This is a genomic window from Collinsella sp. An7 (assembly GCF_002159335.1).
In the GTDB taxonomy this organism is placed as follows: Bacteria; Actinomycetota; Coriobacteriia; order Coriobacteriales; family Coriobacteriaceae; genus Coprousia.
Genome location: NZ_NFHP01000007.1, coordinates 57,672 through 115,342, shown reverse-complemented (window position 1 = coordinate 115,342; position 57,671 = coordinate 57,672). Strand labels below are relative to the sequence as shown.

The 57,671-nt window shown below is 66.0% G+C and carries 51 protein-coding genes and 2 tRNA genes (1 of these 53 only partly in view); 44 read left to right on the top strand and 9 right to left on the bottom strand.

Annotated features, from left to right (window positions below; all coding sequences use genetic code 11):
- Positions 1-380 carry the 3' portion of a nuclear transport factor 2 family protein gene (locus tag B5G20_RS08795; protein WP_087356528.1) on the top strand. The gene continues 16 nt to the left of window position 1, outside the view, so the window shows 380 of its 396 coding nt (coding positions 17-396); its start codon lies beyond the left edge, outside the window; the stop codon is at positions 378-380.
- 122 nt (positions 381-502) lie between these two features.
- Here the strand turns inward: B5G20_RS08795 and B5G20_RS08790 are convergent, their stop codons facing one another.
- Positions 503-1,357 (bottom strand): LysR family transcriptional regulator, encoded by an 855-nt coding sequence (locus tag B5G20_RS08790; protein ID WP_087356527.1) that lies wholly within the window; start codon positions 1,355-1,357, stop codon positions 503-505.
- Positions 1,358-1,616: 259 nt separating this feature from the next.
- On the opposite strand from B5G20_RS08790, the gene B5G20_RS08785 reads away from it, so the two are divergent.
- Positions 1,617-1,850, top strand: coding sequence for a hypothetical protein (locus B5G20_RS08785; RefSeq protein WP_087356526.1), 234 nt, complete (start codon positions 1,617-1,619; stop codon positions 1,848-1,850).
- A 61-nt stretch (positions 1,851-1,911) separates the two neighbouring features.
- Here B5G20_RS08785 and B5G20_RS08780 read toward each other — a convergent pair whose 3' ends face one another.
- The gene (locus B5G20_RS08780; RefSeq protein WP_087356525.1) at positions 1,912-3,342 is read right to left on the bottom strand and encodes a 6-phospho-beta-glucosidase; all 1,431 of its coding nucleotides are present in this window, start codon (positions 3,340-3,342) and stop codon (positions 1,912-1,914) included.
- Positions 3,343-3,458: 116 nt separating this feature from the next.
- Complete coding sequence (locus B5G20_RS08775; RefSeq protein WP_143750258.1) at positions 3,459-4,421, bottom strand: DMT family transporter; 963 nt, start codon at positions 4,419-4,421, stop codon at positions 3,459-3,461.
- Positions 4,422-4,805: 384 nt separating this feature from the next.
- Here B5G20_RS08775 and B5G20_RS08770 point away from each other — a divergent pair, with 384 nt between their 5' ends.
- From B5G20_RS08770 to B5G20_RS08740, 7 genes are all read left to right on the top strand, one after another.
- Positions 4,806-5,327, top strand: a complete 522-nt coding sequence (locus tag B5G20_RS08770) for a nitroreductase (protein ID WP_087356524.1) — start codon at positions 4,806-4,808, stop codon at positions 5,325-5,327.
- Positions 5,328-5,573: 246 nt separating this feature from the next.
- A tRNA-Gly gene (locus tag B5G20_RS08765) sits at positions 5,574-5,648 on the top strand.
- A 427-nt stretch (positions 5,649-6,075) separates the two neighbouring features.
- Complete coding sequence (rpsF, locus tag B5G20_RS08760; protein ID WP_087356523.1) at positions 6,076-6,369, top strand: 30S ribosomal protein S6; 294 nt, start codon at positions 6,076-6,078, stop codon at positions 6,367-6,369.
- 90 nt (positions 6,370-6,459) lie between these two features.
- Complete coding sequence (gene ssb / locus B5G20_RS08755; protein ID WP_087356522.1) at positions 6,460-6,927, top strand: single-stranded DNA-binding protein; 468 nt, start codon at positions 6,460-6,462, stop codon at positions 6,925-6,927.
- Positions 6,928-7,066: 139 nt separating this feature from the next.
- The gene (gene rpsR / locus B5G20_RS08750) at positions 7,067-7,339 is read left to right on the top strand and encodes a 30S ribosomal protein S18 (RefSeq protein WP_087204217.1); all 273 of its coding nucleotides are present in this window, start codon (positions 7,067-7,069) and stop codon (positions 7,337-7,339) included.
- A gap of 24 nt (positions 7,340-7,363) precedes the next feature.
- Entirely contained in the window at positions 7,364-7,903 is a 540-nt protein-coding gene (rplI, locus tag B5G20_RS08745) for a 50S ribosomal protein L9 (protein WP_087356521.1), read from the top strand.
- Positions 7,904-8,148: 245 nt separating this feature from the next.
- Entirely contained in the window at positions 8,149-10,806 is a 2,658-nt protein-coding gene (locus B5G20_RS08740) for an ABC transporter ATP-binding protein/permease (RefSeq protein WP_087356520.1), read from the top strand.
- A gap of 247 nt (positions 10,807-11,053) precedes the next feature.
- Here the strand turns inward: B5G20_RS08740 and B5G20_RS08735 are convergent, their stop codons facing one another.
- Positions 11,054-11,818: a ChbG/HpnK family deacetylase gene (locus B5G20_RS08735; RefSeq protein ID WP_087356519.1), complete on the bottom strand. Its 765-nt coding sequence runs from the start codon at positions 11,816-11,818 to the stop codon at positions 11,054-11,056.
- 287 nt (positions 11,819-12,105) lie between these two features.
- Between B5G20_RS08735 and acpP the strand changes: the two genes are divergently transcribed.
- The 18 genes from acpP (at position 12,106) to asnB (ending at position 31,670) form a co-directional block, all read left to right on the top strand.
- Entirely contained in the window at positions 12,106-12,336 is a 231-nt protein-coding gene (acpP, locus tag B5G20_RS08730) for an acyl carrier protein (RefSeq protein ID WP_087356518.1), read from the top strand.
- Between the two features lie 190 nt (positions 12,337-12,526).
- Positions 12,527-13,036, top strand: coding sequence for an acetyl-CoA carboxylase biotin carboxyl carrier protein (accB, locus tag B5G20_RS08725; protein ID WP_255377034.1), 510 nt, complete (start codon positions 12,527-12,529; stop codon positions 13,034-13,036).
- Between the two features lie 11 nt (positions 13,037-13,047).
- Positions 13,048-14,565 carry an acetyl-CoA carboxylase biotin carboxylase subunit gene (gene accC, locus B5G20_RS08720; RefSeq protein ID WP_087356517.1) on the top strand — a complete coding sequence of 506 codons (1,518 nt, stop codon included), beginning with the start codon at positions 13,048-13,050 and terminating at the stop codon, positions 14,563-14,565.
- Positions 14,566-15,450, top strand: a complete 885-nt coding sequence (gene accD / locus B5G20_RS08715) for an acetyl-CoA carboxylase, carboxyltransferase subunit beta (RefSeq protein ID WP_087356516.1) — start codon at positions 14,566-14,568, stop codon at positions 15,448-15,450.
- Positions 15,428-16,378: an acetyl-CoA carboxylase carboxyltransferase subunit alpha gene (locus tag B5G20_RS08710; protein ID WP_239286950.1), complete on the top strand. Its 951-nt coding sequence runs from the start codon at positions 15,428-15,430 to the stop codon at positions 16,376-16,378. The genes accD and B5G20_RS08710 overlap by 23 nt, the downstream gene beginning before the upstream one ends.
- Positions 16,375-17,424 carry a beta-ketoacyl-ACP synthase III gene (locus B5G20_RS08705; protein ID WP_239286949.1) on the top strand — a complete coding sequence of 350 codons (1,050 nt, stop codon included), beginning with the start codon at positions 16,375-16,377 and terminating at the stop codon, positions 17,422-17,424. The genes B5G20_RS08710 and B5G20_RS08705 overlap by 4 nt, the downstream gene beginning before the upstream one ends.
- Before the next feature lie 99 nt (positions 17,425-17,523).
- A complete protein-coding gene (locus B5G20_RS08700) occupies positions 17,524-18,453 on the top strand; it encodes a DUF561 domain-containing protein (RefSeq protein WP_087356515.1) in 930 nt (309 codons plus the stop codon).
- A 5-nt stretch (positions 18,454-18,458) separates the two neighbouring features.
- Positions 18,459-19,433: an ACP S-malonyltransferase gene (gene fabD / locus B5G20_RS08695; protein ID WP_239286948.1), complete on the top strand. Its 975-nt coding sequence runs from the start codon at positions 18,459-18,461 to the stop codon at positions 19,431-19,433.
- Positions 19,434-19,523: 90 nt separating this feature from the next.
- Positions 19,524-20,285: a 3-oxoacyl-[acyl-carrier-protein] reductase gene (gene fabG / locus B5G20_RS08690; RefSeq protein ID WP_239286947.1), complete on the top strand. Its 762-nt coding sequence runs from the start codon at positions 19,524-19,526 to the stop codon at positions 20,283-20,285.
- A 310-nt stretch (positions 20,286-20,595) separates the two neighbouring features.
- Positions 20,596-21,843, top strand: a complete 1,248-nt coding sequence (gene fabF, locus B5G20_RS08685; RefSeq protein ID WP_087356513.1) for a beta-ketoacyl-ACP synthase II — start codon at positions 20,596-20,598, stop codon at positions 21,841-21,843.
- Positions 21,844-21,968: 125 nt separating this feature from the next.
- Positions 21,969-22,430 carry a 3-hydroxyacyl-ACP dehydratase FabZ gene (gene fabZ / locus B5G20_RS08680; protein WP_087356512.1) on the top strand — a complete coding sequence of 154 codons (462 nt, stop codon included), beginning with the start codon at positions 21,969-21,971 and terminating at the stop codon, positions 22,428-22,430.
- A gap of 12 nt (positions 22,431-22,442) precedes the next feature.
- Positions 22,443-22,895: a winged helix DNA-binding protein gene (locus B5G20_RS08675; RefSeq protein ID WP_239286946.1), complete on the top strand. Its 453-nt coding sequence runs from the start codon at positions 22,443-22,445 to the stop codon at positions 22,893-22,895.
- Between the two features lie 543 nt (positions 22,896-23,438).
- Entirely contained in the window at positions 23,439-26,303 is a 2,865-nt protein-coding gene (locus B5G20_RS08670) for a proton-conducting transporter membrane subunit (RefSeq protein ID WP_087356510.1), read from the top strand.
- Positions 26,304-26,316: 13 nt separating this feature from the next.
- The gene (gene nuoB, locus B5G20_RS08665) at positions 26,317-26,760 is read left to right on the top strand and encodes an NADH-quinone oxidoreductase subunit NuoB (protein WP_087356509.1); all 444 of its coding nucleotides are present in this window, start codon (positions 26,317-26,319) and stop codon (positions 26,758-26,760) included.
- Positions 26,761-26,770: 10 nt separating this feature from the next.
- Positions 26,771-27,472, top strand: coding sequence for an NADH-quinone oxidoreductase subunit C (locus B5G20_RS08660; protein ID WP_087356508.1), 702 nt, complete (start codon positions 26,771-26,773; stop codon positions 27,470-27,472).
- Position 27,473: 1 nt separating this feature from the next.
- Positions 27,474-28,562 carry a nickel-dependent hydrogenase large subunit gene (locus B5G20_RS08655; RefSeq protein ID WP_087356507.1) on the top strand — a complete coding sequence of 363 codons (1,089 nt, stop codon included), beginning with the start codon at positions 27,474-27,476 and terminating at the stop codon, positions 28,560-28,562.
- 6 nt (positions 28,563-28,568) lie between these two features.
- Positions 28,569-29,261, top strand: coding sequence for a 4Fe-4S binding protein (locus tag B5G20_RS08650; RefSeq protein WP_087356506.1), 693 nt, complete (start codon positions 28,569-28,571; stop codon positions 29,259-29,261).
- Positions 29,262-29,804: 543 nt separating this feature from the next.
- Positions 29,805-31,670: an asparagine synthase (glutamine-hydrolyzing) gene (gene asnB, locus B5G20_RS08645; protein ID WP_087356505.1), complete on the top strand. Its 1,866-nt coding sequence runs from the start codon at positions 29,805-29,807 to the stop codon at positions 31,668-31,670.
- 106 nt (positions 31,671-31,776) lie between these two features.
- Here asnB and B5G20_RS08640 read toward each other — a convergent pair whose 3' ends face one another.
- The gene (locus tag B5G20_RS08640; RefSeq protein WP_087356504.1) at positions 31,777-33,423 is read right to left on the bottom strand and encodes a helix-turn-helix transcriptional regulator; all 1,647 of its coding nucleotides are present in this window, start codon (positions 33,421-33,423) and stop codon (positions 31,777-31,779) included.
- Between the two features lie 114 nt (positions 33,424-33,537).
- Here B5G20_RS08640 and B5G20_RS08635 point away from each other — a divergent pair, with 114 nt between their 5' ends.
- The 12 genes from B5G20_RS08635 to B5G20_RS08580 all read left to right on the top strand — a co-directional run bounded on the left by B5G20_RS08635 (position 33,538) and on the right by B5G20_RS08580 (position 46,583).
- Positions 33,538-34,434: a hypothetical protein gene (locus B5G20_RS08635; RefSeq protein ID WP_087356503.1), complete on the top strand. Its 897-nt coding sequence runs from the start codon at positions 33,538-33,540 to the stop codon at positions 34,432-34,434.
- A gap of 75 nt (positions 34,435-34,509) precedes the next feature.
- Positions 34,510-35,100, top strand: coding sequence for an iron-sulfur cluster assembly scaffold protein (locus tag B5G20_RS08630; RefSeq protein WP_087356502.1), 591 nt, complete (start codon positions 34,510-34,512; stop codon positions 35,098-35,100).
- Between the two features lie 283 nt (positions 35,101-35,383).
- Positions 35,384-36,106: a 4Fe-4S binding protein gene (locus B5G20_RS08625; protein WP_087356501.1), complete on the top strand. Its 723-nt coding sequence runs from the start codon at positions 35,384-35,386 to the stop codon at positions 36,104-36,106.
- A gap of 16 nt (positions 36,107-36,122) precedes the next feature.
- Positions 36,123-38,366, top strand: coding sequence for an aldehyde ferredoxin oxidoreductase (locus B5G20_RS08620; protein ID WP_087356500.1), 2,244 nt, complete (start codon positions 36,123-36,125; stop codon positions 38,364-38,366).
- Between the two features lie 21 nt (positions 38,367-38,387).
- Positions 38,388-39,074: a cytochrome c3 family protein gene (locus B5G20_RS08615; protein WP_087356499.1), complete on the top strand. Its 687-nt coding sequence runs from the start codon at positions 38,388-38,390 to the stop codon at positions 39,072-39,074.
- A 266-nt stretch (positions 39,075-39,340) separates the two neighbouring features.
- Entirely contained in the window at positions 39,341-39,607 is a 267-nt protein-coding gene (locus tag B5G20_RS08610; RefSeq protein WP_087356498.1) for a TIGR03905 family TSCPD domain-containing protein, read from the top strand.
- 2 nt (positions 39,608-39,609) lie between these two features.
- Positions 39,610-40,926: a hypothetical protein gene (locus B5G20_RS08605; protein WP_239286945.1), complete on the top strand. Its 1,317-nt coding sequence runs from the start codon at positions 39,610-39,612 to the stop codon at positions 40,924-40,926.
- Between the two features lie 279 nt (positions 40,927-41,205).
- Positions 41,206-41,931 (top strand): response regulator transcription factor, encoded by a 726-nt coding sequence (locus B5G20_RS08600; protein WP_087356497.1) that lies wholly within the window; start codon positions 41,206-41,208, stop codon positions 41,929-41,931.
- Positions 41,932-41,945: 14 nt separating this feature from the next.
- Positions 41,946-43,460 (top strand): HAMP domain-containing sensor histidine kinase, encoded by a 1,515-nt coding sequence (locus B5G20_RS08595; RefSeq protein ID WP_087356496.1) that lies wholly within the window; start codon positions 41,946-41,948, stop codon positions 43,458-43,460.
- Positions 43,461-43,571: 111 nt separating this feature from the next.
- Positions 43,572-44,459, top strand: a complete 888-nt coding sequence (locus tag B5G20_RS08590; RefSeq protein WP_204207745.1) for a phosphoribosylaminoimidazolesuccinocarboxamide synthase — start codon at positions 43,572-43,574, stop codon at positions 44,457-44,459.
- Positions 44,460-45,128 carry a hypothetical protein gene (locus B5G20_RS08585; RefSeq protein ID WP_204207744.1) on the top strand — a complete coding sequence of 223 codons (669 nt, stop codon included), beginning with the start codon at positions 44,460-44,462 and terminating at the stop codon, positions 45,126-45,128.
- Positions 45,129-45,302: 174 nt separating this feature from the next.
- A complete protein-coding gene (locus B5G20_RS08580; RefSeq protein WP_087356495.1) occupies positions 45,303-46,583 on the top strand; it encodes an aminopeptidase in 1,281 nt (426 codons plus the stop codon).
- A gap of 93 nt (positions 46,584-46,676) precedes the next feature.
- On the opposite strand, the gene B5G20_RS08575 is transcribed toward B5G20_RS08580, so the two are convergent.
- A tRNA-Lys gene (locus B5G20_RS08575) sits at positions 46,677-46,752 on the bottom strand.
- A gap of 247 nt (positions 46,753-46,999) precedes the next feature.
- Between B5G20_RS08575 and B5G20_RS08570 the strand changes: the two genes are divergently transcribed.
- Entirely contained in the window at positions 47,000-48,694 is a 1,695-nt protein-coding gene (locus B5G20_RS08570) for a phospho-sugar mutase (protein WP_087356494.1), read from the top strand.
- Between the two features lie 167 nt (positions 48,695-48,861).
- On the opposite strand, the gene B5G20_RS08565 is transcribed toward B5G20_RS08570, so the two are convergent.
- Positions 48,862-50,217, bottom strand: coding sequence for a cysteine desulfurase family protein (locus tag B5G20_RS08565; RefSeq protein WP_087356493.1), 1,356 nt, complete (start codon positions 50,215-50,217; stop codon positions 48,862-48,864).
- Between the two features lie 8 nt (positions 50,218-50,225).
- The gene (locus B5G20_RS08560; protein ID WP_087356492.1) at positions 50,226-50,828 is read right to left on the bottom strand and encodes a hypothetical protein; all 603 of its coding nucleotides are present in this window, start codon (positions 50,826-50,828) and stop codon (positions 50,226-50,228) included.
- 313 nt (positions 50,829-51,141) lie between these two features.
- Here B5G20_RS08560 and B5G20_RS08555 point away from each other — a divergent pair, with 313 nt between their 5' ends.
- Positions 51,142-51,570, top strand: coding sequence for an Hsp20 family protein (locus B5G20_RS08555; RefSeq protein ID WP_087356491.1), 429 nt, complete (start codon positions 51,142-51,144; stop codon positions 51,568-51,570).
- Positions 51,571-51,909: 339 nt separating this feature from the next.
- Here B5G20_RS08555 and B5G20_RS08550 read toward each other — a convergent pair whose 3' ends face one another.
- Positions 51,910-52,815 (bottom strand): MBL fold metallo-hydrolase, encoded by a 906-nt coding sequence (locus B5G20_RS08550; protein ID WP_087356490.1) that lies wholly within the window; start codon positions 52,813-52,815, stop codon positions 51,910-51,912.
- Positions 52,816-52,863: 48 nt separating this feature from the next.
- Between B5G20_RS08550 and tilS the strand changes: the two genes are divergently transcribed.
- The 3 genes from tilS to ftsH all read left to right on the top strand — a co-directional run bounded on the left by tilS (position 52,864) and on the right by ftsH (position 57,639).
- Positions 52,864-54,456 (top strand): tRNA lysidine(34) synthetase TilS, encoded by a 1,593-nt coding sequence (gene tilS / locus B5G20_RS08545; RefSeq protein WP_239286944.1) that lies wholly within the window; start codon positions 52,864-52,866, stop codon positions 54,454-54,456.
- Between the two features lie 234 nt (positions 54,457-54,690).
- Positions 54,691-55,239: a hypoxanthine phosphoribosyltransferase gene (gene hpt / locus B5G20_RS08540; RefSeq protein WP_087356489.1), complete on the top strand. Its 549-nt coding sequence runs from the start codon at positions 54,691-54,693 to the stop codon at positions 55,237-55,239.
- Entirely contained in the window at positions 55,240-57,639 is a 2,400-nt protein-coding gene (gene ftsH, locus B5G20_RS08535; RefSeq protein ID WP_275531859.1) for an ATP-dependent zinc metalloprotease FtsH, read from the top strand. It abuts the gene before it with no gap.
- The last annotated feature ends 32 nt before the right edge of the window (positions 57,640-57,671 follow it).

The following is a 57,671-nucleotide window of genomic DNA, read 5'->3' as shown; positions in this document are numbered from 1 at the left end:
ACAACCGTCTGAGCGCCGTGCGGGAGACATCCGGGCGTTTCTGGGACGCCATGCGTCGGTCCGATGTGTCCGCGATGCACGCCATCGCCGATCCAGCGTGCCGCTTTGTGCACATCGGGGTGACGTGCGGGCTCGAGGAGGAGGCAGCGGCATTTGCGGACGGCGTCTTTCGGCCCACGGATATCACCATCAACAACCAGGAGGCGCGTCTGTGCGGACCGGCGGATTCCACGGTGGTCATCATCACCGACTGCAACTACACCCTGCTCCTCAACGGCGAGGAGACCACCCATCACTTCGCCGTGACGGAGGTCTATGTGCCGGGCGACGGCGAAGCTTGGAAGCTCGTGCAGTTCAGCTTCTGTGCGCTCGTGTACTAGGGAAGCACTGATTAAAGGCGTTCGCGCGCCCGTTCCGAGTGACTCATTTTGACCCCGTCCCAAAATGAGTCAAAACCGCAGCATGCCGCCCGCCCCGGCGGCCCGGCTCTATCCGAGCGCTCCTATCGGGTACCCATGATGTCGATGATGTCGAGAGCGGTGCGCGGGGCATCACTCAAGGCAACCGCGTAGAAGGTCGCGTGTGCCTCTGCGTCTTCGATGGGGATGCTCACGCGCGCCGCGTCCTCCGCGCCGCTGCGCTCGGCCTGCGTGATGTCGGTCACAAAGCCGAGGATATCGGTGGTGCGGACGAGGTCGCCCAGCACACGTCCGTCGCGCTGCTCGATGAAGCGTGCGTTTGGCATGGCGGCGCGCACCACCTCGCCCCAAAACCCCACGGCGGCGTTCATTAAAAAGGTGCTGCCGTCGAGCTCGGAGAAGCTCACGCTGTGGCGCCCGGCGAGGGGACTTGTGCGCGGCGCGTAGACGGAGAGGCTCTCCGTCATAAAGGGCACGCAGCGCACGGTGGGCAGGGTGATGGGTCGGCGGGTGATCACGAGGTCGGCAGAGCGATCGAGGAGGCGGCGCTCCACCTCCTCCTCGTGCTGCTCGACCTCCGAGGTGAGAATGGTGCCGGGCAAGAGGGCCACAACGCGCTCAGTGAGCCGCCACACGGGCGCCGGTGCGACCGAGACCACGGTGAGGGTGCGGCTGGTGCGGGCGAGCTCGGCAAAGGCGTCGCGCATGTGTCGCTCCTCGGCGAGGATGGCGCGCGCGTGGCGCACCGCGAGCGTGCCCGCCTCGTTGAGCTCGGCTTTGTTGCGCGACCGGGAAAAGAGCTCGCACTCCAGCTCGTGCTCGAGGGCGCGCATGGAGCGGCTCACGGCGGGCTGCGAGGTGTGGAGCTCCGCTGCCGCAGCGGAGAACGAGCCGGTGCGGGCGATGGCGTCGAGCTGACGCAGCTGCTCGAATTCCATGGCTGCCTCCTTTGCTTGATGCGCCCCGAGACGGTCCGGGGTGAGTCGTCCTCACCCGATGATAGCGTTAGAACTGCATGGTAACGTGCTACCGGAAAGGACCAGTATGCTGCTGTATTTTACCGGGACGGGCAACTGCCTCTACGCGGCCTGCGAGCTCGCCGCCGCTGGATCGAGCCGGTAACCGACGAGAACCCTGCGGCGCGGTTCCGCAACGAGCACGTGACCCTCGCCGACATCCAGCGCGCAAACGGCGCTCGTGATCTGCCGCCTGCTCGGCCTCGTCTTTGCGCACGAGGTGACGCACGAAAGCCTTCTCGTCACGGCTGCCGTCGCGCTCGTGGCCGTTGCCGTGCGCGCGCTGTGCGCAAGCGGCGCGGCATGGGCGAGCCACCGCGCCTCCCGCGCGGCCAAGCGCCGCCTGCGTCCCCTCATCTTCTTCAGTTCCATGATGTTCGCCCCCCTGCATTCCGATCTCGTTCATTTTTCTTAGATAACCGCATTATCCCTGTCGGCCGCGGCCTCCGGCCGGACGTCCGGAGGCCGCGGCAGCCTTATTGAAGGTCAGCGCCGTTTGTGGCAATGACCTTGCGGTACCAGTCGAAACTTTTCTTTTTTGAGCGCGCAAGGGTGCCCATCCCCAGGTTGTCGCGGTCTACATAGATAAAGCCGTAGCGCTTCTCCATCTCTCCCGAGCCCGCGGAGACCAGGTCGATCGGACCCCACGTGGTGTAGCCGAGCATCTCCACACCGTCCTCCTCAATGGCGTCGCGCATGGCCCCGATGTGCTCGCGGAGATAGTCGATGCGATAGTCGTCGTCGATGGTGCCGTCGGATTTGACCTCATCGTGGGCTCCCAGCCCGTTCTCTACTACAAAGAGTGGCTTTTGATAGCGGTCCCAGAGGTCGTTGATGGTGATACGAAAGCCGAGTGGGTCGATGATCCAGCCCCAGTCGCTTTGGCGCACATAGGGGTTCTCCACTCCTGCAAAGGCGTTGCCCTCGGCAATGCCCCCTGCCGTTGCGGGGTCGGCGGCGATGCAGCGGCTCGAGTAGTAGCTGAACGAGATAAAGTCCACGGTATTTTCGGCAAGGACGCGGCGATCCTCCTCGGTCATGCCCACGTCGATTCCCTCGCGCTCCAGCATCTTCAGCGCGTAGCCGGGATAGGCCCCGCGCGCCTGAACGTCCACGAAAAAGTAGTTCTCTTGGTTCTTTACCTGAGCGGCGCGCACGTCCTCCGGGCGACAGCTGTAGGGGTAGTAACTGCCTGCGGCGAGCATGCAACCCACCTTGTTTTCCGGATCGATCTCGTGGGCGATCTTGGTGGCCCAGGCACTCGCCACAAGCTCGTTGTGGGCGGCGCGGTATTCCGCTTCAAGCGGGTTCTCGCCTTCCTCGAGCACGATGCCCGCCCCCATGAACGGCCGATGCAGAATCATGTTCATCTCGTTAAACGTGATCCACCAGCGCACAAGTCCCTTGTAGCGCGTAAAGAGCACGGTAACGAGCCGTCGATAGAAGTCGATGAGCTTGCGGTTGCGCCAAGCCCCGTACGGTTTGACCAGATGAATGGGACAGTCAAAATGCGTGATGGTCACAAGGGGCTCGATACCGTGTGCGCGGCAACAACGAAACACGCGCTCGTAAAACGCAAGGCCCGCCTCGTTGGGCTCGGTTTCGTCCCCTTGGGGAAAGATGCGAGACCACGCGATCGAGAGCCGAAACACCGTAAAGCCCATCTCGGCAAAGAGCGCGATGTCCTCCTCGTAGTGATGGTAGAAATCGATACCCGTCTGAGCTGGGTAATAGTATCCCGGCTCAAAGTCGAGCATGCGTCTGATGCCGCGGCTCACATCATTGCGTTCAGGGCCGTGCGGGATAACGTCTACGTTGGCAAGGCCGCGGCCGTCAACGTCATACGCTCCTTCGCACTGGTTTGCGGCGGTTGCCCCGCCCCATAAGAATCCTTTGGGAAATGGCATGGTCTCTCCTTCTTATCGGGCACCGCCCCTGATGGATGGCGCTTGGACATGTGGCGGACGGCACGGTGCGAGACGACCCTATAGCCATGAGGGGGCTTCGGGCTCGGCCTTGCCGGCTATACCGTCGGTCTCTGTGAGCGGACCCCTCTCAGCGTGGGCACTTGCGCAAGGCACACGCCGGCGAGGATAACGACCACGCCCAGCCATTCGATGACGCCGAGGGGCTCGCCGAGCACGATCATGGCGATAAAGAGACCGGCGGGGAGCTCGGCGGCCGCCATGACGGTGGAGAGGCCGGCGGGCAGGTGCGGGGAGCCCAGGCCGAAGAGCAGCACCGGGCACATGAGGCCGAAGAATCCCGCTACGGCGGCGAAGGGCAGAATGCCCTGGAAGACGACGCCGGAGACGAGGTAGTCGGGACACACGGTGAGCGACATGATGCCCGCGCCGAGGCACACGATGACGCCTCGCTGCTCGTTGGAGCAGCCCACCTCGACCTTGCCGGAAAACGTGACGAACAGCGAGCAGGTCACGGCTGCGCCGAGGGCGCAAGCAAGGGCAACGGGGTCGTAGCCGGCGAGTCCTGTCTTGTAGACGCCGCTTGCGAACACGGTGCCAAACACGATGACCGCCGCCGAGGCGATCTCGAGGGGCTTGGGTGCGCGGCGCGTCATGATGGTCTGCCAGACGAGCCCCATCCAGGTGAACTGGAACAGCAGCGTGAGCGCCACGGGCGCGGGAAGCACGCTCATGGCGTAGCAGTACAGGATCGAGGTGGTGCAGGTGAGGGCGCCGAGCCCCATGAGCTTGAGCACCTGCGTGCCCGTAAGACGGACCAAACGTCCGCCGCGTGTCAGCTTTACGGCCGTTGCAAGCACAAAGAACAGGCAGCCGAACCACGCTTGGCTTGCCACCACCTGCGCAGAGGTAAAGCCCGCCGCGTAGGCGAGCTTGTACGTGGTGGCCATCGCGCCATAGCAGGCGCCGCCGGCGAAGACCTGCAGCGCCGCAATCATTTGCCGCTGTCCCGAGGACGGGGCGCTCGTGAGGGGAGCCTGTGGGTCAATCGCGTTTCTCATATCCTCTCCTTCCTCTGCCCGCTTTGCGCGGGATCGGTTTCACACGGTTCGAGCCGTCGGAAAGGAGGTCATGCTGTCGGATATTGCCGGCAAACAAAAACCACGCAACCGAAGCTCGGTTGCGTGGCAAAAAGGTGACTTGCGCCCAGAAAAGTCCACACGATTTTTAAACCGTTTAACTGTATGGAGTCTCTTTGGGAATGTCAAGCAAGGAGGGCCAGATCGTCACCGGCTCTTGACAGCGTTGGCTTCGAGGCCATAATGGGTCTCGAAAATCACAGCGGATTTTTCCGGATACCGTCATCTTTTCGCCGCTCGCCTGCCATTGGCAGACGGGCGGCTTTTCTGTATAGACGGTACCGGTGGGAGAAAGGGCACGACATCATGGCAAATAACCTCATCGACCTCATCAAAACGCGTCGCAGCGTGCGCTCGTACACGGCGGAGCCTGTGCCGGAGGAACTGCTCGATCAGGTGCTCGAGGCGGGCACCTTCGCGCCCACCGGCGGCGGCCACCAGTCTCCGGTGATCGTGGCGGTGGCCGACCCCGGTGCCCGCGAGCGCCTGCGTCGGCTCAACGCTGCCGTCATGGGAAAGGACACCGACCCGTACTATGGCGCCCCGGTCATCGTGGTCGTGCTCGCCGACGGCGGGCGCGGCACCTTCGTGGAGGACGGTTCCTGCGTGCTGGAGAACCTCATGCTCGCGGCGCACGCCCTGGGGCTCTCCAGCTGCTGGATCCACCGCGAGCGCGAGATCTTCGACGGCGCTGAGGGCAAGGCGCTCCTCAGGGAGTGGGGCCTGCCCGAGACGCTGCGCGGCGTGGGCGCCATCGCCTTGGGATACGCCGCGGGACCCGAGGGCTCGGCCGCTCCGCGCAAGGACGGTTATGTTATGCGCATCTAGCGGGCATTGGTCTTGCCAGAGGCACTTGTCCTTTTTGGGGAATGCGGCCTGGTCGGAAGCCCCCGACCGATCAATCGGCGTTGAGTTCAATTCAGGCTCAACTCGGGTGATTGGAAATTGCTAGATTTCTGTAACTAGGGGGGCGCCGGAATGGGTCAAATGGAACACGTCCCCAAGTGCACCTTGCCCGGAAAAAACGGGCACGGTATACTATCGCCTGCGCCGGTTTGCCCGGCAAAGACATATGCGGGTGTCGCCAAGTGGTAAGGCCCCAGCTTCCCAAGCTGGTATCCGCGGGTTCGAATCCCGTCACCCGCTCCATTTGAGTTGCAAGCCCGGCACCCCTGCGGTGCCGGGCTTTTTGCTGTCGAGTGCCGGACAATGCCCGCCCGGTACACGGCCATGTGAAGATTGCGTGGCGCTTTGCGCGGGCCTCGCAGCTGGTAGAGCCACTGGCCTAGACCAGTTCACGTGCCCTGCGACCTGCGGCGGTCAGAAAACGGCTGGAACATGGTCAGACCGTGGTTAGATTCCGCAGGATTCTGGTCAGAAAGTGGTTAGATGCGCAGGGGACCCTAAGAACACGCGGCGGACGGCGCAGCGAGCGGCACAACAAGATGTGGAGGTCATGGGGGCAGTGAAGCGCATCCTTGAGAAAACGGCAGCAAGCGGCTATAGTAGCGAAGTCCTTTCCTGCTTCGGGCGCACCTTCACGACCCGGAGCCTTATGCCCAGAGGAGGTGACCACATGAAGGCTTATGAACTGCTGTTTTTTGTCAATCCCGCACTCGACCCCGAGACCCGTCTCGCGGTGATGAAGCGTATCGACACCACGATCGCTGAGGGCAACGGCACGGTTGACAAGGTTGACGAGTGGGGCAAGCGCAAGCTCGCCTACGAGATCAACAACCTCACCGAAGGTGATTACACCCTCATCAACTTCCATGCAGACCCGACTCAGATCGCTGAGCTCGACCGCGTTCTCCGCATCACCGATGCGGTGGAGCGTCACATGATCGTCCGCCGCGACGACATGGAGTAAGTCTGCGCGAGAAGGGCCGTCCGGCGCTGCCGGTGCGGCCATGGGCTGGCACCACGCGTGCGGCCCGACACTGAGAGGTAGTGAGCACGCATGAGCATCAACCGAGTTAACATCTCCGGCAACCTGACCCGTGACCCCGAGCTCCGCATGACGGCCGGTGGCACGCAGGTGCTGTCGTTCGGCGTTGCGGTCAACGACCGGAGGCGCAACCCGCAGACCGGCGAGTGGGAGGACTACCCCAACTTCGTCGACTGCACCATGTTTGGCTCCCGCGCGGAGGCCGTGAGCCGCTATCTCTCCAAGGGCTCCAAGGTCGCCATCGAGGGCAAGCTCCGCTACAGCAGCTGGGAGCGCGACGGCCAGCGCCGCAGCAAGCTCGAGGTCATCGTCGATGAGATCGAGTTCATGAGCCGCGGCCAGCAGGGTCAGGGCGGGTACGCCCCGGCTCCCGCGCAGTCCGGCGGCTATGCGGCCCCGCAGGCCCAGGCGCCGCAGCCCCAGGCACCCGTGCAGGTTCCGCCTGCGGCGGATGTCTACGATGAGGACATCCCGTTCTAGCGAGCGCTTGCGCACGATAGAGCCGGACAGGGGCGCTAGCGCACCCCGCCCGTGCGGATGTTTAAGGTAGAGCGGCTGGCCACACGCCACGCCGCGGGTGGAGGGCTCCGGCCCCCTGCCAGAAGAAAGGTATTTTGACATGGCTAAGGCTAATGATTTTGCAGCACGTCAGCCGCGTCGTAAGTACTGCCAGTTCTGCAAGGAGGGCACTGAGTACATCGACTACAAGGATACTCAGCTCCTCCGTAAGTACATGACCGACCGCGGCAAGATCAAGCCGCGTCGCGTCACCGGCGCTTGCACGCAGCATCAGCATGACATCGCGAACGCCATCAAGCGCGCCCGCGAGATGGCCCTGCTGCCGTACACCGTTCCCGTGGTTTCCTCCCGCGGTGAGCGTCGTCGCGGCTAGTAGCGCACACGTAAAGGAGATCTCATGAAAGTCATTCTTCTTGGTGAGATCAAGGGCAAGGGTGGCGAAGGCGACGTCGTGGACGTGGCCCAGGGTTACGCCGAGAACTACCTCTTCCCCAAGAAGCTCGCCGTTGCGGCTACCAAGGGCAATCTCAAGCAGCTCGATGAGCGCCGCAACAACATCGCCAAGCGCGAGGCCGTCCGTCTGGCGGACGCCAACGCGCTCAAGGAGACCCTCGAGGGCAAGCAGGTTACCGTCGACGCCAAGGTTGGCGACGAGGGCATCCTGTTTGGCTCGGTGACCGCTGCCATGATCGCCGACGCGATCAAGGACCAGCTGGGCGTTGAGGTCGACCGCAAGCGCGTCGAGCTCGGCAAGCCCATCAAGGTTGCCGGTGTCCACCAGGTCGACATCTCGCTCTACCGCGAGATTCGCGCCACGGTGACGGTCCTCGTCGGCGTTGACGCCGCCGAGGCCGAGGCTGAGGAGGAGGCCGCTGAGGCCGACGCCGAGGCTGTCGAGGTCGTCGAGGCTGAGGTGACCGAGGAGGTCGCCGAGTAGCCTGGAGGCGCTCAGCACATCGTGCATCAGACGGGGTCGTGGCCGTGCGCCGCGGCCCCGTTTTTGAGAATAGGGGGACGGGTGCGTTTTTCTCACTCTGGGCCGTGGCGGCAGACGCCACGGCCCAGAGTGAGAAAAACGCACCCGTCCCCCTATTCTCAAAAATGGGTACCATGATGCACATCTGACTCTACGGGGCGCGTTACGGACGCAGTGCCGCCCGCCGTGCATAGAAAGGCACTTCCGTGCTCGAACTCAAAGGCATCACCAAGGACTATCCCTCCGGCGACACCGTCGTCCACGCGCTCAAGGGCATCTCGGTCGCCTTCCGCGGCCGCGAGTTCGTGAGCATCCTCGGTCAGTCCGGCTGCGGCAAGACCACGCTCCTCAACATCATCGGCGGGCTCGACCAGTACACCAAGGGCGATCTCGTCATCAACGGCCGCTCGACCAAAAGCTACCTCGACCGCGACTGGGACACCTACCGCAACCACAGCGTGGGCTTCGTCTTTCAGAGCTACAACCTCATCCCGCACCAGACGGTGATCGCCAACGTGGAGATGGCGCTCGTGCTCTCGGGCACGCCCGCCGCCGAGCGCCACCGCCGTGCGGAGGAGGCGCTGCGCCGCGTGGGCCTGGGCGACCACCTCAAAAAGAAACCCAACCAGCTCTCGGGCGGACAGATGCAGCGCGTCGCCATCGCCCGTGCCATCGTCAACGACCCCGAGATCATCCTTGCTGACGAGCCCACCGGCGCGCTCGACACCGACACCTCCGTGGAGGTTATGGAGATCTTGAAGGAGCTCTCGCGCGACCGCCTGGTGATCATGGTCACGCACAACCCCGAGCTGGCCGAGCGCTACTCCGACCGCATCGTGCGCATCCAGGACGGCCTCATCACGAGCGACACCGCACCGGTCGACGCCGCGCGCGAGCGCCTCACGCCCGAGCAGGTGCAGGCCCACGCCGTGGCCGACGCGCGCAAGGGCAAGCGCTCGATGAGCTTTCGCCAGGCGCTCAGTCTCTCGTTCACCAACCTCATGACCAAGAAGGGACGGACCTTCCTCACGGCCTTTGCCGGATCGATCGGCATCATCGGCATCGCGCTGATTCTCTCGCTCTCCGACGGCGCGCAGAACTACATCGCCGAGACCGAGCAGTCCACCATGGGCAGCTACCCGCTCACCATCAACGCCACAAGCATGGACATGGCGAGCATGATGAGCTCGATGATGGGCACCGCCGCGAACGCCGCCACCGAGGCGGCCGACGGCGAGGTGCTCTCGCGCGACCTGGTGACCAACATGATCTCGAGCGCGGCGGCCGGCGCCAACGAGAACGACATGGTGGCCATCAAGGAGTGGCTCGACTCCAACCCCGGCGACATCGACGAGCTCACCACCTCCATCAAGTACAGCTACTCTACGCCCATCAACCTCTATGCCTCCGATACTTCTGACGGCCCGGTGCAGGTCAACCCTGCCACCGTGATGGACGCGCTCGGCATCTCGATGGGCGAGACCCAGACCGAGATGGTCTCGAGCATGGGGTCCTCGTACGACGTCTTTAACGAGCTCATGCCCAACGAGGACGCGTGGTCGCGCGACTTTACCCTCGAGGCGGGCGAGCTGCCGCGCGCCTGGAACGAGATGCTGATACTGACCGACGAGAACGGGCGCATCTCGGACTACACGCTCTACGCGCTCGGCCTTATGGACCAAAGCGAGCTGCGCGGCATGATGGCCGACGTGCTGGCTGGCGAGACGGTGGAGTCGAGCCCGCAGACGAGCTACAGCTACGACGATCTTCTGGGCCTCACCTTTAAGCTCGTGCCCGAGAGCGCCAAGTACGCCGAGCGGGCGGATGGAACGTGGGCCGACATGAGCGACGACGACGCCTACATGACCAACGTGATCGACGGTGCCGAGGAGGTCAAGATCGTCGGCATCGCGCGGCAGACCGAGGACTCGAGCCTGTCCAACTGGGGCATGGTGCTCTACACCCCGGCGCTCACCGAGCACGTGATCGAGGAAGTCGACGTGAGCCCGGCGGTGGAGGCACAGGAGGCCGACCCCACGACGGACATCTTTACGGGCCTGCCCTTCTCGGACGACGTGGGGGTCTCGCTCACCATGGACGAAATCGAGGCCATGATCGGTCAGATGCCGAGCGACCAGGCCGATCAGCTGCAGAGCTATATCGACGGCCTGCGCGACGAGGGCCTGAGCGACGAGGATATCGCCGAGGCGTTCTCTGAGCGGATGAGCGAGCAGACCGACAACGCCACCTACGAGGGCAACCTCGAGATCTTGGGCAAAGATAGTCTCTCCGACCCCTCGACCATCAGCATCTACCCCGTCGACTTTGAGGCCAAGGAGAAGATCGACCAGCTCATCGACGACTATAACGACCAGGTTGCGGCCGACGGCGAGGGGACCGAGATCCAGTACACCGATATCGTGGGCATGCTCATGTCGAGCGTGACTGACATCGTGAACGCGATCACCTACATCCTCATCGCGTTTGTGGCCATCTCGCTCGTGGTGAGCTCGATCATGATCGGCATCATCACCTACATCTCGGTGCTCGAACGCACCAAAGAGATCGGCATCCTGCGCGCCATCGGCGCGAGCAAGCGCGACGTGAGTCGGATCTTCACGGCCGAGACGTTCATCATCGGCCTGGTGAGCGGCCTGCTGGGAATTGGGGTGACGGTGCTGCTCGACATTCCCGCCAACGCCATCATCTACGCGGTTGCCGGCGTGGAGAACCTGGCGGCGGTGCCGCCGGTTGCCGGCGTGGCGCTCGTGGTGATTTCGGTCGTGCTCTCGTGGGTGGCCGGCTTGGCGCCGAGCCGCATGGCGGCGAAGAAGGATCCGGTTACGGCCCTGCGCACGGAGTAGCCCGCGGCCGGCTTCCTCAGGAACCCGATCTTGCCGTTCAATCGTCGGTCGCCGCCCTAAGGCGCGCTTCCTCCTTTTTCGGGCCAACCTGCGGTACCTGGAAAACTCGGCCCAACCAGGGTGGGGGCTGCGTCGACTCGACGAGCTCGACAACTCGACAAACAAAAACGTCGAGAACTCGACAAAACTGCTGTCGAGTTCTCGACGTTTTGCTCTAAGGCGGCGCTAGGAAAGCTGTTTGCGTCGCCTACAGGTCGCGGTAGTCGATGAGCTTGAGGTCGGGCTGTGCCTCGAGCCAGGTGCGGAGCTCGGGCGAGATAAGCGCATCGACCTCCTTGGTACGGTCGGTGGTGAGCGACGAGTTCTCGAGAATGAACTGGTCGAGATAGCCGGGATGCGCCACAAAGACGACGGTCTCGCCGTCCGCCATGGTCTCGACGGTCTCCTTGATGCAAGCGGCCGGGTCGTAGCCGGGGGTCATGGAACGCAGGACCATCCGCACAGGAGTCGACCCGCAAACAACCGTGGCGGTGGGGTCAAACGAGGCGGGCTGGTTCTTGTAGCCGTGCCGCTCGGCCACGTAGGCGATGGCACGGTTGAGGTTGTCGCTCATCACGGCGTGCGCCTCAAAGTAGTCGGGGTCGCGCCCCACGACCTCGAGGAAGCGCGCAAGTTGCGCCTCGATCTCGGTCACGGCCTCGTCAAAGTCTACGAAGTCCTCGCCCTCCTGGTACTTGGCGCGGTACTCGCGGCTGCTCTTAAAGCAGCCATCCGGCCCGAGCAGGCTGGGAATCTTGGCAGGGTCGGCGCATGGGCGCCCCAGGCAGACGTTGGTGTGCTGGCCGATGGCAATATCGGAGTCGCGCACCCACTCGACGCCCCGGGCCGTCTCGGGCATGTTGGGCATAACGCCCACCGACCGCACGAGACCCTCGTGCACGGTGCGGGCGATGCCGACGTTGACGGCGTAGGAATAGCCGATATCGTCGGCGCGGATGAGCAGCTGCTTCATGGGTACCTCCTTAAACGCGATGTGACCATAGTGACAGGTTTATCCGCTGCGTGACAAATCAATCTGCCCCCACGGCCATAAACAGCCTCCCTCTGCCGTGCGCCGTTGACAAAGTGCCAGTTAACGCGGAGTTATGTAGGCCGCGAGGAGATGCGGCAACCTTGCCCGCGCCGCCATTATCTCAAATCTTTTAACTAAAATACTTTAACTAAGTTTTGGGAGGGTGTGTCGTCGCGAGGCGCCGCACGCGACAAAGGGGTGCCCGGCGCGCCCGGAAAGGACTGATCATGGATTTCGAGAAGATGTGCGAGGTTATCTCCGAGACCGTCGGTTGCGACCTTGAGAAGGTCACCCGCGAGGCCAAGCTCGAGGAGGATCTCGGCGCCGATTCGCTGGCCGCCATGGAGCTCGTCATGGCCCTCGAGGAGGCCTTTGAGGTCGAGATCGACGACACCGAGCTCGACCAGTTCAAGACTGTGGGCGACCTCGCCGACTACATCGAGAACAAGCTCGCCTAATTGAGCTTTGCCGCGCCGCACGTCTAAGCGGCGCAGCTACGCACGGGCGCGGGCATGGCCACAAGGGCCATCGCCGGCGCCCGTCGTCTAACAGGGGGCAGAGCGTCTGCCCCGGCGCCAAACGCAGAGTCGCGGGCGGCAGGGCCGAGGGGCCCGGAAGAAGGGGAAGAGAGACCAAAGGGGGATTCCCGTGGGCGTAAAGGTTCAAGACATCTACGACCTGATGGATCGATTCGAAGCGGGGAGCGCCACGCGCCTCAAGGTTTCGTGGGAAGGCCTCGAGCTCGAGCTCGAGCGCGGTGAGGCTGCCGCATCAGCCGCACCGGCGCCCGTGGTCGTGCAGCTCGCCGGCCCCGCCGCCCCGGTGGCCGCCCCGGCGCCGCTCGCACCGGTAGCCGCGCCCGCCGTGCCCGCCGAGGCTCCGGCGACCGCCGACGCGCCCGCAGCCGCCGCAGACGAGGGCACCTGCATCACCGCGCCGCTCGTGGGCGTCTTCTACGCCGCCCCGGCGCCCGACAAGGACCCGTACGTGCAGCCCGGCGACCACGTTAAGAAGGGCGATACCGTCTGCCTGCTCGAGGCCATGAAGATGATGAGCGAGGTGCCGGCCCCCTGCGACTGCATCATCGAGGAGGTCCTCGTGGCCGACGGCGAGCTCGTGGAGTTCGGCGCGCCCATCATCCGCTATCGCGCGGACTAGGCGGGGCTGCCATGTTCAAACGCATCCTTATCGCCAACCGCGGAGAGATCGCCGTTCGCATCTTCCGCGCGTGCCGCGAGCTCGACATCGAGCCCGTGGTGGTCTATTCCGAGGCCGACCGCGAGGCGTTGCACGTGCAGCTCGCCGAGCACGCCTACTGCATCGGCCCGGCGCCGTCGGCCAAGAGCTACCTCGACGTCGACGCCATCCTCACCGTGGCCAAGGCCACGGGCTGCGACGCCATCCACCCCGGCTACGGCTTCCTCTCCGAGAACGCCGACTTCGCGCGCCGCTGCGCCGCCGAGGGCATCGTCTTCATCGGCCCGTCGGCCGAGGTCATCGAGCGCATGGGCAACAAGGCAGCCGCACGCGAGCTCATGAAGAGCGCGGGCGTGCCGGTCGTGCCCGGCTCGGACGGCGACGTACCCGACGCCAAGACGGGCGCCAAGATCGCCGAGAAGATCGGCTACCCTGTGCTCATCAAGGCCGCTGCGGGCGGCGGTGGGCGCGGCATGCGCAAGGTCTTTCATCCGGAGGACTTTGAGACGCTCTTTGAGGAGGCCCGCGCCGAGTCGCGCGCGTGCTTTAACGACGACGAGATGTACCTCGAGAAGCTCGTTCTCAACCCGCACCACATCGAGTTTCAGATCATGGCCGACTCCCACGGCAACGTGGTGCAGCTGGGCGAGCGCGACTGCTCCATCCAGCGCCGCGGCCAGAAGATGATCGAGGAGACCCCGGCCCGCGTGCTCTCGCCCGAGCTCCGCGCCCGCATGGGCGAGGCGGCCGTGGCGGCTGCGCGCGCCGCGAACTATGTCAACGCCGGCACCATCGAGTTCGTCCTCGACCCCTCCGGTGAGTTCTACTTCATCGAGATGAACACGCGCATCCAGGTCGAGCACCCCATCACCGAGATCGTGACGGCTACCGACCTCGTGCGCGAGCAGATCCGCGTGGCGGCCGGGCTCTCGCTCAGCTTTACACAGGACGACATTCGTTCCAACGGCCACGCTATCGAATGCCGCATCAACGCCGAGGACCCGACGAAGAACTTCCTCCCGGCGCCCGGGCACGTGGACTTTCTGCACCTGCCCGGTGGCGCGGGCGTGCGCGTCGACACCGGCCTCTACGCCGGTTGCGAGCTGCCGCCCTACTACGACTCGCTCATCGCCAAGCTCATCTGCTGGGCGCCGACGCGTCTCGAGGCCATCAAGCGCATGCGCCGCGCGCTCGAAGAGACCATCGTGGCCGGCCCCGTAACCAACGTGGACCTGCTGCACCAGATCATGTACCATCCGCAGTTTGTGCGCGGGGCGTATGACACCTCGTTCATCGACCAGAACCTCGACACGCTCGTGGCATGGAGCGCGGGCGTTGAGCCCGAGGAGGCCGAGGCCGCTGTCGGTTCTACCGCCGAGCCCGCGGAAAAGGCCGCGGTGGCCGACGAGGCGCCCGCCGCGGCCGGCGACGGCACGGCGGCCGAGCCCGCTGCCCCCGCCACCCCCGTGGCGACGGAAAAGGAGGCGTAAATGGCCGGAATTCTGGCTGAGCGCCGGCAACGGCTGCTCGCCCTCAAGAAGCTCCGCGGCGGGGCCGCCACCGAGAGCCGGCGCACCGCGGCGACGACGTGCCCCTCGTGCGGGCGCGACCTCCCCGAGGAGGAGCTCGACGCCAACCAGCGCGTGTGCCCCTATTGCGGGCACCACTTCCCGCTGCCGGCGCGCGAGCGTCTGCACATCATCCTCGACGAGGGCTCCTTTAAGGAACTCGACCCCAACCTCGTCTCGCGCGACCCGCTCGACTTTCCGGGCTACCCCGAGAAGCTCAAGGGTCTCAACGCCAAGACCCATCTCGGCGACGCTGTGGTAACGGGTCTCGGCAAGATCGGCGGCGTGCGCGTGGCCGTGGCGGCGCTCGATACGGGCTTCCTCATGGCGAGCATGGGTGCCGTGGTGGGCGAGAAGCTCGCACGGCTCATCGAGCGTGCGGGCAAGAGCCACCTGCCGCTCATCATCTTCTCCGCCTCGGGCGGCGCACGCATGCAGGAGGGCATCGTCTCGCTCATGCAGATGGCCAAGACCTCCGCGGCCATCCAGCGCTTCTCCGACAAGGGTGGCCTCTACATCTCGGTGCTCACGCACCCCACCACGGGCGGCGTCACCGCGAGCTTTGCGAGCCTGGGCGACATCATGCTCGCCGAGCCGGGCGCGCTCATCGGCTTTGCCGGCCCGCGCGTGATCGAGCAGACTATCGGCGAGAAGCTCCCCGAGGGCTTCCAGAGCGCCGAGTTCCAGCTTGAGCACGGCTTCCTCGACGCCGTCGTTCCGCGCGCGCGGATGCGCTCGATGCTCATCCGCGTGCTCGCCCTGCATGGAAAGGGAGGTGTCAACCGTGACCGAACCCACGACCGATAAGCTCGCCAACACCGAGGCACTCGCCGAGCGCGTCACGGCGGCGGCCGGCATGACGGCCACCGACGGCGCGCCGGCCGAGGTCGCCCGCCCCGCGGCGGATGCCGCCCCGACGGACGTGCTCACCGCGGCCCAGCGCGTGGCCCTCGCCCGGCAGCCGGGCCGACCGGGCGTGGCCGAGTTCATCAAGGCGCTCTTCGGCGACTTCTTTGAGCAGCGCGGCGACCGCTCCCAGACCGACGACCCGAGCATCATGGGCGGTATCGCCCGCTTCCACGGGCGTCCCGTCACTGTGATCGGCAACCGCAAGGGCGCCACGATCGAGGAGCGCATCGCCTGCAACTTTGGCATGGCCTCGCCCGAGGGGTACCGCAAGGCGCAGCGTATCATGCGCGCCGCTGAGAAGTTCGGCCGCCCCATCATCACCTTCGTGGACACGTCGGGCGCCTATCCGGGCCTCGAGGCCGAGGAGCACGGGCAGGGCGAGGCCATCGCCCGCTCGATCGAGCTCATGAGCTCGCTCACCGTGCCCGTGGTCTCGGTCATCACCGGCGAGGGAGGCTCGGGCGGTGCGCTTGCGCTCGCCGTGGGCAACCGCGTGCTTATGCTCGAGAACGCCGTGTACTCGGTGCTCTCGCCCGAGGGCTTTGCCTCGATTCTGTGGAAGGACGCGAGCCGCGCCGACGAGGCCTGCGAGGTTATGAAGCTCACCGCCGATGACCTGCTCGAGCTTGGCGTGATCGACGGGATCATCCCCGAGCCCGCCGGCGGCGCGCACGAGAACTCGCAGGCGCTCTTCCAGGTGGTAGACACTGCCATCTCGCGCGAGCTCGCCGAGCTGGAGAAGATGAGCCGGCCGGCGCTCCTCGAGGACCGCTACCGCAAGTTCCGCGCCATGGGCGCGACGGCCGTGAGGCGAGGGCGCGTATGAGTGCGACTGAGGCCATGAACACCAACGCCGCGGCCGCGCCCGAGTCCACACCGCAGGTCGGCCGCGTGCCGGGCGTGCGCATCGTGGGCACGGGCTCGGCGCTCCCGAGCCGCACCGTCACCAACGACGACCTCGCGCAGATCGTCGACACCTCCGACGAGTGGATCTCTACGCGCACGGGCATCCGCTCGCGGCGCTATTGCGACCGCGAGCAGGGCGAGTCCGAGCTCACGCTCGCCCGCGACGCCGCCCGCCGCGCCCTCGAGGCGAGCGGGCACACAGCCGACGAGGTGGGCATCTGCCTCGTGGCGAGCTTTACCCCCGCGGCGGCCACGCCCTCCACGGCGTGCCTGCTCCAGCGCGAGCTCGGCCTTGCCGAGGACACGCTCTGCCTCGACGTCAACGCCGCGTGCGCGGGCTTTGTCTACGCGCTCTACGTGGCGGCGAGCCTGCTCGAGCACACGCCCCAGCCGCTTGCCCTCGTGGTGGGCGCCGAGGAGCTCAGCCGCGTGATGGACTTCTCCGACCGCTCCACCTGCGTGCTCTTTGGCGATGGCGCGGGCGCCGCGGTGCTCGAGCGCGCCGCCGACGCACCGGCGCTCACGGCAACCTGGGGTTCGCGCGGCAACGACGAGGCGCTCTTTGCCCCGGGCGTGGGTAGCGTGGACGAGGCCGGCGAGCCGCGCCCGAGCTACCTCACCATGGACGGGCGCGCGGTCTTTCGCTTTGCCACGGAGGTTCTGCCCAAGTGCACCTCCGAGGTGCTCCAGGCGGCGGGCGTGGACGCGTCCGACGTCGACCGCTTTGTCTTTCACCAGGCCAACAAGCGCATCGTCGACGTGGCGGTGCGCAAGCTGGGGCTCGACCCGGCGCGCTGCGCCGGCAACATCGACCACACGGGCAACACGAGTGCGGCAAGCGTGCCGATCCTCCTCGACGAGCTCGTGCGCACGGGCGCGCTCGTCACGCCGGCGCGCGTGGTCATGGCGGGCTTTGGCGCTGGCCTCACCTGGGCAAGCTGCCTGGTCGAGGTCGCCTCGTCGTAAATGCGTCATTTTGGGACGGGGTTATTGTGAGTCACCCGACGCACATGACTCAAAACAACCCCGTCCCAAAATGAGTCACAGAAAGGAACCGATAGCCAGATGAAGAAGCTGAACGAGATCCTTGGGACGGAGTTCCCCATCATCCAGGGCGGCATGGCAAATATCGCCACCGGCGAGTTTGCGGCGGCCTGCTCCAACGCCGGTGCGCTCGGCCTCGTGGCGGGCGGCGGCCTCGACGGCGAGTCGCTGCGCGCCCAGATCCGTCGCGCCAAGGAGCTCACCGACAAACCTTTCGGCGTGAACCTCATGCTCATGAACCCGCACATCGACGACTGCGCGCGCGTGGTTGCGGAGGAGGGCGTCAAGGTCGTGACCACCGGCGCCGGTAACCCGGCCAAGTACGTGGCCGACTGGAAGGCCGCCGGCATCAAGATCTTCCCCGTGGTGGCCGCGCCGATCCTTGCCAAGCGCCTTGCGCGCCTCGACATCGATGGCATTATCGCCGAGGGCACCGAGTCTGGCGGGCACGTGGGCGAGGCCACCACGATGGCGCTCGTACCGGCCGTGGTGGATACCGTCGACCTGCCCGTGATTGCCGCCGGCGGCATTGCCGACGGTCGCGGCATGGCCGCCGCCTTTGCGCTCGGCGCATGCGGTGTGCAGGTGGGCACCTGCCTGCTCGCGAGCGAGGAGTGCCCCATCCACGCCAACTACAAGGAGAAGGTCGTCAAGGCGGGCGTCAACGACACCGTGGTGACCGGCCGCCCGGCTGGCGCGCCCGTCCGCTGCCTCAAGAACAAGATGACCAAGAAGTACCTGGAGCTCGAGCGCACCGACACCAAGCGCGACGAGCTCGAGGCGCTCACGCTCGGGTCGCTCCGCCGCGCCGTGTTTGACGGCGACGTCGACACCGGCAGCTTTATGTGCGGCCAGGTGGCCGGCCTCGTAACCGAGGTGCGCCCCGTCCGCGCGATCTTTGAGGACCTGATGAGCGGCTGCAAGGCCACAATTGAGAGCCTGGAGGCGTAACAGCCATGACCGAGAACACCCCGAGTACCACCGAGCAGCTGGCGCCCGCCTTTCTCTTTGCGGGACAGGGCTCGCAGCACGCCGGCATGGGCGCCGACCTCTACGAGGCGTTTCCCACCTTTGCCCGCGTGATCGACGCGGCGGACGACGCCGTCGATTTTGATCTTAAGGCCCTTATGTTCGAGGGCCCGGACGCCGAACTCTCGCTCACCGCCAACACCCAGCCGGCGATGGTGGCCTTTGCGGCCGGCCTTGCCGCGGTGCTGGCCGAGCGCGGCATCGTACCGTCCTACGCGGCGGGCCTCTCCCTCGGCGAGTACTCCGCCCTCGCTTGCGCGGGAGTGTTTGAGCCGGTGCAGGCTGTGCGCCTCGCGCGCTTCCGCGGGCAGGCCATGACCGAGGCCGCTGCTGGGCGCGACACCGCCATGATCTCTATCCTCGGGCTCGACCACACGGGCGTTGAGGAGGCCGTGGCCGCCGCCATGGCCGAGGACCTCGGCACCGTCGAGGTCTCCAACTACAACTGCCCCGGTCAGACGGTTATCGCGGGCGACGCCCCGGCCGTCGAGCGCGCCGCGGCGCTTGCCAAGGAGGCCGGCGCGCGCCGCTGCATCCCCCTCAAGGTGAGCGGCCCCTTCCACACCTCGCTGCTCGCCCCGGCGGGCGATGCCCTGCGCGAGCGCTTTGCGACCGAGACGTTCGGCGCCATGGAGGTGCCCGTGCTCTTTAACACGCTCGGCCGCGAGGCCGGCGAGGACGACCGCATCCCCGGCCTGCTCGAGCGCCAGGTGCAGAGCTCGGTGCGCATGGAGGAGACCATCCACCGTCTAGCCGAGCTCGGTGTGACCCGCGTGGTAGAGATCGGGCCCGGCAAGGTGCTCTCGGGCCTCGTGCGCAAGACGGAGCCCGGTATCACCTGCGTGCCGGTGGAGACGGTCGCCGACGTGGAGGGTCTCGCCGAGAAGCTCGCCGCCTGCTAGGCGAGCGTCGCGCGGCGCCCGCCCCGGGTCGGCGCGCAGGCGTCGCCCGTCCATTGCCTGACATGAGCCAGGAACCCAAGAAGGAGAACCATGGAAACCCCAGCTATGCAACAGAACCTCGCCGGTAAGGTGGCCATCGTCACCGGCGGCAGCCGCGGGATCGGCCGGGCCATCGTGCTCGAGCTCGCCGCCCGCGGTGCCAACGTCGTCTTCTCGTATGCGGGCAACGCCGCGGCCGCCGAGGAGACCCGTGCCGCCGCCGAGGCGCTTGGTGTTGCGGCCCGCGCCATCCAGGCCGATGTGGCGAGCGCCGACGCCGCAGCCACCCTCGTGGACGCCGCCAAGGAGCTCGGCGGGGTGGACATCCTCGTCAACAACGCCGGCATCACGCGCGACAAGCTCGCCGCGCGCATGAGCGCCGAGGACTTTGAGGCGGTCATCGCCACCAACCTCACCGGCGCGTTCTATATGGCCAAGGCGGTGCTTCGCCCCATGATGCGCGCTCGCTCGGGTGCCATCGTCAATATGAGCTCCGTCGTGGGCATTCACGGCAACGCCGGGCAGGTCAACTACGCTGCGAGCAAGGCGGGGCTCATCGGCCTCACTAAGTCGCTCGCGCGCGAGGTGGCCGGTGCCGGCATCCGCGTTAACGCCGTGGCCCCCGGTTTTATCGCCACCGATATGACCGACGCCATGCCCGAGGCCGCCCGCGAGGCCACGCTCGCCCAGATTCCGGCGCGCGCCCTCGGCGAGCCCGAGGACGTGGCCCACGCCGTCGCCTTCCTCGTCTCCGACGACGCCCGCTACATCACAGGGCAGGTGCTCGGCGTAGACGGCGGCATGGGCATGTAGCGGGCTCCCCAGGCACGCCGCCTCGCTTCGGGGTGATCCGGCGCACCTGGGAAGCCCGCTCGGCCTGCTGAGGTACTGCATCTAGCCCCTCAAGCCGTCGCTTGCGTGCCTTAAGCACGCGGCGCTCCCCTTTCGGGGCACCTCGGCTCACCAACTGGCCGCTCGCCGTCATGCGCCAAACCTGGTGGGTGGCAGACTTGGGTTAGCTCCTAAGTCCGGGCCCTAGGAAAAGGCGTCCTTCTCGTTCTCACCTCTACCACGCTTGGTTATGAACCCGTCCCCGGCGGGGGACGTCCGAAAGGAGCAACGCATGGAAACCTCAACAAAGCGCCGTGTCGTCATCACGGGCATGGGCGCCGTGACCCCGCTCGGCAACACCGTTGCCCAGAGCTGGGACGCCGTTCGCGCCGGAACCTGCGGCATCGGGCCCATCACGCGCTACGATGCCACCGGCCGCAAGGTCACCCTGGCCGCCGAGGTCAAGGACTGGGATGCCGCCGAGCTGCTCGGCCGTCAGCGCGCCAAACACCTCGCGCGCTTCGCCCAGTTTGCGCTCATCGCCGCCCGCGAGGCCGTTGAGCAGGCCGGGCTCGACACCACCGCCATCGACGCCACGCGCGCCGGCGTGATCGTCTCCTCCGGCATCGGCGGCGTGGAGGAGACCGAGAAGCAGACCGAGAGCTGCCTCAAGCGCGGCTTCGACCGCTGCTCGCCGTTCTATATCCCCTCGGGCATCTCCAATATGGCGGCCGGCGAGGTGGCCATCGAGATGGGCTTCAAGGGCATGTGCACCTGCCCCGTCACCGCGTGCGCCGGCGGCTCCAACGCCGTGGGCGACGCCTTCCGCCACATCCGCGACGGCTATGCCGAGGTCATGCTCGCCGGCGGCACCGAGGCGGCCATCACCCCGCTCTCCATCGGCGGCTTTACCACCATGCGCGCGCTCCACACGGGTGACGACCCCGCGGCTGCGTCCATTCCCTTCGACGCCCGCCGCTCGGGCTTCGTGATGGGCGAGGGCGCCGGCATGCTGCTCCTCGAGGAGCTCGAGCACGCCAAGGCGCGCGGCGCTCAGATTATCGCCGAGGTCGTGGGCTACGGCGTCACCTGCGACGCGCACCACATCACCGCACCCGCGCCGAACGGCGAGGGCGGCGCCCGCGCCATGCAGCAGGCGCTCGACGATGCCGGCGGCGTGGCGCCCGAGGCCGTTGACTACATCAACGCGCACGGCACCTCCACCCAGCTCAACGACCGCTGCGAGACTCAGGCCATCAAGGCCGTCTTTGGCAATCACGCCTACGAGCTCGCGGTCTCGTCCACCAAGTCCATGACCGGCCACATGCTCGGCGCCGCCGGTGCCGTCGAGGCCATCTTTACCGCGCTCGCGGTGCGCGACGGCTACCTGCCGGCGACCATCGGCTATGTGGAGCCCGACCCCGAGTGCGACCTCGACTGCGTGCCCAACGAGGGCCGCGAGGCGAGCGTCACCTACGCGCTCTCCAACTCGCTCGGCTTTGGCGGGCACAACGCGTGCCTGCTCATGAAGAAGTACTAAGTTCCGCGGTTCTACGAACCGCGGACCGGGCCGACGCTGCGGACGCCCTCGCTGACGCGGGCTTAACCTGCTGGTCGCCCCTGCCAGCGCTCCACCCCGACTCCTCTCACGAAAGGAAGGTTCTCATGGCTGATTCCGAGCGCCTAGTGCTCGACTCCAACCAGATCGCGCAGATCCTGCCGCACCGCTATCCCTTTGCGCTCGTCGACCGCATCACCGATGGCGAGGTGGGCTCGTGGGCGCGCGGCCAGCTCTGCGTGAGCGTGATGAGCCCCGTGTTCTGCGGGCACTTCCCCCAGTACCACGTGCTCCCCGGCGTGCTCACCGTCGAGGCCCTCGCCCAGACGGCCGCCGTGGCGGTGCTCGCCGCGCCCGAGAACCGCGGCAAGCTCGGCTTCTTCGCCCAGATCAAGGACGCGCGCTTTAAACGCCAGGTCCGCCCCGGCGACGTGCTCGAGCTCGAGGCGCGCATCGTGCGCACGCGCGGCTCCTTTGCCTTTGTGGAGGGCACGGCGCGCGTGGACGGCAAGGTTGCCACCACGGCCGAGCTCACGCTTGCGCTCGGCTCGGGAGAGAACGGCCAGTAAGGGCCCGGCGAGGTGAAAGAGTTGCTCGAGGAACGGTTCAACGACGTGTACCGCAAGTTCAAACTGCACTTTTATATGGAGACGTTCGCCCGCTTCCAAGATCGCGAGGCGAGCCTCACCACGGTGGAGTCCTTTGCCATGGAGGCCATCGCGGCGCTCGGCTCGCCCACGGTGCATGAGTTTGCCACCTTTATGCGCATCTCGTCGTCCAACGCCGCTTACAAGATCGGCAGCCTCATCAAGAAGGGCTACGTTGAGAAGGTGCAGTCGGAGAGCGACGGGCGCGAGTATCATCTGCGCCCTACGCAGAAGTACCTCGATTACTACAACGTGAGCGCGTCGTACGTGCACGAGGTGATCGAGCGCATCAAGCAGCGCTTCTCGCCCGAAGACCTCGCCAAGCTCGAGGAGATGCTCCAAGTGATGTCTGAGGAGCTCATGCCGGAAGTACCGGCAAGCGCATAACGGGCGCAACCAAAACAGGCGGGCCGGACGTAAGAGACGCGTCCGGTCCGCCTGCTTTTTGTATAGTGCTCTGCGTGCGGTTGAAGGTTCACTCGACGTCTCCTGAGTCGCTTGACATCTCTTGAGAACCCAGGGGTAAAGTCGGGGCTCAGCCTTCCCATGGCCCATGTCTCACGTGCGACATGACATGTCAGCATGCCTCCCGAATCGAACGCGCACGTCTACGTCGCAAGATTGGCGCGTCGGGGCGGACTTGACCCCTCTCAGGGCGAGTCGCGAAGCGAGGCCGAAGGCCGTCGAGCCCAGAGGGGAGCTGGGGAGCGCTCCGACGTCCGGGACACGTAGCCGCCAAGTAGGGCCAACTGCTGCAAATACCCCCCGGTTGCCATTATCCCAGCGTAGGGGTCATCGCGCTGCATCCGCGAGGACGCTCTCACCAGCCCCATTTGTGCGCGAAGTGTGTGCGCCGTTCAGGTACAATACGGAAGATATTGGCTCGGGCGCCTGTATGCGTCCGAATCTCAGGTCAAGAGGGGAAAAGCTATGGGTCTCATCGCATTTCTCGTCGTCGCGCCCTTGGTGGCAGCCGTCGCGCTGATGCTCTTTAGGAGTGAGAGTCAGCGTGGCGTCATCACCATCGCGGCAGCGGGCGTCACGGGCGTCGCGTCCGTGATCTTCGCGGTCCAGCACCTGCTCGGCGGATACACCACATTCGCCCTGCCGCAGGAGGCGAGCTACGTCATCACCTGGGTGATGACGATCGTCGACATCGTGCTCTGCGCGGTGATCCTCTGGTTCGCGATTCGCTACAAGAATAAGCTCGCGCTCGTGCTTGGGCTCGTGCAGACGGTCGGCGTCATCTACTTCGCCAACCTCACGCTGCCCGAGGGTGCCGAGCACATGCTCACCGAGCCGGTCTACCTCGACCAGCTCTCGGTCATCATGGTGCTCATCGTGGGCCTCGTAGGCAGCGCCATCTGCGTGTACGCCCTGGGCTACATGAAGGACTTCCAGCATCATGAGCCCGCCGGCGCGCCCGACCGCCGCCACTTCTTCGCGGCGCTCATGTTCCTGTTCCTCTCGGCGATGTTCGTGATCGTGCTTTCGGACAATCTCGAGTGGATGTTCACCGGCTGGGAGATCACCACCGTGTGCTCGTTCCTCATGATCGGCTACACCCGCACGCCCGAGGCCATCAAGAACTCCTTCCGCCAGATTATCCTCAACATGATCGGCGGCATTGCCTTCTTGGCGGCGCTCTTTATCATCCATCTGTGGGGCCTGCCGCTTTCGCTCGCCTCGCTCACCGTCGTGGCCAACTCCGTCTTTGCCCCGACGCTCATCCTGCCCATCATGCTGCTCTCGGTCGCCGGCCTCACCAAGGCCGCGCAGATGCCGTTCCACAGCTGGCTGCTCGGCGCCATGGTGGCCCCGACCCCCACGAGCGCCCTGCTCCACTCCTCCACGATGGTCAAGGCCGGCGTCTTTTTGCTCGTTAAGCTCGCGCCGCTCTACCTCATCTACCCGGCCGCCTCGGCCATGGTCGTGGGTATTGGTGGCGTGACCTTCGTGCTCTGCTCGTTCATGGCCATCACCCAGAGCAACGCCAAGCGCGTGCTCGCGTACTCCACCATCGCCAACCTCGGCCTCATCTCCGCCTGCGCGGGCGTGGGCACCGCCGAGGCCGTCTGGGCGGCGATCTTCCTCATCATCTTCCACACCGTGTCCAAGTCCACGCTCTTCCTGTGCGTGGGCACGGTCGAGCACCGCATCGGCTCGCGCAACATCGAGGACATGGACGGCCTCTTCAGCCGTCTGCCGCGCCTCACCCGCTTCATGATGCTCGGCATCATGGGTATGTTCGTAGCGCCCTTCGGCATGCTCATCTCCAAGTGGGCCACGCTCGTCTCGTTTGCCGAGACCGGCAACGTGGTCTTCCTCATCCTGCTCGCCTTTGGCTCGGCCGCGACCTTCTTCTTCTGGGCCAAGTGGCTCGGCAAGCTCGCCGGCGTGGCGCAGAAGGCCGAGAACGTCGAGGGCGGCGTGCACAAGAGCGAGTGGGCGGCCATCGGGTTCATCTCGTGCCTGCTCATCGCCTGCTGCGTGCTCCTGCCGGTGATCTCGCAGGCGGTCGTCGGCCCCTATCTCGAGGGCGTCTACCACGTCATGCCGCAGCTCATCGGCGTCGACAACATGCTCATCATGGCCGCCATCGTGGTCTTTATCGCCATCGTGCTCCTCACGCCGTGGGGCCGCGCCACCGATAAGCGCCGCGTTGCCGTGTACCTCGGCGGCCAGTGCACCGACCCCGACGGCCGTCAGTATCACGGCTCGATGGGTCGCACCATGACGAGTGTCAAGCGCAACTGGTACATGACGGGCGTCTTCCCCGAGGACAAGCTCACCCTTGTGGGCGTCATCCTGGGCACCTGCATCATCCTCATGGCCTTTGCAGCGTGCTTCATCTTTGCCATCCCCGCGCTCGTGGGCGGCTCGTTCTTTGTCGACCGTCAGGTGCTCCTGGTTGGTCCGGGCCTCGGCGGCGTGCTCGTGGGCATCGTGGTCTTTGCCATTGCGGCGCCTATCCTGGGATGCCTGCTCGACGGCCTCGACCGCAAGATCTCGGCCCACATGCAGGGGCGCGTTGGTCCTCGCCTGCTCCAGCCCTACTACGACGTCCGCAAGCTCCTCTCTAAGGAGGACGCGAGCGTCAACGCTGTGGACGAGGCCTACGTCACCTGCGCGCTCATCTTTGCGCTGCTCGCCGGTGGCATGTTCATCTCGGGCTCCAACCTGCTCATGTGCGTGTTCCTGGTTACGCTCGCCACGCTCTTCATGATCATCGCAGCCTACTCCGCGCGCAGCCCCTACGCCGATACCGGCGCCGACCGCGAGTGCCTGCAGGTCATGAGCTATGAGCCCATGCTCCTCATCATGACGGTCGGGTTCTTCACCGCCACCCAGTCCTTCGACGTGGCGCAGCTCTTCAACCTCAACGCACCGATCATCGTGTCGCTCGTCCCGATCTTCCTGGGCCTGCTCTTTGTGCTCACCATCAAGCTCCGCAAGAGCCCGTTCGATCTCTCCTACAGCCACCATGCGCACCAGGAGATCGTCAAGGGCATCACCACCGAGATGAGCGGCCGCACGCTCGCCAAGGTCGAGATCATGCACTGGTGCGAGAGCATCCTCTTCCTCATGTGGGTGGGCATGTTCTTTATCTGGGACAATCCGGCCTCGATCGTGCTCGCCGTGGTCGTGGCGCTGGCGGCGTGGTTCTTCGAGGTTGTGATCGACAACAACTTCGCGCGCATGAAGTGGCAGAATTGCCTCTCCGGTGCCTGGCTCGTGGCGCTCGTGATGGGCGTCGTGAACCTCTTCTACGTCCTCATCACCCCGTTCATCTAAGGGAGCATACGCTATGAGCTACTCTTCTAAGTCACCCTGGCTCATCCATTACGATGGCTCGAGCTGCAACGGGTGCGACATCGAGGTTCTCGACTCGATGATGCCGCTCTACGACATCGAGCGCTTTGGCATCATCAACACGGGCAACCCCAAGCACGCCGACATCTTCCTCATCACCGGCGCCATCAACCACCAGAACGTCAACGTGGTCAAGCATATCTACGAGCAGATGCTCGAGCCTAAGGTCGTGGTGGCGTGCGGTATCTGTGCCTGCACGGGCGGCGTCTTTAAGGATGCCTACAACGTCATCGGCGGCGCCGACAAGGCCATCCCCGTCGACGTGTACGCCCCCGGTTGCGCGGTGCGCCCCGAGACGATCATCGACGCCGTGCTCAAAGCCGTGAAGATCTTGGACGAGAAGGCCGCCAAGCTCCAGGCCGCCGAGAAGACCCGCTAAGGAGGCGCGGATGTACACCACCGAATTCGTCGACGTGCCGCTGGGCGAGCTGCTCACGCGCGTCCAGACGCTCAAGCACGAAGGCTTCCGCTTTATCCAGATGTTTGCCGAGACCACGGCCGCGGGTATGGACCTCGTCTACACCTTCTACGACGAGACCTGCGACAACGCCCTCAACCTCGTGGTCTACGGTATCGACGAGACGAGCGAGGTGCCCTCGATCCAGGGACTCTACTTTGCCGCGTTTAGCTACGAGAACGAGACCCACGACCTGTTTGGCGTGCACTTCGTCAACATGGTGCTCGACTTTGGCGGTCACTTCTTCAACGTGGCCGAGGAAGCGCCCATGACGGTTATCACCCCCGAGATGAAGGCCGAGCGCGAGAAGCTCGCCAAGCAGAAGGCCGCCGCGGCCGCCAAGGCGCGCAAGGCCGCCGAGGCCGCACAGGCCGCCAAGGCCGAGGCTGCGGCCGACGCCAAGGAGGCTGCCGTTGCCGCCGGCAAGAGCGCAGGCTCCGTGGGCGATGAGCCCGACCCGGCTGCCGCTGCCGCTCCCAAGGCCGCGCCCGCTGAGGACGCCGCCGCCAAGGAGGCAGAGCGCGCCGCCAAGATGGAGGCCAAGCTCGCCGCCATGGACCCCGAGAAAGCCGCAAAGGTGCGCGCCGCGCTTGCCGCCAAGGCTGCCAAGGCCGCCGCAAAGGATGGTGAGTAGATTGGCAACCCGTTCCGTCATTCCGTTCGGGCCGCAGCACCCGGTGCTGCCGGAGCCCATCCACCTCGACCTCGTCGTCGAGGACGAGAAGGTCATCGAGGCCATCCCGCAGATCGGCTACGTGCACCGCGGCCTGGAGAAGCTCACCCAGAAGCGCGACTTCAACCAGTTTGTCTACATCGCCGAGCGCACCTGCGGCATCTGCAGCCACGGCCACGGCTACGGCTACGTGAGCGCCACCGAGAAGCTCCTCAACATCGAGGTGCCTCGCCGCGTGGTCTACCTGCGCGACATCCTCGAGGAGCTCTCGCGTATCCACTCGCACCTGCTGTGGCTGGGCCTTCTGGCCGACGCCTTTGGCTTTGAGGCCCTCTTCAACCATTGCTGGCGCCTGCGCGAGAACATCCTCGACATCTTCCAGCGCACCTGCGGCGGCCGCATCATCCTCTCCATCCTCATCGTGGGCGGTCTCGCGCACGACATCGAGGACTCCGAGCTGCACGCCATCTGCGAGAAGCTCGACAGCATGCGCGCCGAGTACCAGGTGATCCTCGACACCATGATGAACGACCTCTCCGTCAAGAGCCGCCTGTGCGGCGTGGGCACCATCTCCTACGAGGACGCCACGGAGCTCTCGATGGTCGGCCCGTTTGCAAAGGGTTCGGGCGTGGAGCACGACATGCGCTCCACCGGCTACGGCGCCTACGGCGATCTCGACCACTTTGCGCCGATCATCTCCACCGAGTGCGACTGCTACGCGCGCTGCAAGGTGCGTGCGGAGGAGGTCCTGCAGTCGATGGACATCATCAAGGAGCTCGTCGCCAAGATTCCGCACGACGGCATCGGCGGCAAGCCCAAGGCCAAGGTCGTGCCCGAGGGTCAGAGCCACGTGCTCATCGAGCAGCCCCGCGGCGAGGCGTTCTACTACGTGCGCGGCAACGGCACCAAGTACCTCGACCGCTTCCGCCTGCGCACGCCCACCTCGCAGAACCTGGGCGGCCTTGTCAAGGCGCTCCAGGGCGTGGACCTTGCGGATGTCCCGATGATCATCCTTACGATCGACCCGTGCATCTCCTGCACGGAAAGGTAGGCCGGCATGGGAACTTTCAAACTGGCAAAGATGACGCTGCGCTCGCTGTTCTCTAAGCCGGCGACCGTGCGGTATCCGTACGAGAAGCGTGACATCGAGCACCTCTTCCCGCAGATGCGCGGGCATCTTGAGTGCGATATCGACACCTGCATCCTCTGCGGCATGTGCCAGCGCGCCTGCCCGGTGGGCGCCATTACGGTCGACCGCAAGGCGGGCGACTGGAAGCTCGACCCGTACATGTGCATCTCGTGCGCGAGCTGCACCCACGAGTGCCCCAAGAACTGCCTCTCGATGGGCGTGCTGCCCACCGAGCCCACGGAGACTCTGACCACCATCACCCTGCACAAGGACGTGCCGGCCAAGCCCGCTGCGGGCGCCAAGGCCGGTGCCGCCGCAAGTGCTGCCAAACCCAAGCGCGAGCTGACGCCCGAGCAACAGGCCCGCGTGGAGGCGGCCAAGAAGGCTGCCGCCGCCAAGAAGGCCGCCAAGGCGGCTGAGGGCGCTGAGGGGGAGGCCGCCAAGCCGGCTGCGGCTGAGGCCACCGCGTCCAAGGGTGCGGACGCCGCTCCGGCGGAGGACCCGGCCGAGGCCGAGCGCAAGGCCAAGATGGAGGCCAAGCTCGCCGCCATGGACCCCGAGAAGGCCGCCAAGGTGCGCGCCGCCCTCGAGGCCCGCGAGGCCAAGAAGGCCGCCGAGTAAGCCCTTTGGGTACGCAATTCGCATCGCAACAGGGTACCGCCAGCTCCAAGCGAGCCGGCGGTACCCTTTTTGTTTATCGCGGTAGTACGGCGGAGGCACCTCCCCCGCGGTCCGGCACCCCGCCCGCACTCCAGCGCCCTCCACAAAACGTGGTTCACTCATGCTTTGAGCATTTTCAGGCCAAATAACGCCGTTTACGTGAGTGAACCGCGATTTGCAAAAGGGGCGTCAAGCGGGACCGCCAGTGGGTGAACGGCATTTTGCAAAGCAGGGGCGCCAGACGGGTCCGCCAAGCGGAACCCCCAAGCAGGGCCGTTGCGCAACCGCCTGTCAGGAGGACGGCTGCGAAGAAACGGGCGACAAGCAGTCAGTCGGCCTCAACCCGCGTTGCCAAACCGTTGCCAAACCGGGGCCGGCCCGTTTCCGCGCCACGGAGATTGCATGCACCTTTGGGCAGCTCCAGGCGGGCGTGGTACCCTTTCACGGGTATACGAGACGCGGGCGCGGCGCCGGATGGGCCGTAAGCCCCCTGGAGGGATGTCTATGTGCGGATTCGTCGGTTTTACCGGCCAGATCGATAACAGGCAGCAGGCGCTCGACGCCATGATGGACCGTATCGTCCACCGCGGCCCCGACATGGGCGGCTCGCACCTCACCGACGAGGTGGCGCTCGGCTTCCGCCGCCTGTCCATCCTCGACCTCACCGAGGCGGGCGCCCAGCCCATGGGCAACGAGGACGGCAGCGTCTTCGTGGTCTTCAACGGCGAGATCTACAACTTCATGGAGCTTCGCTCCGAGCTCGAGCAGGCCGGCTACACCTTCCACTGCAACGCCGACACCGAGGTTCTCGTCCACGGCTACGAGGCGTGGGGGGAGCGGCTGGTCGACCGCCTGCGCGGCATGTACGCCTTCGTGGTCTACGACGCGCGCAACCACCGGCTCTTCGGCGCGCGTGACATCTTTGGCATCAAGCCGTTCTACTACTATCGGGCCGACGGCTGCGATGGCCGCCCGGCAACCGGGGACTTCCTCTTTGGCAGCGAGATCAAGAGCTTCCTCGAGCACCCGAGCTTTGTTAAGGCGGTCAACCACCAGGCGCTTCGCCCATACCTCACCATGCAGTTCCCGGCTACGGACGAGACCTTCTTTGCCGGTGTCTACAAGCTGCCGCCCGCGCACTGCTTTACCTACGACATCGCCACGGGCGCGCTCAACATCCGTCGCTACTGGGAGTGCGACTTCTCGGACGACAACTCCAAGACCTTCGACCAGTACGTGGACGAGTGCGACCGCGTGGTGCACGAGAGCGTCGATGCGCACCGCATCGCCGACGTCAAGGTAGGATCGTTCCTCTCGGGCGGTGTTGATTCGAGCTACATCGCCGCATGCCTCATGCCCGACGAGACCTTCTCGGTGGGCTTTGACTACAAGGACTTTAACGAGACTAACTACGCGGCTGAGCTGTCCGAGAAGCTTGGGGTCGAGAACATCCGCAAGATGATCACGGCCGACGATTTCTTCAACGCGCTGCCCGACATCCAGTACCACATGGACGAGCCGCAGTCCAACCTCTCGAGCGTGCCGCTCTGGTACCTCGCCAAGCTCGCGGCCGAGCACGTAACGGTGGTGCTCTCGGGAGAGGGCGCCGACGAGCTCTTTGCGGGCTACTCTTGGTACGAGGACACGCGCGAGATGAAGACGTTCAAGCGCTGGGTGCCTCGTCCGGTGCGCCGCGTTCTCGGGCGCATCGCCGAGCACATGCCGTTCATCAAGGGGCGCAACTTCCTGCTCAAGTGCGCCGAGAAGCCCGAGACCTGGTACGTGGGCCAGGCGTCGGTATTCCGCCCGGACGAGGCCGACGCGGTACTCAAGCCGGCCTACGACAAGGGTCCGGACGCCTTTGAGCTCTGCGCGCCGGTCTACGCACGCGTGCCGGGCTTCTGCGAGCTGTCCAAAAAGCAGTACCTCGATATGAACATGTGGCTGCCGGGCGACATCCTGCTCAAGGCCGACAAGATGTGCATGGCACACTCGCTGGAGCTGCGCGTGCCCTTCCTCGACAAGAAGGTCATGGAGTTCGCCGAGCACGTGCCGGCGCGCTTCCGCATCAACGAGAACGGCAACAAGCAGGTGCTCCGTCACGCGGCCAACCGCTGCCTGCCCGACGAGTGGGCCACGCGCCCCAAGAAGGGCTTCCCCGTGCCGCTCAAGTTCTGGCTGCGCGAGCAGAAGTACTACGACTACGTTAAGGAATACTTCACCGCGCCGTGGGCCGAGGAGTTCTTTGACACCAAGCAGCTCATGCAGATGCTCAACGACCACTTTGCCGGCAAGGCGCTCAACCAGCGCAAGATCTACACGTCGCTGACGTTCCTTGTCTGGTACAAGCGCTACTTCATCGACGAGTAGGCTGCACTGCGCGCCAAGGCGTGGCTCATTTGGGGACGGGGTTGTTTTGCACCATTTTCAAAAATGGTGCAAAACAACCCCGTCCCCAAATGAGCCATTTGCTGCCCTAACCCTCGTACTCGGCGAGATAGTCCAGAATCTCTTGGCGGGAGTGCAGATCGGTCTTGTCGTAGATGCGCTTGATATGCGTGTGCACGGTGTTCTGCGAGAGGTGGAGTTCCTCGCTCACGCGGGCCTGGGTGTGGCCGAGCGCATAGAGCGTGAGGACCTCGATCTCGCGCCCTGTGAGGCCGAAGCGCTGGCCCATGGAAATGACGGAGGTGGCGATATGCACCTCCGGGCTGGCGACAGGGGCCGGCGTGGGGGCTGCGGAGGTATTGCTGCCGTCCGTGGCGATATCGACGGGGGTGGGGGAAGCCGAAGGCTCAGCGCCCACAGCCTCGGAGGACGCGTCGCCTGCCGACCCGTCCGCCTCGAGCAGCGCCTGCTCAATCGAGGCGGCGATCACGATGGTGCTCGGGGTGATGCGCTCGGGCAGATTGCCCTCCTCGAGGTCGGAGAGCACCACGGTGCGCTCAGGGTCGCGCATGAGCTGCGAGAAGACGACCTGGGTGGACGCAAGGGCGCAGAGGCCCATTACGGCGATGGCGGGCGCGAGGTTGCCCGGCGCGGCAGCCGCCACCAGATAGCCGAGGTCGGTACCCACCACCTGGCAGGCATTGAGGGCGACCCACGAAACCGCAGCGTAGACGTAGGGGTCGCGCGCGCCAAAGCTCGCAAAGGCAACCGAGAGGTACGAGACCATCGCCTGCAGCAAAAGCGCAGCCGCGGTGGCGACCGAGCCGCCCGCAAACGCCGCCTCGCCGCCAAGCGAGAGCAGCACGGTTCCGACCCCCACAAAGAGCCCGAGGGCGATCCAGAGCTCGGGGGCGAGCGGCCGCTCGGAGTGTGAGCGGGCGTGCCGGAGGGCGCAGAAGGCGGCCGCGCCGGCGCAGACGAGCGAAACGAGGCGGCGCAGCACCTCTGCAAGCGGGTCCCCCGCGGTGGGCGGGGTGAGCGCCTCGGCCACGCCGGCGGCAAGCGCCATGCCGCACACGCCGATGAGCGCGGTGGCGAGATAGCCGCGGTCGGAGTAGCGGGCCTCGCCGGTGCCAAAGTAGGCGCCGGGCTGCGCGGGCCGCACCTCGCCGGGGGCGTCGTGCCGGCGCGAGGCGCGTGTGATCGCAAACTGGGCAAACGAGAGCGCAAAGGCAGCGAGGTGTCGCACGGCGGGCCCCAAGATGCCGAGCACGGCAACGAGCACGGCGCTCACCATAAGGGCAGAGAACGCCACGAGTGCGGTGGCGTCTGCCGTGGCGGCGCGCAGCTTGCGTAGCCAGTAGAACGCAAGAAGGACGCTTCCCGTGCCGCTCAGCGCCTCGAGCGCGCCGGTAAGAAAAGCGGGGGCGTCGCCCCCGGCAACATCAAGAAAGGTGAGTCCGAGCGCCCCGATGCCCGCGATGTGGATGGCGATAAACGTGATGAGAAACACGGCCCGCTTGGCAAGGCGGCCGACGCGCATGCTGATGAGGGCCAGAGCAGCAGCGGCAAGGCACACCACAAGGGTAACAAGGCCATTGGCTGCGGGCGAGGCCCCGGTAAGGCGCCCCTGCTGCACCACGAGGGCAAACGATACGGCGGAGCAGGCCAGGCCCGCAATCACGGGGACGAGCGTGCGGTCGGTGCCGCGCGGCTCCTCACTCGGTACGTTCAACCTGGTCGCCCCTTCCTCTAGCAGCTGGTAAACCAACCAGTCACCTGTTTTAGGTGATACCGAGTATACCTTGTATTACACTGGTTCGCAGCAAACTCGCGCAGAGGAGGGGCCATGCAGCAGCAAGACAAGAACGCGCCTGTGGAGGACATCGCGCCCGATCCGCCCGCAGCGCCGGGTGCGTCAGTCGGTGCCCGGGCGGCAGCGGCGGGTGTTGCAGGGACGGTCGAGACAGCGGGCCAAACGGTGCCGGCTGACACAGAAGGGGAGCCCGGTGCCCCCGAAGGGGCGGCAGAAGAAGCCGCCGAGTCCGAGCTCACGCCCGAGGAACGAGAGGCTATCCACGCCCGCAACGCTTTGATCCGGGCGCTCGACGCAGCCTTCACCGACGTGCGTCAGCGCTCGTACGAGGGCAAGCTCACCACTACGGCGCGGTGGCGCAAGCGCCCCGTGGCACCCGAGGGCATGACGGCCAAGGAGTTTGAGGCGGTGCTCCTTGAGTACCTCGCCGCGCACGAGCACGCCGAGGCCAAGCCCGTGATGGGCCGTGTGGCAGCGCCCAAGCCACTCGACGTGGAGCTCGAGGGGCAGGAGCTTACCGAGGACGATCCGCTTCCTGAGCCTGTGGTTACCGACATTGCCCTCATACAGGGCAAAAAGGCCACCTATCTCTACTCGGTGGCCCTGCTCTCGCACAGCTTTGCCAAGGCGCTCTATCACACCGCCGAGGATAACGACGTCGCGACCTTTGTGGACGTGATCCGCACCGAGTCGAGCACCTACCCGCGCCCCGTGGGCATCGACAGCCTCATGAACCCGCCGTATCTCTGGTCGCGCGCCCACACGCGCGAGGTCTTTGGCAAAGTGCAGGAGGCGGGCTCGTTCAACGACATCCACGAGGTCCATGCAAGCAACGGGGTCGCCTTCTACTACTCCGATCTCTACCTAAGCGAAGCGCAGGCAAAATCGCTGGCAGAATGGGCCGCCGTAGAGCGCCAACGCAACCCCTAGCAAGCCGCGGGGACCCGAGGTCCAGCCGTACGTTTAGAATAGAGAACGCCGCCCATCAGCAGACCAAGGAGAACCATGCCCAAAAACCACCTGACCGAGGACACGCCCTTCCTCCGTACGCCCGACATGTACCAGATCGAGCGCGACGCCCCCATCTCGGAGTACGACAAGCGCACCATCGATCTCATTGCTGACGCCGCCAACGGCGGAATCCCCGAGGGCGCTAACGTGTTTGCGAGCGTGGGCAAGGAGAAGCGCGGCACGGTCCAAATGCAGCTCTTTGCCGTTGCCGATCCCCAGACGGGCGCCTTTGGCGAGGTGGGCTTCCGCAGCCACGGGTGCCTTGCAGCCATCGCCTGCGCCACGGCCGTGGCAACGCTTCTGCGCGGTAAGACCATAGAGGAGGCCCTCGCCATCACCGAGGATGACATCACCGCCCTCACCGGGCCGCTGCCTGCGAGCCGCTGCTATACGCTCATCTTTGCGCTCGAGGCAGTGCGCGCCCTGGTGGGCGATTACTACCTCCGGGTGCGCAACTTCAAGCTGGCCGAACTCGACGAGGTGCTGCCGTGCGTGCGCCTGAGCGTGCCCTGCATGCTCACCGAGAACTGCTCGCTGCGCGACAGCCGCGTGGACCAAGAGCTCCGCGAGGCCGGCGAGATCTAGGAATCGGACGGCGGCCGCGAGCTGCTCCGCTTTTGCGCGCGCTCGACGGGCCCTGTCGTCACCAACTGCCTCCACCGCAGGTCAGGGCATCACCTCACCCAAAACAGGTGACACACGCGTCTAGGCAAATCGCCACAAAGTGTGCAAATTACCCGGAAGCAGGTGAGGTCTGCGCGCGCGGCGAGGCGACAATGATACGCGGCGTAATGCGCGCTTTCGCCAGTGCGCACGTCATATCATCACACGGTGGTGCCTGCCACCGTAACCAGTAGGGGAGGGAACTATGAAAGAGAACACCACCACAGAGCTGGTGGGCTCGGGCGCGGACCGCCTCGAATCCTTCTTCACCCGTCGCGGGTTCGTGAAGGTTTCCGGCGCGTTCGTGGCGAGCATGGTGGCGCTCGGCCTGCTCCCGGAGGAGGCGGCGGCCACGCCGACGAGCTCGATGGGCGATGTGGACTACTACGCCACGCCGTCTCACGTGCTCAAGGTCAACCGCTCCCGCTGCACGGGCTGCCAGCGTTGCGAAATGTCCTGCACGCTCGCGCTCGACGGCGTGTCCCAGCCGGCCGCAGCGCGCATCCACGTGCACGACGGCTACAACTACGGCAAGGAGCTCGGCTCGGGCGACGGTATCTACTACTCCATGGAGTGGAACGTCCGCACCTGCTACATGTGCAAGACCGCGCTTTGCCAGACGGCCTGCCCGCACGGCGCCATCGAGACCAACGACAACGGCGTGCGCGTCGTCAACACCGACAAGTGCGTCGGCTGTGGTGCCTGCGTGACGGCCTGCCCCTACGACATGCCGCGCGTCAACACCGTTACCGGCAAGTCCGCCAAGTGCGTCGCCTGCGGTCGCTGCGCCGCGCAGTGCCCCAACGGCGCCATCGAGCTCATCGAGTGGGAGGATGTGAGCCACTCGTCTGGCCCCACCCGTCAGGAGAATCCGTACCCGCTCGTGAGCGAGCAGCAGGACTACGTCGGCGGCGGGCACGTCGCGTAGAGATTGGAGATACGCAATGGCTGATACTGCCATCTTCGGTTCTTACGGTTGGGCGGGCTACATCGCGCGCGTCAACCTTTCGACGGGCGATATCTCCGTCGAGTCCGACGAGGCCATGCAGGCCGACTACATCGGCGGCATGGGCTTTGCCAACAAGATCATGTACGACGAGGTGCCGGCCGGCACCGAGTGGTCCGACCCCGAGAACAAGGCCGTTCTCGCCGTCGGCCCGCTGACGGGCTCGGGCGTGCCGCTGGGCGGCCGCTCCACCTGGGCCACGCTCTCCACGTTCACCACGGATCACCTCGTGGTCGACGCGCACTGCGGCGGTCAGCTCGGCGCCATGCTTAAGTACTCCGGTCACGACGGCCTCATCATCGAGGGCGCCTCTGACAAGCCGGTCTACATCCTCATCGACGACGACAACATCTCGATCGAGGACGCCTCCGCCCTCTGGGGCAAGGGCACCCGCGAGGTCACCGAGGCCCTGTGCGAGAAGCACGGCCTTGAGGCCTGCGTCGCCGCCATCGGCCCGGCGGGCGAGAACCTGCTGCCCTACGCCTGCGTCATGAACACCCGCAGCCACTCCGCGGGCGCTGGCCTCGGTGCGGTGCTCGGCTCCAAGAAGTGCAAGGCCGTTGTGGTCAAGGGCTCCAAGGCTGTTAACGTGGCCGACCCGCAGATGGTCGCCGACCTCTCCGATTACATGATCGCCCAGGTCCTCGGCTCCAACAACAACCACGTGGTTCCCTCCACCCAGCAGTCCTGGGCCGAGTACTACGACTCCGGCTCGCGCTGGACGGCGCGCAAGGGCCTCTACTGGGCGGCTGCCGAGGGCGGCCCCATCGAGACCGGCGAGCCCAAGCCCTTCGAGCCCAACACCATGGGCTACCGCTGCATGAAGTCCACCAAGGACATGGGCCCCGCGGCCGAGAAGTACACCGTCAAGATGGCCGGTTGCCACGGCTGCCCGGTGCGCTGCTACTCGCAGGTCCAGGTCCCGGAGGTCTACGACGCCACCGGCTACCAGTCCTCGGGCAACACCTGCGTGCCCAACTTCCCGGTCACCTCGTACTTCCTGACCATCCAGGACATCGACGGTATGAAGACCGAGGACGGTACGCTCACCAACCAGTCCGTCATCTACAACCAGGTCGTGTCCGCCACGGTTGACGACCTCGGTCTGTGGTGCAACTACGCACAGCTCTACCGCGACCTCGCCCACACCTATAAGGAGGGCATCCTCCAGCGCGAGCTCGGCGACGAGTTTGCCACCTACGACTGGGAGGGCCTGCTTGCGGGCACCAACCCGGCTGAGTGGGTGCACATCTTGGTTGATATCTCCTCCAACGAGAAGAAGATCTCCAAGCTCGGCCACGGCCCCATCGTGTGGTGCAAGGACTGGAACGACATGGAGTGGTTCGACACCGCCAAGTCGTGCCTCATCAACTACCGCGGTTGGCCCGTCCACCACGCCATCGAGTGCTTCGGCCAGGTCGGCGGCCTCTACAACATGGTCTTCAACCGCGACGACATGATCCACTCCGCGGTGAACTTCCAGGGCTGCGGCCTGCCCATCGACCTCAAGAAGCAGATGGCTGCCGAGATGTGGGGTTCCGAGGAGGCCATCGACGCCGACAAGAACTATACGCCGATGAACGAGTACAAGGCGGAGTTCGCGTGGTGGAGCATCGTCACCGACGTCCTGCACGACTCGCTCACGCTCTGCAACTGGGTGTGGCCGATGGCCATGGCGCCCGCTAAGGAGCGCAGCTACCGCGGCGACCTCGACCTCGAGGCGCAGTTCTACACCGCCGTTACCGGCCAGGAGGTCACCATCGACGACCTCTACAAGGCCGCCGAGCGCATCATGACGCTCCAGCGCGCCAACACCGCCCGCGGCATGAAGAACGCCGACGGTGAGATGGGCTGCAACGACTTCCGCAACGTCCACGACACCATCACCGAGTGGGTCTTTACCAAGGACCCCGAGATCGAGGCCTTTACCGCCGGCACCGACAAGATGGATCGCGACGACTGGCAGACCGCTCTTACCATGATGTACGAGCGCTTTGGTTGGGACTCCGAGCTCGGCTGCCCCACCAAGGAGTGCCTCACCGACCTCGGCCTCGACGACGTTGCCGCCGACCTCGAGGAGCTCGGGCTCCTTACCGAGGGCGGGAAGTCCTACGACGAGCGCACCCGCACCTACGCCGGTGTCCTGTCCGAGTACTGCGGCGACAACCCGGCGCTCGCCTAAGCCGCCTGAGAGGAGAGACCAATGGCTGAAGAGAAGAAGGAGGGTACGGAGGCCCAGGCCACCGCAACCGCTCCCAAGAAGAAGGGCAGCTGGAAGGCTAAGCGCCTGCCCATCGTGATCGCCGCCGTCGTGGTTGTCACGGTGCTCGGCGTCGCAGGCTGGGCGTGGCGCGCCACCCCGGAGTTCTGCTCGAGCCTCTGCCACAACACCATGGGCAAGTACTACGACTCGTTTGAGAACGACACCACGTCGCTCGCCTACGCCCACAAGGGCGTGGTGGACAACCAGTGCCTCGGTTGCCACGAGCAGACGCTCGGCCAGATGGCGTCGCAGATCCAGGCCCAGCTTTCGGGTAGCTACAGCACCCCGCTGGCCAAGGAGAGCTTCTCCAACGAGTTCTGCCTGCAGAGCGGCTGCCACGCCGGTGGCGGCATGCTCCCCGGCGCTACCGAGAGCTCCACGGCCGACCTCAGCTTCGACCCGCACAGCACCTACCACGGCGTGCAGCAGTGCAACTCCTGCCACCGTATGCACGACCAGAGCGTCTTTACCTGCGCGACCTGCCACCAGGTAGGCGCCTGGGAGGGCGAGGGCGGCGTGCCCGAGGGCTGGACGGTCCAGGACCTCGGCTACGACGGAAAGACCGGCGCGGTGCCCGACGGTTGGACCACCCCCGACCTGTTTGAGGCCACCACGACCCAGAACTAACGGCTCTGCCCCGTTAGCGTGTGCGTGAGAGCGGCGCCCCGTCTCCTGTGGGAGGCGGGGCGCCGTTGTGTGTAGACCTGATTTCATCGGAGTCGGAGAGGATGGCGACGATTGTCTCGGCACCGGTGAGGATGCGCGGGGTGATAGCGGTTGGCAGGAGACGGCGTGCGCCGCCCTCCTTGCGTGTATATCGTGTGCGGCGCGCGTGGGCACCTCGCCAAACGGGGATAATGGCAGGCGAACATACCTAACGGGGAGGAACAACCGTGATTTCGATCGATTACACGCCGCAGGGCGTCTGCTCGCGCAACATCCACGTCGACCTGTCGGACGATGGTCAGACCATCGAGGGCTGCTCGTTTGTGGGCGGCTGCAACGGCAACCTCAAGGCCGTCTCTAAGCTCGTGACCGGTCGCACCGTGAGCGAGGTGACGGGCATCCTCCGCGGCAACACCTGCGGGGTCCGGCCCACCTCCTGCGCCGACCAGCTCTGCCACGCGCTCGACGCCGCGCAGGCCGAGGCCCGCGCCTAACCATGGGCTTCTTCTCGCGCATACGAAACGCGGGCCGCGGGTCAACTCGTCCGCGGCGGGAGGGGGAGCGTGTCGCTGCCCAGGGTGCTGCCGGTCAGGGCACGGGCGGGCACGGCCTCTTTGGCCGCGGGGTGACGCGCCGGAGCTTTGCGCTCGGTAGCGCCGCCGCCATCGGCGCGGGCATGGCGGTCATCTCGCTCTCGTCGTGCTCGTCGGGCGAGGTCAAAGAGACCACAGGCGACCCGCAGGTGGTCGACGACTCGCAGGTTGTGGCCGTGCTCGACGGCGACTACGAGGCTGCCGACTGTCCCTACACCGCGAGTCAGACCTTTACCCTGCCGCTCGGCACGCTGCTCTTTCATACGGGCGGCACCTGGGCGGCGGCGCTGCTTACGCCGGAATCGTCGCAGCATGTGAATACCCTCGGCGCCCTGAGCCTCTCGAGCGGCAACCTCAGCACCGTGCTCGACGCGCCTACGCAAGGGCAGACCTGGCAGTTTTATGACGTGCGCTGCACCGACAGCGTTTACGCTTGGGTAGAGATCGACTACGCCACGCGTGATTGGGTGCTCGTGGGCCAGGCGTTCTCGGGTGGTGACCTTGCAGGCGAGCCTGTACAGCTCGACTCGGGCAGCATCGACTGGGAGCCGCCGCGCTTTACCACGTGGAACACGAGCGTGATCTGGCAGAAGATGCCGCTTGCCACGGGCAACGCCAGCTCGGAGGATTCACACTGCTACCAGTGGTCGGTGGGCGAGACGGAGGGCACCGAGCTCATGGTCTCGCATGGGCGCTTTGCCACCGCCCCGCGGGTGGCTGACGGCATCCTCACTATCGCCCCGCGCGTCAAAGAAGACGAGGGCACCTATTACGGGCTTACCGCGCTCGACCTTACCGACGGCAACAACACCAAGCGCGATCAACTGGTACTGCCGAGCGGTGTGGCCCCCTTTGAGGCCGTCTATATGAACGAGCAGTTTGCCTTCTCCATTGAGGCGAGTTACGACGGCCGCGGCAGCCTCGGCAACATGGGGACTTTCATCGGTCGCGAGGGCGGGCCGTACGTCTACGTGCGCCGCGAGCCGCTCGCCTGCGTGGCGGGGAAGGGCTCGCGTTACCTCGTTAAGGCGCAGACCTCACACTTTGTGGTCGATATCGAGGCCCAGACCTACGCGACCCTGGGCGCGCCCGACCGCAGCGTCGACTACGGCGACTGGCCCGCGAGCGAGGGTATCGTCGACCGCTTTCTCTCGTTTGCGACCATCCGCAACGCCCAGGGCATCCCCGAGAGCGTAACAGCGCGCGTCTTTGACCTGTAAGTGAGAATAGGGGGACGGGTGCGTTTTTCTCAGTTTTGGGAATATGGGGCCTGGCCCCATATTCCCAAAACTGAGAAAAACGCACCCGTCCCCCTATTCTCACCCGTCCGAAACAAATTGCGCACGAGTGGGCATAATAAGCCGAGTGGAGCGCGCCCGGCGCGGCAACAGTGCCGCTACGCGGCGCAAATGCTCCCGGCCGGCAAGCGGCCGGCCCGTGTATCGCTCCGTGCGGTACAATGTGTGAGGCTCATTTGACGGTAGGACAGGAGGCCGACCATGGCTTCAGATGCAAAGCGCATTCTTTTGGTTGAAGACGAGAAGGCTATCCGCGACGCCGTGGCGGCGTATCTCGACCGCGAGGGGTATTGGGTCGTGGGCGTGGGCGACGGCAAGGCCGCCGTTGACGAGTTCGAGAAGCACAAGTTCGATCTTGTAATCCTCGACCTTATGCTCCCCAAGCTCTCGGGCGAGCGCGTCTGCAAGATTATCCGCGACAAGGGTTCGGCGGTGCCCATCATCATGCTAACCGCCAAGGGCGAGGTCGAGGACCGCATCATCGGCCTCGAGCTCGGTGCCGACGACTACATCGTCAAGCCGTTCTCGCCGCGCGAACTCGTGGCCCGCGTGCGCGCCATCTTCCGCCGTGCCCATGCCGAGCCCGAGGTCGACGTGCTCGACTTTGGCGAGCTCGTGATCGATATCTCGGGCCACAAGATTCTGGTGGACGGCAAGGACGTCGACCTCACCGCCTCGGAGTTTAAGCTTCTCGCCACGCTCGCCCGGCACCCGGGCCGCGTCTACAACCGCATGGAGCTCGTTGAGAAGGTGCTCGGCTACGACTTTGAGGGCTACGAGCGCACCATCGACTCGCATGTAAAGAACCTCCGCGCCAAGCTGGGCGATGACCCCAAGCATCCCAAGTGGCTCTACACCGTGCACGGGGTGGGCTATCGCTTTGAGGCACCCGCGCAGACCCAGGAGAACAAGGCCGACGAGGCGTAAGGAGAGGCCCGCTCATGCCCTCCGAGCGCTTTGAGACCGGCAAGAAGCATCGCAACGCATCCGGGGTGAGCTCCTCGCGCGCAAGCTGGAACACGCCGCGCAAGGATGTTCGCCCCGGCATCAGCTACGCCACGCGCATGGCGTTTGCCTTTGCGGCGGCGTCCATCATCACCGTGCTGATTCTCGTCGGCGTGGTGAGCGTGGTGTGGAGCGGCGTCTTTAGCGACTACACGCGCACCAACATGGAGGATATCGCCACCGCCACGGCGCAGCGCCTTGCGAGCGCTTACGAGCAGAGCGGCGACTGGTCGAGCGACTATCTCTCGGCGGTGGCCGAGACCACCCTCTCAGATGACATCGGCATTCAGGTGATGGACGCCACGGGCACCGTGGTCTACGACGACACGTGGCCAACGACCCCGGCGTTGCGCGGCCACAGCCTCACCTCCACAGCGCCCACCGAGGACAGCGCCTCGGTAACGGAGCCCATTGTCACGGCGGACGGCGCCACGGTGGGGCAGGTGCGCATCTGGGTGCTGGGGAGCGATGTGCTGCTCAGCAAGGCCGATAACGCCTTCCGCGACCGCACCTTCAACGCGATGGCCTTGGCGGCGCTCATCGCCGTGTGCATCTCCATCATCATCGGCTTCCTTGTGTCGCACATGCTCACCTCGCCGCTCAGGCGCATCACCTCCACAGCCAAGCAGGTGCGTGACGGCGACCTCTCGGCCCGTACGGGCATGCGGGGCGACGACGAGATAGACCGTCTCGGCGAGACCTTTGACGAGATGGCCACCTCGCTTGAGCGCGACCTCAAGCACGAGCGGCGCATCACCTCCGACGTGGCGCACGAGCTGCGCACGCCGCTCATGGGCATGCTCGCCACCGTGGAGGCCATGCAAGACGGCGTTATGCCGGCCGACGACGAGCATCTGGAGACGGTGGCCTCCGAGACCCGCCGCCTCGCGCGCCTGGTGCAGCAGATGCTTGACCTCTCGCGCATGGAGGCCAAGTCCACCCCGCTCAACATCGAGAAGGTCGAGATGGTGCCCTTTGTGCGTCAGATCGTGACGGGGCAGGAGCAGCTCTTCCGCGACCATGACCTGCGCCTGCGCTTTAACGACGAGACCCAGGGGCGCGACGCCTCCATCGAGGCCGACCCCGACCTCATCACGCAGGCCATCATCAACATCATGAGCAACGCCATGCGCTACACGCCCGAGGGCGGCTGGGTTGTGGTGTCGGTTAAGACGGAGCGCCGCGGCGTGCAGGTCATTGTGTCCGACACGGGCATCGGCATTGCCAAGGAGGACCTGCCGCGGATCTTCAGCCGGTTCTGGCGCGCCGACGCGAGCCGTGCCCGTGAGGCGGGCGGTCTGGGCGTGGGCCTCTCGCTCACCCAGCAGATCGTGGAGCGCCACCACGGCTACATCTCGGTCGACTCCGAGCTCGAAAAGGGTACGACTTTTACGATTCATCTGCCCCGCGAGCACACGCCCGAGACGCCATCCACTACAATAGAGAGTTAGCCCCGCGTCGTCGCACCTCGCTTGGCTCCGGCCCTGCCGGTGCGCCCGCGCCGCTCCGCGCGCCCTGTGGCGCGCCGTCTGCCGTATGTACCGATCTGTAAGGAGTTTCACGTGACGTCTCTGGAGCGCCGTCCCGATTCGCGCGGCAAGGTCCGCGATATCTACCAGGCGGGCGACAACCTGCTCATGGTGGCGACCGACCGCATCTCGGCCTATGACTTCATCCTGCCCGACGAGATTCCCTTTAAGGGCGAGGTCCTCAACCGCATCTCGGCTTTCTGGTTTAACAAGTTTGCCGAGCTCGTGCCCAACCACCTCGTGTCGATCAACGTGGACGACTTCCCGGCGGAGTTTGCCGAGTACCGCGACTACCTGGCGGGCCGCTCCATGCTCGTGCGCCGCGCCGAGACCCTGCCCATTGAGTGCATCGTCCGCGGCTATCTCACCGGGTCGGGCAAGAAGACCTACGACGAGGACGGCACCGTCTGCGGCATCAAGCTGCCAGCTGGTCTCACCGAGGCCTCGCAGCTCCCCGAGCCGATCTTTACCCCGTCCACCAAGGCCGCCATCGGCGACCACGACGAGAACATCTCGTTTGATCGCACGGTCGAGATCGTGGGTGCCGACATCGCCGAGCAGCTGCGCGACCTCTCGCTCAAGATCTATTCCGCCGCGGCCGAGTACGCCGCCACGCGCGGGATCATCATCGCCGACACCAAGTTTGAGTTCGGTATCATCGACGGCCGCGTGACGCTCATCGACGAGTGCCTCACCCCCGACTCGAGCCGCTTCTGGCCTGCCGCCAGCTACGAGGAGGGCAGCGTTCAGCCGAGCTACGACAAGCAGTACGTCCGTGACTGGCTGCGCGCCAACTGGGATATGACCGGCGAGCCGCCGCACCTGCCCGCCGAGGTCATCGAGGGTACCTCCAAGCGCTACACCGAGGCGTTTGAGATCATCACCGGTCAGAAGTTCGTCAGCATGAAGGAGAACCAGTAAATGAGCATGCGCAGCGCCAACAACCCGCGCACGCAGAACCGCGAGTACGCGGGCGCGACCCGCAAGGGCGCTTCGTCCGCCAAGCCGGCCCGCGCGGCCGCGAGCTCCGTTCGCGTGGTCCCCGCGTCGGCTAAGGCCCGCCGCAAGCAGGCCGAGCGCGGCGAGTCGCTCGAGGGCCTTTCCAAGGAGGAGAAGCGTGAGCGCAAGCGCGAGGCCCGCGCGCGCGAGGACCGCATGTACGACGCCTCCAACGTCATGCTCAAGGCCGATGAGGACTACAAGAAGCTCCGTCGCGTCTTTTGGGTGATCCTAGGCCTGGGTGTGGTCTTTATCGTGCTCACATGGGTCTCGCTCATGCTGACCCAAGCGGAGCAGGCTGGCACGACGAGCGTGCTGCAGATCGTCCTCGTAGTGCTGAGCTACATCGCGATTATCGGCGCGTTTGTGTTTGACCTCGTCAAGATCCGCCCGATCCGCAACTACTACCGCTCGGTTGCCGAGGGCATGTCCGAGAAGAAGATCGTGGAGCTGCTCGAGACCGCTGCGGCCGAGAAGGACGGCAAGGGCTCCTCGTCCGCCAAGGGCGTCGCTAAGGGCTCAGGCTCGTCGGGCACCACGGTCGAGCCGGTTAAGAAGAAGCCCAAGAAGAACCAGCGCTCGCGTCACTAACCGTTTGCGCGCATATGCCAAGGGGGACAGGTTCGTTTGTCACGTGACAAACGAACCTGTCCCCTTTGTCATGGCACGGCGGGGTTGCCTTGTGGCATGTTGGGTAGAAGGAAGCTGTTTGTGGTTTGACCCCGCTCCATGTGCTGGAGCGGGCTCGATTTGAAGGGACCTCCTATGATCCGTGCCGCCCTCACGATTGACGACGCCCGTGCCGGCATGCGCCAGCTCGAGCCCAAGATTCGCCGCTATGCTAAGCTCATCGTGCGCAAGGGTGTCAACGTTACCCCCGGTCAGGAGGTCGTGGTACAGGCGCCGGTCGAGACGTGCGACTATGTGCGGGTGCTCGTTGCGGAGGCCTACGCGGCGGGCGCGGGGCACGTGACGGTGATTTGGGGAGACGACGAGGTTACCCGCCTTACCTACGAGCACGTTGACGCCGCCTATTTTGAGAAGACGCCCGCTTGGCAGATCGAGCAGCTCGACTCGCTCGCGCGTGACGGGGCGTGCTTTATCTTTGTAGAGGGCGCCGACCCCGAGGCACTGCGCGGCGTCGACCCGGCCAAGCCCGCTGCGGCTTCGCGCGCGCGGAACAGCCAGTGCAAGATCTTCCGCCGCGGGCTCGACTTCAACATCAACCCGTGGTGCATCGCCGGCGCGCCGGTGGCGGCGTGGGCGCGCCACGTCTTCCCCGGCTTGGAGGACGAGGTCGCGGTCTACAAGTTGTGGTGCGCCATCCTCTCGGCGGCGCGCGCAGACGGTGAGGACCCCGAGAGCGCATGGGAGCTGCACGACGCGACCTTTGAGAAGAACCTGCGCTTCTTGAACGAGCACCACTTTGACGCGCTGCGCTATCACGCCGACAACGGCACCGACTTCACGGTGGGGCTCACCGACCGCCACGTGTGGGCGGGCGGCCGCAGCGAAACGCCCGAGGGACATCCGTTCTTTCCCAATATCCCCACCGAGGAGGTCTTTACCTCGCCCGATCGCATGCGCGCCGACGGCATCGTGTACTCTGCGCTGCCGCTCATCCACCATGGCACCAAGATCGATCGGTTCTGGCTGCGGTTTGAAGGCGGCCGGGTGGTGGATTACGGCGCTGAGCAGGGCTACGACGCGCTCCGCTCGATCATCGAGACCGACGAGGGCGCGCGCCGGCTCGGCGAGGTGGCGCTCATCTCCAAGAACACGCCCATCCGCGAGAGCGGGACGCTCTTCTTTGACACGCTCTACGACGAGAACGCGAGCTGCCATCTGGCGCTGGGAATTGGCTTCCCTGAGTGCTACGAGGGCGGCTACGACATGGATGCCGAGGCGCTGCGTGCTGCCGGCGTCAACACCTCGGCAACGCACGTCGACTTTATGATCGGGACCGATGACCTCGACATCACGGGCATCATGGTCGACGGCACCGAGGTCCCGGTCTTTGTCAACGGCCAGTGGAGCTGGGAGTAGCGAGGGCCGGCGGGGCCGCCGTGCGGTAGGACCCGCCCCGGTGCTGGACCCAAACAAGAAACGCCTCCGCGGTTGGAGGCGTTGTTTTACCGATGGTGGGCCGTTAGGGGTTCGAACCCTAGACCTTGGGATTAAAAGTCCCCTGCTCTGCCAGCTGAGCTAACGGCCCGCAGATGGCATTGTAACACGTACCGCCCGCGCGGTGGCATACGGCGCACGGTGGTGCTTGTCGGGATAGGACATGCCCGTCACATGTGCGCCCGCCCGCGCGGGGTGGCATTTCGTCCACCTTGCATTACCGCACGCTTACCGGAGCGTCACCGCCGCCCGCGCGCCCATGCTCTATGATGCAAGTATCTGCCTGCCGCGGCCGCGCGACGGGCGGTACTCTGACGGCTTGAAAGGAAGGCACCCCCATGGCAGATGTACATGAGCTCCTTGACACATGGATCGCCAACGTCAAGGACGAAGAGCTTCTGGCGGAACTCACCGCTATGAAGGAGGCGGGCGACGAGGACGCCATCACCGACGCGTTCTTCCAGGACCTCGCATTTGGCACGGCTGGCCTGCGCGGCACCATCGGCGCCGGCACCAACCGCATGAACATCTACACGGTCGGGCGCGCCACCCAGGGCTTTGCCGACTACCTCAACAAGAACTTCGAGAATCCCACCGTCGCCATCGCGCGCGACAGTCGCAACAAGGGCGAGCTCTTCGTTAAGACCACCGCGGCCATCCTGGCTGCCAACGGCGTTGTGGCCTACGTGTATCCCAAGATCTCGCCGGTGCCGACGCTCTCGTGGGCCACGCGCTACCTGCACTGCTCGGGCGGCATCTGCATGACGGCCTCGCACAACCCCGCGCCCTACAACGGCTACAAGGCCTACGGCCCGGATGGTTGCCAGATTACCTCGGAGGCGGCGGACGCCATCTCGGCAGCCATGGAGGCTACCAACCCCTTCACCGACGTCAAGATCATGGACTTTGACGAGGCGGTTGAGCAGGGGCTCATCAAGTGGATCGACGACGAGGTGCTCGACGCCTACTACGACGCCGTCCTCAAGTGCTCCGTCTGCAACCTCACTCCCGAGGAGCAGGCCGAGCTGCCGCTCAAGCTCGTCTACACCCCGCTCAACGGCACGGGCCTCATCCCGGTGACGACCGTTCTCAACAAGGCCGGTATCACCGACATCACCATCGTGCCCGAGCAGAAGGACCCCAACGGCGACTTCCCCACCTGCCCGTATCCCAACCCCGAGATTCGCGAGGCCATGCAGAAGGGCATCGACCTGTGCCGCGAGGTGCAGCCCGACCTTCTGCTCGCGACCGACCCCGACGCCGACCGCGTGGGCGTTGCCTGCGCCGACGGCGACGACTACACCCTCATCACCGGCAACGAGATGGGCGTGCTGCTGCTCGACTACATCTGCAAGATGCGCGCCGCCCGCGGCGAGGACCTCTCCAATAAGGTTGCGGTAACGACCATCGTGTCCTCCGCCATGGTGGACGCGCTCGCCGAGGAGTACGGCTTTGAGCTGCGCCGCTGCCTCACCGGCTTTAAGTACATCGGCGACATTATCACCGGGCTTTCCGACGCCGGCGAGGTCGACCGCTTTATCTTTGGCTTTGAGGAGAGCTACGGCTACCTCTCGGGCGACCACGTGCGCGACAAGGACGCCGTCAACGCGAGCCTGCTCATCTGCCAGATGGCGCAGTACTACAAGCGCGAGGGCAAGAACCTCGTCCAGGCCATGCGCGACCTCTACGAGAAATACGGCTACTACCACAACAAGACCATCTCGCTGAGCTACCCGGGTGCCGACGGTGCCGCCAAGATGGCCGGCATCATGGCGGGGCTTCGCGAGAATCCGCCGACCGAGATTGCCGGCTCGCCGGTGGAGGTCGTGGTGGACTACGCGACGGGCGTAAACGGCCTGCCCAAGGCCAACGTCATCGAGTTTGACCTCGAGGGTGGCAACAAGGCCATCGTGCGCCCCTCCGGCACCGAGCCCAAGATCAAGCTCTACATCTTTGCCAAGGGCGAGGACGCCGCCGCGGCCGACGCGCTCATGGACAAGATCGAGGAAGATGGCCGCAAGCTGCTCTCGTAGCGCGCGGTTTGTGGAGCGCTGCTGACGTCGCGACGGCCAGGCTGACGCGGCGGACTGGATAGGCGCTGCCGGTATTGGCGACTCAGGCGGGCATCCTGCGGGGTGCCCGCCTTTTTTGCGTCGCGGGCGGGGGAGGGTCGGCAAGGGCGTAGGTCGACTCCGGCAGGCTACACCATGGCGCTGAGGCTGCGGGTGCGGGCGATGGCCGCGCTCACGCGTTCGGCGAGCTCGGCGATGTCGGCCTCGGTCGCGTCATCGGCGAGCGAGAGTCGCAACGATCCGTGCGTCCAGCGCGGGCCGGAGATGCCGAGCGCGGTGATAACGTGCGAGGGTCCGGTCTCGCCCGTGGAGCAGGCCGAGCCCGTGGCGGCAGCCACGCCTGCGCGATCAAGAAGCACCACAAGGAGCTCGCCGTCAACATCACGGCAGATAAACGATGCGATGCCCGGCAGGCGGCGCGCGGGGTCGGGGTCGCCGGTGAGCCTAACGTCAGTTGTGGCACCGAGGATGCGTCCCACAAGCTCGTCGCGGAGGGCGCCGAGGCGCTCCATCTTGGTCCTGAGGTCCCGACAGGCCTCCTCGAGCGCGGCGGCGAGCCCCACGATGCCAGCAACGTTCTCGGTACCGGCACGTTCGCCGCGTTCCTGCGCCCCGCCGCGGATGAGCGGCGGGATAGAGAAGCCTTCGCGCAGGTAGAGCGCCCCCACGCCGCGGGGCCCATGGAACTTGTGGCCCGAGAGCGAGAGCGCGTCGACCCCAAGCTCGGCTACGTCGACCGGAATATGCCCCACGGCCTGCACCGCGTCAGTGTGGAAGGGCACGTGGTGCGCATGCGCGACGCGTGCGAGCTCGTACACATCTTGGATGGTGCCGACCTCGTTGTTGGCGAGCATGATGGAGACGAGCGCTGCAGGCGGTGCGTCGATTCCGCGGGCACGGTTCTCCTCCGCGGCACGGCAGAGCGTGTCCTCAAGGTCGCTCGGCCGCACGTGCCCCAGCGTGTCGACGGGAAGGTAGGTGACGCGCACCCCTTCGCGCTCAAGCGCCTCGCAGGTATGCAGGATGGCGTGGTGCTCAATGGCGCTCGTGACGATGCGCGCGGGGGTGTCGGCACCATGGAGGTCGCGGAAGCGCTGGACGGCGCCGCGGAGCACCCAGGTGTCGGATTCTGAACCGCCGCTGGTGAAGTAGGTTTCGCTCGGATGGGCGGCGCCAAGCTCGTGCGCCACGCGGGCACGCGCGTCGTCGAGGGCAAGCGCAGCCTCGCGCGCGATGCGGTGGATGCCGCTCGGGTTGCCAAACGCGCTGGTGAGATAGGGCATCATGGCTTCGAGTGCCCGGGGCGAGAGCGGCGTGGTGGCAGCGTTGTCGGCGTAGAGGTAACGATGCACATCAGGCGCAGCAGCACCGGGGCCGGCTGGGTTGGAGGCCGCGCCGACTGCGCCGGGCGCGCCGCCGTTTGAGACGGCGGAGGCGCCGGGCGCGGGTGGGTTTTCTGCAGAAGGGGAGAGCGGACAGGTCATGGCGGGTCCTACCTCAGCACAAAGAACCACACCAGGGCGATCGCGATGGCAACGAGCAGCACCGCGATGATAAAGGCGCGGGTGCGCCGCCGCACGCGCTCGTGGCGCGACGAGAAGATCGTCTTGCCTGGTTTGGGCGTCTGGAGATAACGGTCGTAGTGGAGCGGCGCTCGCTTGCCTGAGGCGGGGTGCGCCGGCCCCGGCACATCGCCGTTGGCGCCGGGCTGGGCGCCGCGACCAGGTTCGGTCACAGGAAGGTACTGCGGGTCAGACGTGGCGACCCCCATATGCCGGCGCGGACGCGTTTGCTCAAGCGTGGCATAACGCTCGCGCGTGACGTAGCGGGTGGGGTCGTCGGCGATGGGCTCTTGGGTGATATGCGGCCGCGTGCGCTGGTAGGGGATAGCGTCTACGGGCTGCCCGGGCATCGGGGCGTTCGCGCTCGCCGCCGGCCGCGCGGCGGTCTGGCGCGAGTCTTCAGGCCCCGTGGGCATGCTGGGCTGGGAGGTGCTTCCGCGTGTGGGGCGCGGCGGGCGCACGGGCGCGGTGCCGGGAGTGCCCTCTACCTGGTCGCGCGGCGCGCTGCCGTCTGTGTTGACCCGGTTCTCCATGGTGGCTCGCCCTCCTGCGCGATGGCCTGCATCAGGCCTATTGTACGGTGGCCGTGCGGGGCTGGATGGGTTTTCACCAAAATGTAAGCGAGTTCCACGCGGGTTTCACGCTGAGTTAAGGCAGGGCCGCGTGCCCGCAAAGCTCTTCTGCATAAATCTAAGTCTTCTAAACTTAGATTTGATGATACTGTGACGCTCAAGAAATCTGAATCAAAGCGATTAGAACCTGCGAAGCCGGGCATAACAGAAGCGGTCAAAGAAATCCCACCGCCACAGTAGTCGGCGGAGGGTCGTCACAAAGGAGTGATCGATTATGGCAAGCATGGTTCCGTATCGTTCGGTTTTTGGTATCCGTCCGTTCAACAACTCGTTGCTCGATGCGTTTGACGACATGATGGACTTCGCTCAGGCCCCGCTCTCCAAGGCGTTCCCCATGGACGTTGAGGACACGGGCGACGGCTACGAGGTCAAGGCGTACCTCACTGGCGTGAGCAAGGACGACATCGACGTTGAGCTTAACGAGGGCCGCCTCTCCATCTCGGTGAACGTTGAGGAGAAGGAGGAGGACAAGGGTAAGAACTACCTGCAGAAGGAGTTCAGCGCCTACAGCGCGACCCGCGGCGTCTACCTCAAGGACGCAGCGAGCGAGGGCCTCTCGGCCAAGTACGCCGACGGCGTGCTGACCGTCACCGTTCCCAAGATCGTCGAGAAGAAGAACGTAACCAAGATCGCGATCGACTAACGCTCCCGGCGGGGGAGGCCGGCGGTTCCCACGCGAACGTCCTCGGCGCTGTGCGCCTGCGGAATGTTCGCTTAGGGAAGCCGTCGGCCTCCCCCTGCGCGTACGGCGTCGAGCTGAGGAAAAACAAAGATGGTGCAAGACGGAGGCCCCACCGGGGCCTCCTTTGTGTGCGGAACTGCGCGCGGAGCGCTGCGCCCATCCCGTGCGGTGTTGAGCTGCGCGCACGTTGTCGAGATGGGAAAAGCGGGTAGGTGCACGTCGGAGTGTCGCAGCCGGCGAGTTGGGCGCCCCGCGGCGGGCTGGATCGCGCGACGTCCGGTCATCACGAGTCGACTGCTGCTACCAGATGCTGATGGGTCGGTTCTGGCCGGCGGAGCGGATATGTAGCGTCGGGCCGTCCGGGCGTTCAAGCGTGGCGGAGCTGCCGAGCTCGTTGTCGAGCGTGGCGCCGAGCGCCTCGGCGAGTGCCCGCACGGCGAGGCTCGGGCGGTTGTTCTCCTGCGAGATGTGCATGGCAATGAGCTCCTCGGTCCGCTCGGTCACCAGCTCGCGCACGGCCTCGGCGGCCTGCGCGTTGGAGAGGTGGCCGCGCTCGCTCAAGATGCGATCCTGCAGGTAGCGCGGATAGGAGCCGGTGCGCAGCATCGGCACGTCGTGGTTGCTCTCGAGCGCGAGGATGCGCGCCCCCGCGAGCGCGCGCATCGCCCCGGGCGTGAGGATGCCCGTGTCGGTGGCGTAGCCGATGGCGTCACCCTCCCGTGCGCCGCCGACCGAGAAGCGAAAGCCCACCGGGTTCACCACATCGTGCGAAGTGGGGAAGGTCGTAACGCAGATGCCGGCGATATGCAGCGTGTCGCCGGGCATGAACTCCTCAAACGGCAGGCAGGCGAGGTAGTGCCGCGCGTCGGCGGTGCCGCGGCTCGCAAAGAGCTCGCCCTCAAAGCGCCGGCACCACACCGAGACCCCGCTCACGTGGTCGGAGTGCTCGTGGGTGAGGATGAGCGCGCGTACGCGGCCCTCGTCGAGGTCGAGCTCGTGCATGCGGGAGATGGTCTCGCGCCGTGAGAAGCCGTCATCGATCATGATGAGCCCCTCGGGGCCCTCTACGAGGGCGCAGTTGCCCTTGGAGCCGCTGCCGAGGATGTGCAGGTGGAGCCGCTGACTCGGGGCGCCGCCGGTGGCGGCGCCGTCCACACCGCCTGACGCGGCGAGCGGGGTATGGGGCTCGAGAGTATCGGGTATCATCTGGGCCTTCCGACGAGGGGTATGATGGTGCCGGGGTTAGGAGGGCACGTGCCAACGGTATCACAGCATTTTGGCAAGCGCGGGGGAGCCGCGACGCAGGTGGACGGCGCTGGCTCGGCTCCGGTGGTCCTCATGGTATCAGGTGGTGCGGACTCAACCGCGCTGCTCGTTATGGCCTGCACCGGTACTCTCGACATTGCCGACGGCCGCGGACCGGCGCGAATCGCCCGCGAACGTCTGCACGTGCTCCATGTTAATCATCACCTGCGTGGCGACGCCTCCGATGGCGACGAGGCGTTTGTGCGCAGCCTATGCGAGCGCTATGGCTTGCCGCTCTGCGTGGAGCATGCGAGCTTTACCGAGCTGGGCGGCCAGAACCTCGAGGCGGCGGCGCGCGAGGTGCGCTATCGTGCCGCCCGCCGCTACGTGCACGAGCTCTGCCGCGAGGCGGGCTGTCCGCGCTCGGCCGCGCGCATCCTCACGGCGCATACGGCGAGCGACCGGGCCGAGACCTTCTTTATGAACGCGATCCGCGGGGCGGGGCCGGCCGGCCTCTCGAGCATCCCGCGGCGGCGAAACATCATCGTCCGCCCGCTCATCGACGCCACACACGACGAGCTCTGCCGCTACCTTGCGGTGGCGGGCATCTCCTGGCGCGAGGACGAGAGCAACCGCGATACCTCCTACCTGCGCAACTTTGTGCGGCATGAGGTTATGCCGCTCGCGGCCGAGCGCAACGGCAACCTTGCACGGACGGTGGGCGCCACCTGCGACATATTGGGCGACGAGGACGCGTTTCTCACCCACCTGGCGGCAACGGCCCTGCGCGCCTGCACCCGGCGCGAGGAGGAGGGGCTCGTAGTGCTCGACGGTGCGCGGCTCGCGGCGGCGGAGGTTGCCATCGCGCGGCGCATGGTGCGCCTGGCCGTGCGCGCGCTCGACGCTGGCGCGCGACTCGAGATGCGCCACGTCGAGGCCGTGCTCGCCTGCGTGGCGGCGGGGGAGGGATCGCTCACCCTCCCGGACGGCATCGATGCACGCATGGAGTTTGGCACGCTCACGCTGAGGACGGCGGGCGGCCGCGAGGCGCTTGCGGCCGGATGGCTCGTGGTGCCCGGGCGCATGGCGCTTGCCAACGAGATGGTGCTCGCCGCCGAGGTGGTGCGCGTGCCGGCCGGCACGGACGCCGTGGCGCTGGCGCGCGAGGCGGCCTTGGCGCCCGGGGCGCCCGAGGCACCCGGGCAGAGCGGCTCTGCAGCCGAAGGAGGGCACAGCCCGGCGCGGCGGTCGGTGGCGCTCATCGACGCAGCGGCGCTCGGCTATGCGGAGCGCGATCTCATCCGCCTTAAAGAAGCAGGCCAGGGGCTCCCCGCCGAGGTCCGGGGCGCGCGCCTGTGGGTGGACGCGCCCGCCCCCGGCGATCTCATGTGCCCCCTCGGCATGCAGGGGCGCAGCAAGAAACTCTCCGACCTGCTGGGCGAGGAGCGCGTGCCCGTGGCGGAGCGGCCACTCGTGCCCGTGGTGCGCACGGCGCCCGGCGGCGCGATCGTGTGGGCGGCGGGCGTGCGGCTCGACGACCGCTTTAAGTGCACGGCCTCTACGCGAATCGCCGTCAAGCTCACGCTCGAGCGCGCGTGGTAGCGGTCGCCGGCGAGGTTGCTTGTGGAGTCGCCGGCGGCGTTGCCCGCGGGGCCGCCGACGGGGTTGTCCGGGGCGGCCGCATCGCCCGCGCGGCCGCCTTGCCCGGGGCGGCAGAAGACGTGTCCCGGCCCAGGCGGTGATTTCCGACTCGCTGGTTTTGCCGCCACGCGGTGCACGCGCCCGACAGGGCTGCTAAGATAAGCACACGGCCGATTGCAGCAGAAAGGAAGCCCTATGAGCGCGCTTCATCCCGACGTCGAATCCGTTCTCTTTAGCGAGGAGGACATCGCCCAGATCGTGAAGCGCCTCGGTGCCCAGATCTCGGCTGACTATGCGGGCAAGGACCTCGTCCTCATTGCGGTGCTCCGCGGCGCCGTGGTGTTTATGGGCGACCTCATGCGCGCCATCGACTGCCCGCTTGCCATCGATTTCATGGCGGTCTCGAGCTACGGCGCCAACGCCAAGAGCTCGGGCATCGTGCGTATCGTCAAGGACCTTGATATGGACATCAAGGGCCGCGACGTGCTCATCGTCGAGGACATCCTCGACTCGGGCCTCACGCTCAAGTACCTCATGCAGAACCTGTCCAACCGCGGGCCGGCGTCGCTCGAGGTCGCGACCTTCCTTTGGAAGGACGTTGAGGGCAAGCAGGCCGCCATCAACCCCAAGTACGTGGGCACCCATTGCCCGGACGCCTTTGTGGTGGGCTACGGTCTCGACTACGCCGAGCACTACCGCAACCTGCCCTACGTGGGCATTCTCAAACCGGAGGTTTACGCGTAAGTGAAGCTGAACACTGTAGCAGAGAACGAACTGCGGCCGTTTGCCCTGGCAAGCGGCCGCAGCGCCGATAACCATACCGAGGACGCCAGCCGCCCGTCGGGCGCGCCTTCGGGCGCCGACGGCGCCGCTGCGCCCACAAGCGACGCCGGCCACGATCGCGGCGAGCCCCGCGAGAACGGCGGCCGCGACGGTCGCGACGCCGGCCGTCCCGCCGGCGGCGACGAGCGCCCTGGTCGCTCCGCCGACCGTCCAGGCAGCTCGGCCGACGACTTCTTCGATCGGCTCTTCCCCGACGAGACGAACGGCGACTCGGGCGGCGATGACGGCAGCGGCCGCAAGCGCGGCGGCGGCCCCCGCCCCAACATCATCTACGGACTCGTGGCCGTGGCGCTCGTGGTCTACCTGCTCTTTACCATGTTCAACCAGGGCGGCGGCAAGCCGCAGGCCCAGACCATCCCCACGAGCGAGCTGGTGGCGGCGGTCAACGACGGCCGCGTGCACGAGCTCGCCTACACCGTGGTGGCCGGCACCGTGGACGGCACCTACTGGGAGGACAAGGAGAGCGTGGGCGATACCGACAAGCTCGAGCGCTACAGCTCGACCTACGTCGGCTCCGACTCGCTCGACGAGCTCATGGCGGCGCACCCGGAGGTCACCTACACCATCGACACGACCGACCCCAACGCGTGGTCGGACTTCTTGGTGCAGGTGGTGCCCACGATTCTACTCGTGGCGCTCATGTTCTACTTTATGCGGCAGATGATCGGCGCCAACGGTCGCGCCATGCAGTTTGGCAAGACCGACGCCAAGACCAACGAGGCCACGCGGCCCAAGGTCACCTTCAAGGACGTGGCGGGTATCGACGAGGCGGTCGAGGAGCTTGAGGAGGTCCGCGATTTTCTGGCCGAGCCCGAGCGCTACCGCAAGCTCGGCGCTAAGATCCCGCGCGGCGTGCTGCTGGTGGGCCCGCCGGGCACGGGCAAGACGCTCCTTGCCAAGGCGGTTGCCGGCGAGGCGGGCGTGCCGTTCTTCTCTATCTCGGGCTCGGACTTTGTGGAGATGTTTGTGGGTGTGGGCGCTTCCCGCGTGCGCGACCTCTTTAAGAAGGCCAAGGAGCAGGCGCCCTCGATCATCTTCATCGACGAGATCGACGCGGTGGGTCGCCAGCGCGGCGCCGGCCTGGGCGGCGGGCACGACGAGCGCGAGCAGACGCTCAACCAGCTACTCGTCGAGATGGACGGCTTTGAGGAGAGCGAGAGCGTGATCCTCATCGCGGCCACCAACCGCCCCGACATCCTCGATCCGGCCCTGCTGCGCCCCGGCCGCTTTGACCGCCAGGTGACGGTCGACCGGCCCGACGTAAAGGGCCGCGAGCAGATCCTGCGCGTGCACGGTGCCAACAAGCCGCTCACCGATGACGTGAGCTTTGAGAAGCTTGCCCAGCTCACGGTGGGCTTTACGGGCGCGGACCTCGCCAACCTCATGAACGAGGCGGCACTCTTGGCGGCGCGCCGGCAGAAGCGCCGCATCTCGATGGACGAGATCGAGGAGTCGATGGAGCGCGTGATCGCCGGACCGGCCAAGAAGGCCCGCGTGATGAGCGAGCGCGAGCGCACCACCATCGCCTACCACGAGAGCGGGCACGCGCTCGTGGGGCATATCCTCGAGCACTCCGACCCGGTGCACAAGATCTCGATCATCTCGCGCGGGCAGGCGCTCGGCTACACCATGCAGCTGCCCACGGAGGACCATTTCCTCAAGACGCGCAACGAGATGCTCGACGAGCTTGCCGTGTTCTTGGGCGGGCGCGTGGCCGAGGAGCTCATGTGCGACGACATTACGTCTGGCGCGTCCAACGACCTCGAGCGCGCGACCAAGATGGCGCGCGAGATGGTGACGCGTCTGGGCATGAGCGAGGAGCTGGGGACGCAGGTCTTTGGCGAGGCGCAGCACCAGGTCTTTTTGGGACGCGACTACGCCGACCATCAGGATTACTCAGAGGAGACGGCGCGCCGGATTGACGCGGAGGTGCAGCGCATCATGCGCGAGGCGCATCGTCGGGCTGAGGCCATCCTCTCCGCGCGGCGCGACCAGCTCGACCTCATGGCGGAGGTGCTGCTGGAGCGCGAGACCGTGGAGGGCGAGGCCGTGGAGGCCCTGCTCGACAACGAGTGGGATACGTACCTGCAGCGCGAGGCCGCGGGCTCCAAGAAGCAGTCGCGCATGACCCAGGAGGAGCTTGAGGACGACGCGGCGCGCTATGCCGAGGCTGCCATTGCTGCCGAGGCAGCGGAGCTGCGCGAACAGGCAGAAGAGGGCAGCGAGGCTGACGGGACCGGCGGCGCCGGGCCGGATGCGGCCGAGGGCGGCGACGCCAGCGCGGACGGCGCGTCGGACTGACGGCCTGTGCGCCTCTGAGATTGTGATGGGAC

Bases quoted from the DNA above. Each gene is read 5' to 3' on its own strand.
- B5G20_RS08780 (WP_087356525.1), bottom strand. From the start codon at position 3,342: ATGCCATTTCCCAAAGGATTCTTATGGGGCGGGGCAACCGCCGCAAAC.
- rpsF (WP_087356523.1), top strand. From the start codon at position 6,076: ATGAAGGCTTATGAACTGCTGTTTTTTGTCAATCCCGCACTCGACCCC.
- fabG (WP_239286947.1), top strand. From the start codon at position 19,524: ATGGAAACCCCAGCTATGCAACAGAACCTCGCCGGTAAGGTGGCCATC.
- fabF (WP_087356513.1), top strand. From the start codon at position 20,596: ATGGAAACCTCAACAAAGCGCCGTGTCGTCATCACGGGCATGGGCGCC.
- B5G20_RS08560 (WP_087356492.1), bottom strand. From the start codon at position 50,828: ATGGAGAACCGGGTCAACACAGACGGCAGCGCGCCGCGCGACCAGGTA.
- B5G20_RS08580 (WP_087356495.1), top strand. From the start codon at position 45,303: ATGATCCGTGCCGCCCTCACGATTGACGACGCCCGTGCCGGCATGCGC.
- B5G20_RS08605 (WP_239286945.1), top strand. From the start codon at position 39,610: ATGGGCTTCTTCTCGCGCATACGAAACGCGGGCCGCGGGTCAACTCGT.
- B5G20_RS08625 (WP_087356501.1), top strand. From the start codon at position 35,384: ATGAAAGAGAACACCACCACAGAGCTGGTGGGCTCGGGCGCGGACCGC.
- B5G20_RS08585 (WP_204207744.1), top strand. From the start codon at position 44,460: ATGAGCATGCGCAGCGCCAACAACCCGCGCACGCAGAACCGCGAGTAC.
- B5G20_RS08735 (WP_087356519.1), bottom strand. From the start codon at position 11,818: ATGAAGCAGCTGCTCATCCGCGCCGACGATATCGGCTATTCCTACGCC.
- B5G20_RS08770 (WP_087356524.1), top strand. From the start codon at position 4,806: ATGGCAAATAACCTCATCGACCTCATCAAAACGCGTCGCAGCGTGCGC.
- fabD (WP_239286948.1), top strand. From the start codon at position 18,459: ATGACCGAGAACACCCCGAGTACCACCGAGCAGCTGGCGCCCGCCTTT.
- B5G20_RS08570 (WP_087356494.1), top strand. From the start codon at position 47,000: ATGGCAGATGTACATGAGCTCCTTGACACATGGATCGCCAACGTCAAG.
- fabZ (WP_087356512.1), top strand. From the start codon at position 21,969: ATGGCTGATTCCGAGCGCCTAGTGCTCGACTCCAACCAGATCGCGCAG.
- B5G20_RS08550 (WP_087356490.1), bottom strand. From the start codon at position 52,815: ATGATACCCGATACTCTCGAGCCCCATACCCCGCTCGCCGCGTCAGGC.
- rplI (WP_087356521.1), top strand. From the start codon at position 7,364: ATGAAAGTCATTCTTCTTGGTGAGATCAAGGGCAAGGGTGGCGAAGGC.
- asnB (WP_087356505.1), top strand. From the start codon at position 29,805: ATGTGCGGATTCGTCGGTTTTACCGGCCAGATCGATAACAGGCAGCAG.
- acpP (WP_087356518.1), top strand. From the start codon at position 12,106: ATGGATTTCGAGAAGATGTGCGAGGTTATCTCCGAGACCGTCGGTTGC.
- B5G20_RS08635 (WP_087356503.1), top strand. From the start codon at position 33,538: ATGCAGCAGCAAGACAAGAACGCGCCTGTGGAGGACATCGCGCCCGAT.
- B5G20_RS08555 (WP_087356491.1), top strand. From the start codon at position 51,142: ATGGCAAGCATGGTTCCGTATCGTTCGGTTTTTGGTATCCGTCCGTTC.
- hpt (WP_087356489.1), top strand. From the start codon at position 54,691: ATGAGCGCGCTTCATCCCGACGTCGAATCCGTTCTCTTTAGCGAGGAG.
- B5G20_RS08790 (WP_087356527.1), bottom strand. From the start codon at position 1,357: ATGGAATTCGAGCAGCTGCGTCAGCTCGACGCCATCGCCCGCACCGGC.
- B5G20_RS08775 (WP_143750258.1), bottom strand. From the start codon at position 4,421: ATGAGAAACGCGATTGACCCACAGGCTCCCCTCACGAGCGCCCCGTCC.
- B5G20_RS08660 (WP_087356508.1), top strand. From the start codon at position 26,771: ATGTACACCACCGAATTCGTCGACGTGCCGCTGGGCGAGCTGCTCACG.
- rpsR (WP_087204217.1), top strand. From the start codon at position 7,067: ATGGCTAAGGCTAATGATTTTGCAGCACGTCAGCCGCGTCGTAAGTAC.
- B5G20_RS08650 (WP_087356506.1), top strand. From the start codon at position 28,569: ATGGGAACTTTCAAACTGGCAAAGATGACGCTGCGCTCGCTGTTCTCT.
- accC (WP_087356517.1), top strand. From the start codon at position 13,048: ATGTTCAAACGCATCCTTATCGCCAACCGCGGAGAGATCGCCGTTCGC.
- B5G20_RS08700 (WP_087356515.1), top strand. From the start codon at position 17,524: ATGAAGAAGCTGAACGAGATCCTTGGGACGGAGTTCCCCATCATCCAG.
- B5G20_RS08705 (WP_239286949.1), top strand. From the start codon at position 16,375: ATGAGTGCGACTGAGGCCATGAACACCAACGCCGCGGCCGCGCCCGAG.
- B5G20_RS08630 (WP_087356502.1), top strand. From the start codon at position 34,510: ATGCCCAAAAACCACCTGACCGAGGACACGCCCTTCCTCCGTACGCCC.
- B5G20_RS08565 (WP_087356493.1), bottom strand. From the start codon at position 50,217: ATGACCTGTCCGCTCTCCCCTTCTGCAGAAAACCCACCCGCGCCCGGC.
- nuoB (WP_087356509.1), top strand. From the start codon at position 26,317: ATGAGCTACTCTTCTAAGTCACCCTGGCTCATCCATTACGATGGCTCG.
- B5G20_RS08595 (WP_087356496.1), top strand. From the start codon at position 41,946: ATGCCCTCCGAGCGCTTTGAGACCGGCAAGAAGCATCGCAACGCATCC.
- ssb (WP_087356522.1), top strand. From the start codon at position 6,460: ATGAGCATCAACCGAGTTAACATCTCCGGCAACCTGACCCGTGACCCC.
- B5G20_RS08670 (WP_087356510.1), top strand. From the start codon at position 23,439: ATGGGTCTCATCGCATTTCTCGTCGTCGCGCCCTTGGTGGCAGCCGTC.
- B5G20_RS08615 (WP_087356499.1), top strand. From the start codon at position 38,388: ATGGCTGAAGAGAAGAAGGAGGGTACGGAGGCCCAGGCCACCGCAACC.
- B5G20_RS08600 (WP_087356497.1), top strand. From the start codon at position 41,206: ATGGCTTCAGATGCAAAGCGCATTCTTTTGGTTGAAGACGAGAAGGCT.
- B5G20_RS08620 (WP_087356500.1), top strand. From the start codon at position 36,123: ATGGCTGATACTGCCATCTTCGGTTCTTACGGTTGGGCGGGCTACATC.
- accD (WP_087356516.1), top strand. From the start codon at position 14,566: ATGGCCGGAATTCTGGCTGAGCGCCGGCAACGGCTGCTCGCCCTCAAG.